Origin of the sequence: Chryseobacterium luteum, from assembly GCF_000737785.1 — a bacterium.
GTDB lineage: Bacteria > Bacteroidota > Bacteroidia > Flavobacteriales > Weeksellaceae > Chryseobacterium > Chryseobacterium luteum.
Genome location: NZ_JPRO01000005.1, coordinates 1 through 57,671 on the forward strand (window position 1 = coordinate 1; position 57,671 = coordinate 57,671).

Annotated in this window: 50 protein-coding genes and 8 tRNA genes (1 of these 58 running past the window's edge); 20 read left to right on the forward strand and 38 right to left on the reverse strand. The window is 37.3% G+C overall.

Going from position 1 to position 57,671, the window contains the following annotated elements; genetic code table 11:
• Positions 1 to 445: 445 nt before the first annotated feature.
• The 20 genes from IX38_RS08250 to IX38_RS08345 all read right to left on the reverse strand — a co-directional run bounded on the left by IX38_RS08250 (position 446) and on the right by IX38_RS08345 (position 16,254).
• Positions 446 to 519 (reverse strand) — tRNA-Asp (locus IX38_RS08250).
• Positions 520 to 552: 33 nt separating this feature from the next.
• Positions 553 to 626 (reverse strand) — tRNA-Asp (locus IX38_RS08255).
• Between the two features lie 33 nt (positions 627 to 659).
• Positions 660 to 733 (reverse strand) — tRNA-Asp (locus IX38_RS08260).
• A 133-nt stretch (positions 734 to 866) separates the two neighbouring features.
• Positions 867 to 1,208 (reverse strand): thioredoxin, encoded by a 342-nt coding sequence (trxA, locus tag IX38_RS08265; protein WP_394331181.1) that lies wholly within the window; start codon positions 1,206 to 1,208, stop codon positions 867 to 869.
• 61 nt (positions 1,209 to 1,269) lie between these two features.
• Positions 1,270 to 2,445 carry a cysteine desulfurase family protein gene (locus tag IX38_RS08270; protein WP_034703733.1) on the reverse strand — a complete coding sequence of 392 codons (1,176 nt, stop codon included), beginning with the start codon at positions 2,443 to 2,445 and terminating at the stop codon, positions 1,270 to 1,272.
• A 2-nt stretch (positions 2,446 to 2,447) separates the two neighbouring features.
• Positions 2,448 to 2,912, reverse strand: coding sequence for a hypothetical protein (locus IX38_RS08275; protein ID WP_034703735.1), 465 nt, complete (start codon positions 2,910 to 2,912; stop codon positions 2,448 to 2,450).
• 24 nt (positions 2,913 to 2,936) lie between these two features.
• Positions 2,937 to 3,524, reverse strand: a complete 588-nt coding sequence (locus IX38_RS08280) for an HAD-IB family hydrolase (RefSeq protein WP_034703736.1) — start codon at positions 3,522 to 3,524, stop codon at positions 2,937 to 2,939.
• Between the two features lie 6 nt (positions 3,525 to 3,530).
• Positions 3,531 to 4,256, reverse strand: coding sequence for an SDR family NAD(P)-dependent oxidoreductase (locus IX38_RS08285; RefSeq protein ID WP_034703737.1), 726 nt, complete (start codon positions 4,254 to 4,256; stop codon positions 3,531 to 3,533).
• Complete coding sequence (locus tag IX38_RS08290; protein WP_034703740.1) at positions 4,256 to 5,575, reverse strand: FAD-binding oxidoreductase; 1,320 nt, start codon at positions 5,573 to 5,575, stop codon at positions 4,256 to 4,258. Before IX38_RS08290 ends, IX38_RS08285 begins: the two co-directional genes overlap by 1 nt.
• Positions 5,572 to 6,459 (reverse strand): decaprenyl-phosphate phosphoribosyltransferase, encoded by an 888-nt coding sequence (locus tag IX38_RS08295; protein WP_034703741.1) that lies wholly within the window; start codon positions 6,457 to 6,459, stop codon positions 5,572 to 5,574. The genes IX38_RS08290 and IX38_RS08295 overlap by 4 nt, the downstream gene beginning before the upstream one ends.
• Positions 6,460 to 6,567: 108 nt before the next feature.
• A complete protein-coding gene (locus IX38_RS08300; protein ID WP_034703743.1) occupies positions 6,568 to 7,260 on the reverse strand; it encodes an OmpA family protein in 693 nt (230 codons plus the stop codon).
• Between the two features lie 25 nt (positions 7,261 to 7,285).
• Positions 7,286 to 7,777, reverse strand: coding sequence for a lipocalin family protein (locus IX38_RS08305; RefSeq protein ID WP_034703745.1), 492 nt, complete (start codon positions 7,775 to 7,777; stop codon positions 7,286 to 7,288).
• 126 nt (positions 7,778 to 7,903) lie between these two features.
• On the reverse strand, positions 7,904 to 9,589 hold the full coding sequence (locus IX38_RS08310; protein ID WP_034703747.1) for a S8 family serine peptidase: 1,686 nt from the start codon (positions 9,587 to 9,589) through the stop codon (positions 7,904 to 7,906).
• 1 nt (position 9,590) lies between these two features.
• Positions 9,591 to 10,208, reverse strand: a complete 618-nt coding sequence (locus IX38_RS08315) for a WbqC family protein (RefSeq protein WP_034703749.1) — start codon at positions 10,206 to 10,208, stop codon at positions 9,591 to 9,593.
• 65 nt (positions 10,209 to 10,273) lie between these two features.
• The gene (gene lepB / locus IX38_RS08320) at positions 10,274 to 11,917 is read right to left on the reverse strand and encodes a signal peptidase I (protein ID WP_034703751.1); all 1,644 of its coding nucleotides are present in this window, start codon (positions 11,915 to 11,917) and stop codon (positions 10,274 to 10,276) included.
• 126 nt (positions 11,918 to 12,043) lie between these two features.
• Positions 12,044 to 12,745 carry a 4-hydroxy-tetrahydrodipicolinate reductase gene (gene dapB, locus IX38_RS08325; protein WP_034703753.1) on the reverse strand — a complete coding sequence of 234 codons (702 nt, stop codon included), beginning with the start codon at positions 12,743 to 12,745 and terminating at the stop codon, positions 12,044 to 12,046.
• A gap of 66 nt (positions 12,746 to 12,811) precedes the next feature.
• Positions 12,812 to 13,468, reverse strand: a complete 657-nt coding sequence (locus tag IX38_RS08330; protein WP_034703755.1) for a DUF5683 domain-containing protein — start codon at positions 13,466 to 13,468, stop codon at positions 12,812 to 12,814.
• On the reverse strand, positions 13,468 to 14,358 hold the full coding sequence (locus IX38_RS08335; RefSeq protein ID WP_034703757.1) for a ParB/RepB/Spo0J family partition protein: 891 nt from the start codon (positions 14,356 to 14,358) through the stop codon (positions 13,468 to 13,470). Before IX38_RS08335 ends, IX38_RS08330 begins: the two co-directional genes overlap by 1 nt.
• 115 nt (positions 14,359 to 14,473) lie before the next feature.
• Positions 14,474 to 15,247 carry a ParA family protein gene (locus tag IX38_RS08340; RefSeq protein WP_034703760.1) on the reverse strand — a complete coding sequence of 258 codons (774 nt, stop codon included), beginning with the start codon at positions 15,245 to 15,247 and terminating at the stop codon, positions 14,474 to 14,476.
• A gap of 167 nt (positions 15,248 to 15,414) precedes the next feature.
• Positions 15,415 to 16,254, reverse strand: a complete 840-nt coding sequence (locus IX38_RS08345) for an energy transducer TonB (RefSeq protein ID WP_034703762.1) — start codon at positions 16,252 to 16,254, stop codon at positions 15,415 to 15,417.
• Between the two features lie 548 nt (positions 16,255 to 16,802).
• On the opposite strand from IX38_RS08345, the gene IX38_RS08350 reads away from it, so the two are divergent.
• On the forward strand, positions 16,803 to 17,597 hold the full coding sequence (locus IX38_RS08350) for an FkbM family methyltransferase (protein ID WP_034703764.1): 795 nt from the start codon (positions 16,803 to 16,805) through the stop codon (positions 17,595 to 17,597).
• A 9-nt stretch (positions 17,598 to 17,606) separates the two neighbouring features.
• Entirely contained in the window at positions 17,607 to 19,085 is a 1,479-nt protein-coding gene (locus tag IX38_RS08355; RefSeq protein WP_034703765.1) for a lipopolysaccharide biosynthesis protein, read from the forward strand.
• Here the strand turns inward: IX38_RS08355 and IX38_RS08360 are convergent.
• The 4 genes from IX38_RS08360 to IX38_RS08375 all read right to left on the reverse strand — a co-directional run bounded on the left by IX38_RS08360 (position 19,078) and on the right by IX38_RS08375 (position 23,694).
• Positions 19,078 to 20,127 carry a hypothetical protein gene (locus tag IX38_RS08360; protein WP_034703766.1) on the reverse strand — a complete coding sequence of 350 codons (1,050 nt, stop codon included), beginning with the start codon at positions 20,125 to 20,127 and terminating at the stop codon, positions 19,078 to 19,080. The genes IX38_RS08355 and IX38_RS08360 overlap by 8 nt on opposite strands.
• Before the next feature lie 140 nt (positions 20,128 to 20,267).
• Positions 20,268 to 21,122: a glycosyltransferase gene (locus IX38_RS08365; protein ID WP_034703767.1), complete on the reverse strand. Its 855-nt coding sequence runs from the start codon at positions 21,120 to 21,122 to the stop codon at positions 20,268 to 20,270.
• A gap of 77 nt (positions 21,123 to 21,199) precedes the next feature.
• Complete coding sequence (gene aspA / locus IX38_RS08370; RefSeq protein ID WP_034703768.1) at positions 21,200 to 22,600, reverse strand: aspartate ammonia-lyase; 1,401 nt, start codon at positions 22,598 to 22,600, stop codon at positions 21,200 to 21,202.
• Between the two features lie 68 nt (positions 22,601 to 22,668).
• Positions 22,669 to 23,694 carry an N-acetylmuramoyl-L-alanine amidase gene (locus IX38_RS08375; RefSeq protein WP_034703769.1) on the reverse strand — a complete coding sequence of 342 codons (1,026 nt, stop codon included), beginning with the start codon at positions 23,692 to 23,694 and terminating at the stop codon, positions 22,669 to 22,671.
• A 135-nt stretch (positions 23,695 to 23,829) separates the two neighbouring features.
• Here IX38_RS08375 and IX38_RS08380 point away from each other — a divergent pair.
• From IX38_RS08380 to IX38_RS08390, 3 genes are all read left to right on the forward strand, one after another.
• Positions 23,830 to 23,914: transfer RNA gene (locus tag IX38_RS08380), tRNA-Ser, on the forward strand.
• Between the two features lie 25 nt (positions 23,915 to 23,939).
• Positions 23,940 to 24,014 (forward strand) — tRNA-Pro (locus tag IX38_RS08385).
• Positions 24,015 to 24,046: 32 nt separating this feature from the next.
• A tRNA-Arg gene (locus IX38_RS08390) sits at positions 24,047 to 24,120 on the forward strand.
• 84 nt (positions 24,121 to 24,204) lie between these two features.
• Here the strand turns inward: IX38_RS08390 and IX38_RS08395 are convergent.
• Entirely contained in the window at positions 24,205 to 25,134 is a 930-nt protein-coding gene (locus tag IX38_RS08395) for a helix-turn-helix domain-containing protein (RefSeq protein WP_034703771.1), read from the reverse strand.
• Positions 25,135 to 26,098: 964 nt separating this feature from the next.
• Here IX38_RS08395 and IX38_RS08400 point away from each other — a divergent pair.
• Together IX38_RS08400 and IX38_RS08405 are read left to right on the forward strand one after the other, a co-directional pair.
• Positions 26,099 to 27,370 carry an NAD(P)/FAD-dependent oxidoreductase gene (locus IX38_RS08400; RefSeq protein WP_034703928.1) on the forward strand — a complete coding sequence of 424 codons (1,272 nt, stop codon included), beginning with the start codon at positions 26,099 to 26,101 and terminating at the stop codon, positions 27,368 to 27,370.
• Between the two features lie 203 nt (positions 27,371 to 27,573).
• Positions 27,574 to 28,038, forward strand: coding sequence for a PA2169 family four-helix-bundle protein (locus IX38_RS08405; protein ID WP_034703773.1), 465 nt, complete (start codon positions 27,574 to 27,576; stop codon positions 28,036 to 28,038).
• A gap of 68 nt (positions 28,039 to 28,106) precedes the next feature.
• Here IX38_RS08405 and IX38_RS08410 read toward each other — a convergent pair whose 3' ends face one another.
• The gene (locus IX38_RS08410) at positions 28,107 to 28,739 is read right to left on the reverse strand and encodes a hypothetical protein (RefSeq protein ID WP_051884569.1); all 633 of its coding nucleotides are present in this window, start codon (positions 28,737 to 28,739) and stop codon (positions 28,107 to 28,109) included.
• A 272-nt stretch (positions 28,740 to 29,011) separates the two neighbouring features.
• Here IX38_RS08410 and IX38_RS08415 point away from each other — a divergent pair, with 272 nt between their 5' ends.
• On the forward strand, positions 29,012 to 29,608 hold the full coding sequence (locus IX38_RS08415; protein WP_051884570.1) for a Crp/Fnr family transcriptional regulator: 597 nt from the start codon (positions 29,012 to 29,014) through the stop codon (positions 29,606 to 29,608).
• A gap of 30 nt (positions 29,609 to 29,638) precedes the next feature.
• Here the strand turns inward: IX38_RS08415 and IX38_RS08420 are convergent, their stop codons facing one another.
• On the reverse strand, positions 29,639 to 30,178 hold the full coding sequence (locus tag IX38_RS08420; protein ID WP_034703775.1) for a Crp/Fnr family transcriptional regulator: 540 nt from the start codon (positions 30,176 to 30,178) through the stop codon (positions 29,639 to 29,641).
• Positions 30,179 to 30,734: 556 nt separating this feature from the next.
• Here IX38_RS08420 and IX38_RS08425 point away from each other — a divergent pair.
• The 4 genes from IX38_RS08425 (at position 30,735) to IX38_RS22750 (ending at position 33,275) form a co-directional block, all read left to right on the forward strand.
• A tRNA-Pro gene (locus IX38_RS08425) sits at positions 30,735 to 30,809 on the forward strand.
• Positions 30,810 to 30,841: 32 nt separating this feature from the next.
• A tRNA-Arg gene (locus tag IX38_RS08430) sits at positions 30,842 to 30,915 on the forward strand.
• A gap of 553 nt (positions 30,916 to 31,468) precedes the next feature.
• Complete coding sequence (locus tag IX38_RS08435) at positions 31,469 to 31,876, forward strand: hypothetical protein (protein WP_131368650.1); 408 nt, start codon at positions 31,469 to 31,471, stop codon at positions 31,874 to 31,876.
• Positions 31,877 to 32,777: 901 nt separating this feature from the next.
• Positions 32,778 to 33,275, forward strand: coding sequence for an STM3941 family protein (locus IX38_RS22750; protein WP_131368651.1), 498 nt, complete (start codon positions 32,778 to 32,780; stop codon positions 33,273 to 33,275).
• A gap of 342 nt (positions 33,276 to 33,617) precedes the next feature.
• On the opposite strand, the gene IX38_RS08445 is transcribed toward IX38_RS22750, so the two are convergent.
• Positions 33,618 to 34,718, reverse strand: coding sequence for a serine hydrolase domain-containing protein (locus tag IX38_RS08445; RefSeq protein ID WP_034703934.1), 1,101 nt, complete (start codon positions 34,716 to 34,718; stop codon positions 33,618 to 33,620).
• 1,358 nt (positions 34,719 to 36,076) lie between these two features.
• On the opposite strand from IX38_RS08445, the gene IX38_RS08450 reads away from it, so the two are divergent.
• The 6 genes from IX38_RS08450 to IX38_RS08475 all read left to right on the forward strand — a co-directional run bounded on the left by IX38_RS08450 (position 36,077) and on the right by IX38_RS08475 (position 42,915).
• Positions 36,077 to 36,907, forward strand: a complete 831-nt coding sequence (locus tag IX38_RS08450; RefSeq protein WP_034703781.1) for a helix-turn-helix domain-containing protein — start codon at positions 36,077 to 36,079, stop codon at positions 36,905 to 36,907.
• Positions 36,908 to 36,966: 59 nt separating this feature from the next.
• Positions 36,967 to 37,377 carry a hypothetical protein gene (locus IX38_RS08455; RefSeq protein ID WP_034703784.1) on the forward strand — a complete coding sequence of 137 codons (411 nt, stop codon included), beginning with the start codon at positions 36,967 to 36,969 and terminating at the stop codon, positions 37,375 to 37,377.
• Positions 37,378 to 37,686: 309 nt separating this feature from the next.
• Entirely contained in the window at positions 37,687 to 38,211 is a 525-nt protein-coding gene (locus IX38_RS08460) for a hypothetical protein (RefSeq protein ID WP_051884572.1), read from the forward strand.
• 76 nt (positions 38,212 to 38,287) lie between these two features.
• A complete protein-coding gene (locus IX38_RS08465) occupies positions 38,288 to 39,091 on the forward strand; it encodes a fimbrial biogenesis chaperone (RefSeq protein ID WP_034703786.1) in 804 nt (267 codons plus the stop codon).
• The gene (locus IX38_RS08470; protein WP_034703788.1) at positions 39,084 to 40,109 is read left to right on the forward strand and encodes a hypothetical protein; all 1,026 of its coding nucleotides are present in this window, start codon (positions 39,084 to 39,086) and stop codon (positions 40,107 to 40,109) included. Before IX38_RS08465 ends, IX38_RS08470 begins: the two co-directional genes overlap by 8 nt.
• Positions 40,110 to 40,116: 7 nt before the next feature.
• Positions 40,117 to 42,915: a hypothetical protein gene (locus IX38_RS08475; RefSeq protein ID WP_034703790.1), complete on the forward strand. Its 2,799-nt coding sequence runs from the start codon at positions 40,117 to 40,119 to the stop codon at positions 42,913 to 42,915.
• Positions 42,916 to 43,056: 141 nt separating this feature from the next.
• Here the strand turns inward: IX38_RS08475 and IX38_RS08480 are convergent, their stop codons facing one another.
• The 5 genes from IX38_RS08480 to IX38_RS08500 all read right to left on the reverse strand — a co-directional run bounded on the left by IX38_RS08480 (position 43,057) and on the right by IX38_RS08500 (position 49,977).
• A complete protein-coding gene (locus IX38_RS08480) occupies positions 43,057 to 43,899 on the reverse strand; it encodes an SH3 domain-containing protein (protein WP_034703938.1) in 843 nt (280 codons plus the stop codon).
• A 17-nt stretch (positions 43,900 to 43,916) separates the two neighbouring features.
• Positions 43,917 to 44,744 (reverse strand): 50S ribosomal protein L11 methyltransferase, encoded by an 828-nt coding sequence (gene prmA / locus IX38_RS08485; protein WP_034703792.1) that lies wholly within the window; start codon positions 44,742 to 44,744, stop codon positions 43,917 to 43,919.
• A gap of 270 nt (positions 44,745 to 45,014) precedes the next feature.
• Complete coding sequence (locus IX38_RS08490) at positions 45,015 to 45,728, reverse strand: 3-ketoacyl-ACP reductase (RefSeq protein ID WP_034703794.1); 714 nt, start codon at positions 45,726 to 45,728, stop codon at positions 45,015 to 45,017.
• 341 nt (positions 45,729 to 46,069) lie between these two features.
• Complete coding sequence (locus tag IX38_RS08495; RefSeq protein WP_034703797.1) at positions 46,070 to 46,816, reverse strand: glycerophosphodiester phosphodiesterase family protein; 747 nt, start codon at positions 46,814 to 46,816, stop codon at positions 46,070 to 46,072.
• Between the two features lie 62 nt (positions 46,817 to 46,878).
• Positions 46,879 to 49,977 carry a TonB-dependent receptor gene (locus IX38_RS08500; RefSeq protein ID WP_034703799.1) on the reverse strand — a complete coding sequence of 1,033 codons (3,099 nt, stop codon included), beginning with the start codon at positions 49,975 to 49,977 and terminating at the stop codon, positions 46,879 to 46,881.
• Between the two features lie 238 nt (positions 49,978 to 50,215).
• Here IX38_RS08500 and ligA point away from each other — a divergent pair, with 238 nt between their 5' ends.
• The gene (ligA, locus tag IX38_RS08505; RefSeq protein ID WP_034703801.1) at positions 50,216 to 52,222 is read left to right on the forward strand and encodes an NAD-dependent DNA ligase LigA; all 2,007 of its coding nucleotides are present in this window, start codon (positions 50,216 to 50,218) and stop codon (positions 52,220 to 52,222) included.
• A 619-nt stretch (positions 52,223 to 52,841) separates the two neighbouring features.
• Positions 52,842 to 55,310: a DUF7619 domain-containing protein gene (locus IX38_RS08510; RefSeq protein WP_034703803.1), complete on the forward strand. Its 2,469-nt coding sequence runs from the start codon at positions 52,842 to 52,844 to the stop codon at positions 55,308 to 55,310.
• Positions 55,311 to 55,362: 52 nt separating this feature from the next.
• Here the strand turns inward: IX38_RS08510 and IX38_RS08515 are convergent, their stop codons facing one another.
• The 5 genes in view from IX38_RS08515 to IX38_RS08535 are tightly spaced (at most 60 nt apart) and all read right to left on the reverse strand, a layout consistent with a single transcriptional unit that may run on beyond the window.
• Positions 55,363 to 55,824, reverse strand: a complete 462-nt coding sequence (locus IX38_RS08515; protein ID WP_034703805.1) for a hypothetical protein — start codon at positions 55,822 to 55,824, stop codon at positions 55,363 to 55,365.
• A 59-nt stretch (positions 55,825 to 55,883) separates the two neighbouring features.
• Positions 55,884 to 56,363 carry a hypothetical protein gene (locus IX38_RS08520; RefSeq protein WP_034703807.1) on the reverse strand — a complete coding sequence of 160 codons (480 nt, stop codon included), beginning with the start codon at positions 56,361 to 56,363 and terminating at the stop codon, positions 55,884 to 55,886.
• A 60-nt stretch (positions 56,364 to 56,423) separates the two neighbouring features.
• Positions 56,424 to 56,714 (reverse strand): type II toxin-antitoxin system RelE/ParE family toxin, encoded by a 291-nt coding sequence (locus IX38_RS08525; RefSeq protein WP_034703809.1) that lies wholly within the window; start codon positions 56,712 to 56,714, stop codon positions 56,424 to 56,426.
• On the reverse strand, positions 56,696 to 56,932 hold the full coding sequence (locus IX38_RS08530) for a hypothetical protein (RefSeq protein WP_034703811.1): 237 nt from the start codon (positions 56,930 to 56,932) through the stop codon (positions 56,696 to 56,698). Before IX38_RS08530 ends, IX38_RS08525 begins: the two co-directional genes overlap by 19 nt.
• Before the next feature lie 32 nt (positions 56,933 to 56,964).
• Positions 56,965 to 57,671, reverse strand: the end of a protein-coding gene (locus IX38_RS08535) for an ATP-binding protein (RefSeq protein WP_034703812.1). Its footprint extends 1,024 nt past the window's final position; only the last 707 of its 1,731 coding nucleotides appear in the window; the start codon falls outside the window, past its right edge; its stop codon occupies positions 56,965 to 56,967.

Here is a 57,671-nt window from a genome sequence, read left to right on the forward strand (position 1 = left end):
GTCAAATCTATACATTATTTTTAGTTAAGCAAATAAATAATTGATAATTTTTAAAGTATTTTATTATGTTAAATCTCAATTAATATCAAAATAAATGAAACAATGATAAAAATTATACAATTTTAATCAAATAAACCAAAAACGACAAAATTATATATCTTATTTATTTTTATGAATTGAGGCCAAATAATTAACTTATGTTATAGTTTGTATAATAATTAGTTATTACAGATTGTTTTATGAAACACGATTGTTTGAAATTGAAACAACTTAATGGGAAAGTATTTCTGATTTATCCTGACAAATATTTCTAAAATAGAAAGTAATGGAGGATTTTTGAATATATGTAAAATAGTATATAAGAGGATTCGGTTAAGTAAGTAGTTCTGTCTATCAAACAGTTACAAACAAAAAAAGTCGCCCATTGGCGACTTCTTAACTCATGCGATCCGGACGGGACTCGAACCCGCGACCTCCGCCGTGACAGGGCGGCATTCTAACCAGCTGAACTACCGGATCAATTTTTTTTAAAAGAAATTGACAAAACTTCTGCGATCCGGACGGGACTCGAACCCGCGACCTCCGCCGTGACAGGGCGGCATTCTAACCAGCTGAACTACCGGATCTAATTTTTTTTAAAAGTAAATTATAAACTTTTGCGATCCGGACGGGACTCGAACCCGCGACCTCCGCCGTGACAGGGCGGCATTCTAACCAGCTGAACTACCGGATCATTTTCTGTTGTTGTAAAGAACGTTGTTTCTTTTTTGTGATTGCAAAATTACACCTTTTTTCATTCCCTGCAAATTATTTGCAAAAAAAAAGCCTCCCGAGACCGGAAGGCATTCATTATCAAAGTTATTTTTTTACAAGTGCGCGCTTAACTTTTCAGCGATTACCTCTTTTGGAGCCACACCTACTAATTTATCAACCACCTCACCGTTCTTAAAAATCAGAACTGTAGGGATATTTCTGATGCCATACTGCATCGAAATTTCCTGGTTGTTGTCTACATCAACTTTCCCTACCACTGCTTTTCCTTCAAAATCTGATGCCACTTCTTCGATGATTGGTCCCAAAGTTCTGCACGGTCCGCACCATACAGCCCAGAAGTCTACCAATACCGGCTTATCTGATTTTAAAACCATTTCCTGAAATGAGCTGTCCGTAATTTCTAAAGCCATTTTGTTTCTTTTATTTAAATTAATATTATATTCTTATTTCAATCCTTAATTGGATATTCAAAATTACGATATTTAAGCAATAAGACTATCTATGCTCAACATTTGTTTTTTCTATAGCAAATTCTTTTGAAATTTCCTCCAAAGCATCTGCCAGCGCATCTATCTCTGCTTTTGTCGTCATATGGCTGAATGAAATACGTAATGGCGTACAATGATCCATTTCATCTTCAGTAAGCACCATCATCATCACCATAGAAGGTTTGGATGCTCCTGAAGAGCACGCACTGCCTTGGGAGATTGCAATCCCCTTCATATCCAGCTGAAGCCCGATCAAAGGATTTTTATATGGAAGCAAAGCACTCAAAACCGTGTAAAGACTTTTTTCCTTCTCTGCACTTCTCCCGTTGAATTTAATGTCCGGAATCACCGCAGAAAGCCTTTCTATCGCATAGTCTTTGATCTCCTGCATATGATTGGTATATTCTTCCATATGATTCAGAGAAAGCTCCAATGCCTTTCCAAGACCTACGATACCGCTTACATTCTCTGTTCCGGCTCTTAGACTTCTTTCCTGAGGTCCGCCCGTAATAATTCCTTTCATTCCGGTTGCTTTTCTGATGAAAGCAAAACCTACACCTTTCGGACCATGGAATTTGTGGGCACTGCATGAAGCAAAATCTACCATAATATCTGAAAAATCAAGATTCATGTGAGCCATGGTTTGTACCGTATCCGAATGGAAAAGCGCATTACTGGCTTTACAAAGCTCGGCGATCTTCTTGATATCTGAAATATTCCCGATCTCATTATTCGCATGCATTAAGCTCACCAGGGTCTTTTTATCCGAAGTTTTTAATAATTCCTCGAGTTTATTAAGGTCAATATCTCCTTTTTCATTGGGACGGATATAGTTTACCTCTACTCCCTTCCTGTTTTTCATATCCAGAATAGTTTCAGAAACACATTTATGTTCCAGTGGAGTGCTTATGATTCTTTCAATTCCCAGGTGTTCAACACTGGATTTGATGATCATATTGTTCGATTCTGTTCCGCAGGAGGTAAAGATGATCTCTGCAGGAGTTACATGAAGATACTCTGCAACCTGTCTTCTCACATTTTCAATAAGAATTTTCGCTTCCTGTCCAAAACTGTGGGTAGAAGAAGGATTTCCGAAATTCATTTTCATGGTACTTACCATTGCATCTATGACTTCTTCTGAAAGAGGAGTTGTTGCAGCGTTATCTAAATATATTTTGTTCATTTTTATTTTGAATATTTTAATTCTACTGAGGTAAACTGATAGTCTGAAGGAACGGCGAAAATAAACCAGGGGTTTGAAAGCATCTGAATTTCCATTCCGCCTGATGGTGTTTCAGGAACTTCCACATAAAGGATACTGTTTTTCACAGAGGTACTTTTGATCGCACCAACCGTATGGCTGCCCGATCTGAAGCTGCCCATATTATACAGAACCACTTTTTTGTTTTTGGGGAATTTCGGATAGTTTATGGATGGTTCTTTGCCCGTTTCAACGAGACCGAAACTTCCTTTGATGACGTTTCGGAATTCCTGTTCATCTTTAATAATCTTGAATCCGGCTTTTTCCGGGCCGCCCTGCGACTCAGAAACAAGGAGTTCAGAGCTTTCCTGCATACCTGATGGTTTTTGAGACGGCGTAGTTGCACAGCCCATAATGATTGCAGTACATAAAATAAGCAGTCTTTTCATTTTTTACATTTTTACCATCCAAAATTAGTGAAAAAATTGGTAATGACCTTCATTTGCCCATTTAAGCATTTGCTGGTCTCCTGAAGTATCTCCGAAAGCGATTATTTTATCGTATTTGGAGTCGTGAATTTCAGCTTTTATTCTTATGAGTTTTTCTTTTCCGTTACAGTTTCTCCCTATAAAATTTCCTGTAAAAATCCCGTTTTTAAACTCTGCGCGTGTGGCTACCAGCTGCATTTTCAGTTCTTCAGCAAAAGGCTTCACCCAGATATCGAGCGACGCAGTAACCAATAAGCTCTGTGTATTATCCCTATCGATATTTTTTATAAAGTCCATCGCATTTTCTCTTACGATTTTTGGATAATGCTGTTCAAAAAACTGTCTGGATTTCATTTCGATCTTTTCCTGAGTTTGTCCCTTGAGGATAGATCCTATAAAGCTTTTCTTTACTTTTTCGGTTTCGGCAAGCTTCAGCTTCAACAGGATAAAAAGAGGAATATGTCTCAAAAACTGTATGCGGAATTTTGTAGAATCATAGAATTTAAGATACATAAACATGGTATCTTTATACGTTATAGTTCCGTCAAAATCAAAACAATACAATTTTTTCATTTTTTACTAAAGCTTTAATTTCTTAAATATAAATTCAGGGATATTCCTGATAATCATCATGATGATACTCCATACCGGCAAGACATATACCACATTCTTCTGCTTTTTAAAGGCTTTATAAATGCAGGCTGCTGCTTGCTTGGGTGTTGCAGTCAGTTTAGGATTCAAAGGCAGTCCGTCCGTCATTTTTGTCGCCATGAATCCCGGTTTTACAGTCATGACATGTACTTTTTTCTCAAAAAGATAATTACGGAGTCCACTCAGATAAGCTGTAAAAGCCGCTTTTGCACTTCCGTAGATAAAATTGCTCTGTCTGCCACGGTCTCCTGCTACTGACGATAACCCGATGATTGTTCCTGATCTCCTGCTTTCAAACTTTTGAGCAAAATAGTTCATGACGGGGATCAGCTTCGAATAATTGATATTAATAATCCTTTCCGTATTCCTGTTATCATAAAGACCTTCCTCAGTTCCATCTCCCAAATATCCTACGGCACAAAATAATACATTTGAACTGACATGATCAAATGTATTATAATCAATCTCTTTCATCAGATCAATTTCAATCACTTCGGACTGCTGTAGAAATTTCACATCAATATGTCTTGCGAACCTCTCAGTCGTTTCTTTGTTCGACGTGAAAAGGTATATTCTTTCAAACCTTTCTCCTTCCTGGAGAGATTTTTCCACAAAAGCCTGTGCCACCTCAGATGTACTTCCCAGAACTATCATTATGAATTGTTGTTTATGATTCTTTTGTGCTGTAAGGACACAAATTTTGAACTTTGAATATTTTTAAGGTAATTCGTGAGTGAAGACCTGCTCATGCTGTCTTTTGTAAGATAAATCCTTCCTCCGAACTGCTGCACGGTGTCATCTAATTTTTCAACAAGCTTTTTCAGTTTTGAGTTGACTTTAAAATCGAGGGCCAGCGTATATCCTTCAAACGGAAATGAATTGTACGCTTCCGGATTGTTTTTCCCAAACAGCTTTAAAACAGCCAGAAAGGAGCCGTTCCCGCTTGCTGCAATGGTCTCAAGGATCTGTTTCATGCCTTCTTTGCCGGCTTCTTTCGGAATCACCATCTGGTACTGGATGAAGCCTGCTTTTCCGTAGATTTTGTTCCAGTCATGGATGGCGTCTAACGGATAGAAAAAGGTTTCGTAATCAATGAATGATTTAACTTCTTTTTTTGTCTGTTTTTTATAGTACAGGAGATTGAAGATCTTTACAGTCAATGCATTCAGAATAAATCCCGGAAAATAAAAAGGAACCGTAGGCTGCAGTTTTTTCTTCAGTCTTAAAGGCTGTTTTGCCAGATTGTTCGGAAGCTCATGCTGAAAAGCGTGTTCTCCTCTAATTAAAATGCTTCTTCCTAAGTTTTTACCTTTCTGAAGACAGTCGATCCATGCTACTGTATACGTCCAGTTCTCACTTTCTTCAAAGAGCCTGAAAATTTCATCCAGATTCTCTGCTTTTATGCTTTCCTGGCGGATGTAGGCCGATTCTATATTTTTAAGTTTAAATTTTACGGTAAGAATAATTCCGGTAAGCCCCATTCCTCCGATGGTAGCCCAGAATTTATCTGAATTCTCCTCTCTGGAACATGTAATGATGTTTCCGTTTTCTATCATCAGCTTAAATTCGGTCACATATTCTGAAAAGCAGCCTTCTGCATGATGGTTCTTACCATGAACATCGGAAGCAATAGCCCCGCCTACCGAAATAAATTTTGTCCCGGGAGTTACATAAAGAAAATAACCCTGCGGAACCGAAATTTCAAGTACATCGGAAAGGAGTACCCCGGATTCGCATTCTATAACCCCGTTGAGACGGTCGAAACTGATGAATTTATTTAATTTTCTGGTGGAAAATATGGTTTCTCCCAGGGAAGCATCACCATAGCATCTCCCGTTACCTCTTGCAATAATTTCGTTATGACTGAGTACAAATTCTTTTATTTTTTTGAAGCTGTCCTCAGATCTCATTTCTTTTTCTACGACCGGGAAATTGCCCCAGTTGGTAACTTTCTGTGTGAAATTCGGCTTCATTTTTTAAAATAAATCTGGATTAAAAATGCGGCTACCCAAAGCACTAAGGTTACCTGGATATATCGGTCTCTGTAAACAATTTTGGTAGGAGATTCCGTTCTGTTGTATACTAATGTCTGCTGAAGGTATCTTAAAAAAGCAAAAACTACAAATATGACCGTATAAAAAACTCTCTCATGAAACCGTGCCTGGACTTCGGGCGAAAGGGTAAACATCAGGTAGCAGACAATAGCGAGCGTCACTGAAATGGATAATGCGATATCTGCAAACTGAACATTATAGCCGTCCAGCGCTTTCCTGGTTTTCCCGGAAACCTGTGCATTGATGAGCTCTCCCCTTCTTTTCCCTATCGCCAAAACAAGTGCGAGCACAAAGGTAAGTAAGATTGCCCACTGTGATATTCCTATTGATGTAATGTATCCTCCAGCCAAAACTCTCAGTACGAATCCTAAAGCAATAATGAAAATATCTATAATCGGAACATGCTTAAGCTTAAAGGTATAGGCAATATTCACCACAATATAAAGTCCGATAATTATAGCAAATTTCCATAAAGGCTCATGAAAATAAAGCTGCGCAAAAAATACAAGGACCATATCAATAATCATGAAGGCCGTAAGAATTCCCAAAGCTTTGGATTTTGAAATTGCTCCGCTTGCGAGGGGCCGTCTTCTTTTTTCCGGATGCTTTCTGTCTGCCTCAATATCGTTATAGTCGTTGAGGATGTAAACAACGCTTGCTGCAAGGGAAAAAATGATAAACGCAAAAATGCTTTTGGTAAGTAAGTCTAAATTTGTAATATTTCCGGAAAAGAACAGAGGGACAAAAACAAACAGGTTTTTCACCCATTGCTCCACACGGAGGAGTTTAAGATATTTCTTCATTTATGCTATTTCGGTTACAAAAATAGTGATTTCAAAATTGACACCATAAAAATACAAAAAAAACCGCCGGGGCGGTCTTTTAAGAAAATATTTATATCATTAAATTAATTACTGCCCTTGTTGCTTGGCATCGTTAATCATTTTCTCGTTGGCTGTAATGGCAAATTCCACTCTTCTGTTTTTAGCTCTTCCTTCGTCTGTATCGTTGGTAGCCACAGGCATGGATTCTCCTTCACCTTTTGTAAACATTCTGTTGGATGCAATTCCTTTTCCAGATAAATACGCTTTTACAGCATCTGCTCTTCTCTGAGAAAGAGACAGGTTGTAAGAATCTGCACCTTTACTGTCTGTATGACCGTAGATATTGATATTAGTATCGGGATTGTCAGCAAGAACTCTGGCTAACTTATCAAGGTTCGTCTGGGCAACAGAAGTAAGATTTGAAGAATCAAAGGCAAAGTTCACAATGCTTTCGTTCATCGTAATCTTGATACCGTCTCCTACTCTTTCTACTTCAGCGCCTGGTAAAGTTTCCTTAATCTGCTTAGCCTGCTTGTCCATTTTATTCCCGATCACGTTACCGGCAACACCGCCGATAATACCTCCCAATACAGCTCCTAATGCTGAATTTTTACCACTTCCTACATTATTCCCCAAAATACCCCCGATTACAGCTCCGGATGCAACACCTACTGCTGTACCTCTCTGCTGGTGGTTGGAATTCTGAACAGCTTCACAGCTTGTAAGCAATAATGCTGATGATAAGAAAAGAGCTCCTATATATGTTTTAGTAAATTTCATTTTTTTAATCTTTTATATTGATAAATTATTTCATTCCTGTTCTCTGGAAGTTGTAAACAACCTGCACGGTGCTTCCATCGAAAGGAACGTTCTGTACAAGTGAAAACTGATCTGTAGACTGGTTGGTAATCGTTAAAGAATATCCTACCGTATTTTGCTTGGCTTTCGTTCCCGCAAGGATTTTTTTAAACATGAAAGTATTGCCATCTTTTACTTCAAATTTAATAGGCTGTGTAAGGCTTGGACAAGCTCCACCTCCGTTTAAAGTATAGGCACCGGTATAGTTATTTGGAATTAATCTCCAATGACTTCCCACAAAACACTGGGCATCTGCACCTTCATCAAAAGGCTTGATTTTGAATCCTTTCTCATAATCAACGCTAACAATCTGCCAGTCGCCTTTCAGTTTCAGGTATTCGACTCTTTGGTTTTGTGATGTTTCTGCATTTTTCACTGAGGAACAAGACACTGCAAAAAGTGATGTTCCAATCAACCCTGCAAGTAGTAACTTTTTCATTTTGTTGTTTATTATTTTGTTATTTATATAAGTTACAAAAAACCGTGCCAAATTGAAAAATAAAAATAAAAAAAGTCCGAAAATTTCGGACTTTAAATGTTTTCTGCTTATATTCAGAAAGATATATTATTTTTTAACAGTCTTTTTTACGGATTTCGCAGGCTTATTGCTGCCTGAAGATTTTCCGTCATAGAAGTTGGTATAAGCATACTCTGCCGCCTTTTGAAGGTCTATAACACCTCCGGCCTGAGAATATCCGGCAAATTGACTATCATCTGTATTAGGATTGCTGCTTTTTACAAGTGCTTCAATGATCTGGTAAGGCTTCAGGTTGGGCATATAAGCCAGCAATACTGCTGCCGCTCCGGCTACTACGGGTGATGCCATAGAGGTTCCCTGAAGGTATTTGTATTCGTTTTTAGGCACGGTAGAATAAATTTCTTCACCCGGTGCAAAAACATTTACCATTTTCTTGTTATAGTTAGAGAAATCTGCTCTAAGTTCATTATTTCTGTTGGTACTTGCCCCTACAACCAATACGTTGTTTACAAACGGTTTTTCATCTGTAACATTTTTAAAGTTGGTAGGAAAAGCAAGGTGTTCGGCCACATCTTCATTTTCGTTGCCTGCCGCTTTTACTAAAAGCACACCTTTGTCTTCAGCATATTTGAAAGCATCCCACACCACATTTTTGCCTGGAGAAACAGGTTTTCCGAAACTCATGTTCAGAACTTTAGCACCATTATCAACCGCATATCTGATTGCGTTCGCAACGTCCTTATCTCTTTCGTCTCCGTTTGGAACGGTTCTTACGGACATGATCTTAGCTACTTTGGAAGCTACACCATACTGTATTTCTTTACCTTGAGGAAGACCGGCAATAATTCCTGCCACGTGTGTTCCGTGTTCTGCATCTGGACCTTCGTAGTGATTATTTCCGTAATTTTTTTCAGAATAATCATCGTAGTTATCGCCTACAATTTCTTTTCTCGGGTCATAGCTCAGATCATACTGCTTAGACTGCGGTGTAAAATGATCGATGGCTTCTTTCATCTGCTCTTTCATCAGTTTCTCGAACTCATCGGAAGATTTTCCTTTGAATTCAGGGCTTTGGGAAACCTGCCCAAGAACCTGAAGCGCAATAGCATCTTTCTGATCCGTAGGAGGTTTAATTCCTGCCAGGGTTTCTGCAGTAACAGGTTTACCACCCAGCAATTTTACCATATTTGGAATGATACTGTTGATCATGGTGTAGGTCTGAAGACCCTGTTTTGCTTCTACACTTTTTTTGCCAAAAAGTTCTTTAGACTTCATATACATGGCAAACTCTTCGGGCATTTTTGCCTGATTGGCTTTATTTTTTGCAGAATCGTCGCCTTCGAAAACAGGCTTATATTTAGCAACGACTCTTGTTACTTCCATATTGTCGATATCAATGTCGCCATTTTTACCGCCGATAAAGTTCCAGCCGTGTACATCATCAATATATCCGTTTCCGTCATCATCTTTCCCGTTTCCGGGAACTTCATTGGGATTGGACCATACATTTTTCACAAGGCCCGGGTGATCAACCTGAACACCACTATCTAAAACCCCTACCACAACCGTTTTTGGCTTAAGGCCTTTGGATTCTAAATATTTATATGCATTTGCCGTGTTTACTCCGTATACTTTTGATGTAGAAAAATCTTTATGATACCAAGTCATCAGATCTTTATCTTCTTTCGGGTCAATGCTCTTAGCCTGGGCTTCCTGGGCATAAGAGAAACTAAAGCCTGCCAGAAAAACAGCAGCTAATAATACCTTTTTCATGTTAGTATGATTGTTTAATATTTTTTATATAAGTCAGAGATTCAGGGCCTTTGTTACAGATAAGGTCCAAAACCGATAAATCTTTCAAAAATCCCAGTTTATCCGAGAAGGTCTGGTAATATTCTTCCATCTGGAATTCAGGAGGGTGCTTAGCAGAAAATTTCTCTCTTAAATTAATACTTTCAGGATTTTTGATATATTCTTCATTCAAAGACTGTGCCTTTTCTGTTTTAAGGATCTGCTGTATCACTTCTAAACCCTTAAGATTGAAATCAAGAAGGAATTTTTCATTCAGATCATATATTTTTCTGAATTTATCTTCATAATATTCAAAATAAGGCGAGCTCTGGTAGGCTGTTTTGATGGATTTCCAGTGCAGATTTCTCCAGTCTTCCCTGTAAGAAATTTCAATATCTTTAAATTCTCTTTTCCCGTTATGATTGACAGGAATTATTAAGGAAAGCTTCCCGTTTGCCCCGTAGATATTGGTTCTGCTTCTGTAGGTCTGCTTCGGAAAATTTTCAAACTGTTCAAATACAATCTCGTTCTCAGGATTTAAAAATACTGAAAACCATGAAATAGGGGGCATATAAAATACCGGCAATAATACATTGGTCATATTGATATTATTAAAAATGAAGTACTTTTTCAAATACTTCATTCTATCTTTAAGTTTTAATTAAGTTATGCTTCGTCTTCCGTTTTTTTCTTTCTGAATAATTTCACGAAATACTCCCATCCGAAGAACAGTATCAGAATCATTGCTGCAACCCACCAGTATGAAGTTTTATTGGCTTCTCCTGTATTGGTTGCTTTGAACATTCTGTCCCAACGTACTTTGAATGGAGCCTGATAGGTAGAACTGCTGTCCTTGAACGCACCCTGCAAACTCATCCATGTGAACATCGGCTTTCCTACAATATTTTCTTCGGGAACGAAACCAAAGAACCTTGCATCCAATGAAGCGTCCCTGTTATCACCTACCATCATATAATAATCCTGCTGAATGGTATACTGGCTGGCTTCTTTACCATTGATCAGGATCTTTCCGTTGTTTTTTTCAAGGCTGTTATGCTCATACTGGGAAATGATCCACTGGTACATGGGAAGTGTTTCGCTGTTGATCGCTACTACATCTCCTTTTTTAGGAATTCTTACCGGCCCGTACCAGTCCTGGTTCCAAGGTTTGTTGATCGGGAAGATCGACTGTGTAGTATCTATTTTTGTTTTTGCTTCGTCTTTATAGTATACTGCAGCTTCTCCTTTTGCTGTAACATCCTCTTTCATGTCAATTACCTGAGGAAGTTGTTTGATTCCCCCTGCAGTTTTGTCTGTGAGTCCCTGGAAAGCATAAATGTATCCTTTCTCACCCTGGATCTCCTGTACAGGTAAGAATCCATACGTGTTATATAACGCAGGAATATCCAGCTGGCTTCCGGTATTTACGATGTATCTGTGCTGTACTTCCTGATCTCCCAGAACCATTTCCGGTTTTCCGTTAACGAAAAGTCTTCCGGCTCTCATTTCAAAGGTGTCACCGGCTGTAGCCACACATCTTTTAACGTAGGGATCTTTTCTGTCAATCGCTGTATGTACAGAATCACGCGGGTAGTTAAAGACTACTACATCATTTTTCTGTGGCTTACTGAACTGGAAAATTCTTGTATAGGGAAGTTTTATACCATCAACATATGATTTGGGATCATCTTTCGGATTCCCTTTCTGCCCTGTATCCATAATGGTTCCCTGAAGGAATGGTATCGCTACCGGACGCATCGGCATTCTGTATCCATAGCTCCATTTGTTCACAAAAAGGAAATCACCTACTAAAAGTGTTCTTTCCATGGATCCTGTAGGAATCCCGAACGGCTGTGTTACAAAAACGTGGATAATGGTTGCAAAAACTACTGCAAAAGTAATAGACCCAATGAATGTATCTTTCTTTTTCGCATTCTTCTCTTCATCCGTGATGAACAGATCAGCATTTTCATCTTCTATTTCCACATCTTTGGAATAGTTCACCGTAGCCATATAGATGAAAGGCAGGATCACGGTAAGCAGCTGGTTCTGAAAAAGGGTTTTCCCAAATTTTTTCATCAAATAAATATGGAAAACGGACATCATAATAGGTCCCACTATGGGAAGATAGGACAGGATTGCCCACCATTTCGGATGTTCTGTTTCCTTTAATATAATGAAGTAATTATAGAAAGGTATAAATGCAAATAAGGGACTGTACCCCATTTTTTTGAACAGCTTCCAAGTGGAAATTCCCATCAGTAAAGACAAAATGAGAACATATACTGTGTAAGTTAAAAAATAATTCATAGTTTTCTGTGCCTATTCTAAATATATAAATGATGAGTAATAAATGATTACAGCGTTCTGCTATTTATAATTTACTAGTCATCATTCTCTTTTTATTGGTATGCAATTTAAAGAATTTGTTACAAATTAAAGTCCCAAAACGTCTTTCATTGTGAAGTTTCCTTTTTTATCTTTAATCCATTCTGCAGCAACTACAGCTCCGAGTGCGAACCCGTTTCTGTTGAAGGCTGTATGTTTTATTTCAATTTCGTCAACTTCGCTTTTGTAATATACGCTGTGAGTACCAGGGACCTCATCTTCGCGGATAGCAAAGATTCCCAGTTCCTGTCCCTGGGTTTCTTCCAGTTTCCAGGCGTTAAATTTAGGATTATTTTTGATGATTCCTTCAGCAATGGAAATTGCGGTTCCGCTAGGGGCATCTTTCTTGTGGACATGGTGAATTTCTTCAAGCTGACAAGAGTATTCATCTACATTTTTCATGATATCGGCCACTTTTTCGTTCAGGGCAAAAAATAGATTCACCCCTAAGCTAAAATTGGAGCCGTACAAGAATGCGCTATCATTGTCTGCAGCAATTTTTTCAACTTCTTCTTTTTTCTCCAGCCAGCCCGTGGTACCGCAGATCACCGGAACTTTATTTTCAAGGCATGCTCTGATATTGTGATAGGCTGCGTCCGGTAATGAAAATTCGATGGCAACGTCCGGATTATTAAGATTTTCAGCTGTTGGGGTTTCTTTAAGGCGGGCCACTATCTCATGACCTCTTTTCTGTGCAATCTCATCAATGATCTTCCCCATTTTACCGTATCCAACTAATGCTATTCTCATGTAATATGTTATTTTATTATGGTCTCATGAACGTTACAGCCCATATGATCTTATTAAAAATTCGTTTTAAAACCTATAGCTTAAACTTAAGCCTGTTTTGGGGTTGGAAAACCCGTACTGATCCTGGATTACCGTAGGATTGAAACTAAGATCCGGATCATGACGGCTTTCGTAAAGATGGGCATCTACCACAGCATCTACAATGTTCAGGATGTAGATCAGGCCAGTGATGGCTATGGCGTAATCTCTCTGCCTTTTATATCTGTCCTGGGCGTTTCCAAAAGCTTTTTTATCAAGCCATGGATGGCTGTCTACAAATTCATTAGGCGTCCCGTTAAGTTTTGCCACATAATATTCCCGGTATTTTTTGTATTGGTTGTTGCTCCAGATTGTATATCCTATTCCGGCTCCTACAGCTCCCCATACAATAGGAATTTTGATGTATTTTTTATTATAATACTGTCCTAATCCCGGAAGTACCGCAGAATACAGTCCGGCTCTTGTGGGATTCAGCTTGATGGTTTTCTTTGTAGGTCCGTTTGCATTTTCAAGATCTTCAATAATCTTGGTTTCTGTTTTTACCGTTTTTGCGGGTTTTACAGTTTTAGTAACAAACACACTGTCTTTCGTAAGAGGCCCTATACGAACTGTGTCGCCGGGGGTCACCTGCGAGTAAGCGAAAGCAAAAATGCCCAAAAAGAATGTGAAAAATAATTTCTTCATTATTTAATATGGGATAAAATATATTCCAGTTCTTCTTCATTTTTGAAGTCCAGGAGAATTTTACCTTTTTTTCCGTTTCCGGAGGTTTTGATTTCTACTTTTACGTCTAAAATATCAGCGATCGTCTTCTGTGCTCTTTTATAATTGTTGGATAGTTCAGTATTTACTTTTTTCGCGGCCGGTGATTTAGGATTCTTCAATGCGGCGGCGGCCTGTTCGGCCTGACGTACATTGAGTTTTTCTTTGATAATCAGATCAAATAAAATTTGCTGGTGCTCTTCGCTTTCAAGACTGATGATTGCTCTTCCGTGTCCTGCAGAGATTTCCCCGCTTCTGATTGCATTCTGAATATCCGGATTCAACCTCAGCAGTCTGATGGAATTGGTAATGGTACTTCTGTCTTTCCCTACTCTCTGGCTCAGGTTTTCCTGGGTAAGGCCGATCTCGTCCAAAAGTCTCTGATAGGTAAGAGCGATCTCGATAGCATCAAGATCTTCTCTCTGAATATTTTCAACAAGAGCCATTTCCAGAAGCTCCTGATCGTTTACCAAACGGATATAAGCAGGAATCGTAGGAAGGCCGGCAATTTTACTTGCACGGTAACGTCTTTCCCCTGATATGATTTCGAATTTTTCACCGTCTTTTCTTAAGGTGATCGGCTGGATCACTCCTAAGTTTTTGATCGACAGGGCAAGTTCGTTCAATGCTTTTTCGTCAAAGTAAGTTCTCGGCTGGGTGGGATTCGGATAAATATCTTCAAGGCCTACCTCTACGATATTTCCTACAAACTTATCTGCTCCTTCATCGGTAGCGGAGTTGACACTGGCTTTGGATTCAGCACTCAAAATGGCACCCAAACCACGTCCCATAGCTCTTTTTTTGTCCTTCATAGATATATTTGATAAATGATGGCTTAATTTTTAAGTTATAAATGATCATCCGCCATTAGCAATTGATAACAATCGGTTTTGACTTTCACATTTATGTATTGACTTTTTACTGCTATTAATTTTTTACTAAATTTTCGTTTCTCAGCAAAACTTCTTCTGCCAGCTGAATGTATTGGATAGCCCCTTTACTTTCTGCATCGTAATTCAGAATACTTTCTCCAAAACTCGGTGCTTCACTTAATCTTACGTTTCTGCTGATGATGGTTTCAAAAACCATGTCGGGGAAATGTGAATTCACTTCTTCAACCACCTGATTGGATAATCTTAATCTGCTGTCGTACATTGTAAGAAGAAGACCTTCAATCCCAAGATCTTTATTATGGATTTTCTGTACATTTTTAATGGTGTTCAGAAGCTTTCCTAATCCTTCCAATGCAAAATATTCGCACTGAATCGGGATGATGACGGAATCTGCCGCAGTAAGGGCATTCACTGTAATAAGCCCTAAGCTCGGTGCACAGTCTATAATGATATAATCATAATCATTTCTCACTTCTGCCAATGCCTTTTTCAGCATATACTCACGGTTTTCTTTATCCACGAGCTCAATTTCCGCTGCTACCAGGTCAATATGTGATGGAATGATATCCAGATTGGGAGAAGCCGTTCTTTTGATACAGGTTCTTGTATCTGCACTGTGCTCCAGAAGATTGTATGTAGAGTACTGGACATCGTCCACGCCAAGCCCCGAAGTTGCATTAGCCTGTGGATCAGCATCGATGATCAATATTCTTTTTTCCAATACCCCTAATGCTGCCGCAAGGTTTACAGCTGTGGTAGTTTTTCCTACTCCTCCTTTTTGATTAGCGATACCTATGATTTTTGCCATTATTAGAACTTTAGGATTCAAAAATACACTTTTTTCTTTGCTCTGTATGAATGGCGAAATTCAAAATTGAGTTAAAGTATTGTTAATAAACGATTTAACAATTAAAAAAATTATCCACAAAAAAAATTCTTTGTGGATAACTATTGAAGATTTGTTTTTTATCTCAATTATTCAAAGTTCATAGAGATTGGAAATTTGAAATAACTTCTTACGGCTTCACCTTGTTTATTTTTAGCAGGCTTCCATAATCCCTTAACATTTTTAATGGTTCTGATGGCTTCATTATTAAATTCAACCTCTTTACCATTCGCCTTTAATCCGGAAATTGTTCCGTCTTTTTCTACGATAAAGGTTATGACTGTTTTCATGGTGTCTCCGTTACCTTCAAAGCCTGAACCGTCAAAATTATTAATGACTTTATTTCTGAATGAATCAATTCCCCCGGCAAATACTGCTTCAGAAGCAAGTTCATCACCACTTGCGATATGATTGTCAGGAACTTTTGCCGGCGGCGTAGGCGGAATGTAAGGTACTGCAGGTCCTGTTCCTATATTAGGGGTAACAGGCTGGTAGTTTGTTTTTGCAATTACTCCGTCATTGTTATTTTTCGGTCCCGCAACTGCTCCTTCAATCTTTTCTACTACTTTTTCATTAGTTACATGTGCTTTTGGCTCGCCCAAAGTCGCATCATAAGTTTTAACTTTGGCTGGCTGAACTTCTGGCTTTTGGATTTGTACCGGCGGATTTTCTTTTGGTGGATCATTAGGTATTATATCAATCGGACGATAAATCGGGTCATTTATAATAACTCTTTCCGTGGTTTCAAATGCAGAAATCACAAAAGGGGTTACTGAAATGGCAGCCAATAAACTCACGCCTATAAAAAGCGCTTTGGTTAGTATTCTATCTGATTCATTTCTTAATGCATAGGCACCGTATTCTTTGTTCCGGTGCTCAAAAAGAACTTCGTTGAAACGAAATTCCTGATTTTGGTTTAGGTGTTTCATCACTATTAAATATTAAACTGTTAAAATAAGTGATTATTAGTTTGGTGTATTCTTATCGATAAGTATTGTTTCCATATCAAAATATCTGCCAAAATTTTATCAAAACATCAATATTTTAAAAAATATTATAACAATATGTAAACTTTAACATTCTAAAAAGGTGGAGATATTTAAAACAAAGATGTAATTCATTTTATTATTCGTAAAAAACATGCTGTTATTTACAAAATATGTATTATATATTCAAAATCAATGAAAAGTACATTATAAAAAAGAGGTATTACAAACAAAATAATTAAAAGATTGAAAAATATATTCACAACATAACAAACAGAAATTTTGAAAAACAAACCAAGCACTTATAAAAACAAATGCCTGGTCAATTTTAATGAGTGCTTTTCGGTAAAATGTCAATCTGTTAAAATTCAATTTTTTATAAAACAACATTTTAAATTGATAAATTGATAATCAACCGGTTATATTTGCTGTTTTTTTAACATTAGTTTAACATTTTTGTTTATCTTTGCTTTTCGTCAAATAACGTCAGGATGTCTTTATACCAAAAAATTGCAGAAAAACTACAATATATAAGCCCTAGTTTTTACAAAAAAAGATATTTTAAGAATTTAAACAATCTTACTAAGGATAATTTTTCGGCACGTAATGTAGAACCGGAACTGGTATGGATTAAGGAATACCTTCCAAAAAATGCTGTAATACTGGACATCGGGGCTAATGTCGGAACTTTTCTTTATCAATTGGAGCACAAACTGAATCATGAGCATATTTATGGTTTTGAACCGAATAAGAAGCTTTACCGACGCCTGAAAAGACTTTTCCCGGCAATGAGAATACTTCCTCTTGCTCTTTCTGACGAAAATACAACGGCTGAATTTAAGGTTCCGATTATTAACGGTAAACTGATTGCTTCCCGCGGAACTTTAAACACATCTTATAAAGAAAAAGGTGAAGAAAGAAGTTATACGGAAAAGGTAAAAGTGATCAAGCTGGATGAATGGGCTGCTATAGAAAATTTCGGCCGGCTGGATTTCATTAAAATAGATGTGGAAGGAAATGAAATGAAAACCCTCTCCGGTGCCCAAAAAACCATCAAGCAGTTTCTCCCGACACTGATGGTCGAAATGGAACAGAGACACCACGAAAACCCGATCTGGAATGATATTTCCGAAGTAAAAAGCTGGGGATATGAAGCACAGTATCTTAACCGTGACAGTTTTAAGCTGGAGCTCCTGACGGAAGAGATCTTAATACACAACACCAACGATGAAAAAAACAAGACCAGCTATATAAACAACATTATTTTTACGCCAAAAAACCATTAAAAAAACATTATGAGTGTAGTAGCGAGACAGGGCTTCAAGTATTCCATCATAGGTTATATTGGTTTTCTGCTGGGTACCATATCCGCCATTTTTATTTTTCCGTACAATTTTGAGTTTTACGGAAAACTCCGTTACATCCTCCCCACTGCCGAAATGCTGGTTCCTTTTGTAGTGTTGGGAATCTCCTATTCAAATGTGAAGTTTTTTCACAGGGTGGAAAGAGACGGCAAGAAACAGAACATGCTGTCGCTGTCGCTGCTTGCGGTTTTTATCAGTTTCATTATTTTTACGGGTGTATTTCTTGTACTCCCCCATTTTTTTCCAAAATTCAGATATTCAGAAGCATGGAAATTAAAAGAAATGATCCTTCCCCTGATTCTCATTCTTTCTTTGTGCACGATCTTTAATAAATATACTTCCAATTACAAGAGAATTGTGGTTTCCAATATTTTCGACAACCTTTTCCCCAAGATAGCCAACCTCGGAGCTTTCTGCCTGTTTTCTTATTTTCTACTGTCACAGAAAATAGCGTTTGCTTTCTTTTTCGGGATGTTTGCTTTGATGCTTCTCGGATACATTTACTATACGAACAGGCTTGAAAGGATACAGCCGGATTTCGATACGGCTTATTTCAGGAAAGACAATTTCTGGAAAGAGTTTTTCAACTACAGTTTTTTCGGATTCCTGGGGACTTTCGGAAATTATCTGGCCATCAACAGTTTTATGATCGGTGAGTTTATGGGGATGGAGGAAGTGGGAATCTACTCTGTTCTTTATGCTCTGATCTCTCTGATTTCCATTCCACAGCTGGGGCTGTTCAATATTTCTGCCCCGATTATTAATAAAACGCTGGCTGAAGGCGATATGGATGAACTTGACAGATTCCACAAGAAAACGTCTTTATCTTTGTATTTTTTAGGTGCCGTCCTGTTTTCGTGTATCATGGTGGGTTTTCCTTACCTGACGGAATTTATGCCTAAAAACGGAACAATGCTGAGAGAATATGAGCCGGTGGTATGGATCTGGGGTTCTGCGGTTTTAATTGACCTGGCGACAGGTTTTAACGGGAATATCATTTCACTTTCCAAGTATTACAGATTCAATATCCTGATTATGCTTCTTCTGGCGGGACTTACAATAGGACTGAACTATTATTTCATTAAAAATACAGATCTGAAACTGATCGGAATTGCTTTGTCTACAGCTATTTCACTGACGACTTATAATGTCATCAAGATCGCCTTCAATTATTTTGTTTTTAAAGTTTCTCCGCTTACGATTGAAATGATTTTCGTATCAATTATCTGTACTTTAGCGATTACAGTGGCCATCGTACTGCCGAATTTTAACAATAATTTCATCAACCTGGTTTACAAGCCTGCCGTTGTTCTGATACTGATTTATATCGGAAATTATTTCACAAAAGTATTCCCACTCGAGGACTATGTGAATGCAAAATTTATTAAAAGTATTTTTAAATTTAAGTAGAAATCAGACCGGAAAGCATATCTTCCAGTTTTTTCAATACTGATTTTTTGCTATACTTTTTCTGGAAATCGAACCGGCTGTTTTTAAGCTCTTTAAACTGCTCTAAAATATTGTCTGTCTCAGTAACAATGAATTCTAATTTCGAAGGATAATCTTTAGGAAAAACGGCTTTTTTACCATATTTGATGGCATCGCCCAGGTTTCCGGTCATTTTTGTGCGGCCATAAGTTTCTTCCCTGCTGAAAAATTCTGCTTTCTGCTGAATCGGGCACCATAAAACATCTGCCTTCTGCATCCACTTTTCAAAATCATGATTAGAAACCCTGTCTGAAAAATAGTGTACAGAGATATTTCCGGGAAGTTTCCGCGACAGTTTTTCCAGCTGTTTCAGTTCGCTGTCTTTTGCTTTTCCAAGGAATATGAATTCACATTTATCTTCGGTCTTTAAATTTTGAATGGTTTTAAAAACATGATGGTAATCCCTTCTTTTTTGTGAAACTCCTCCGGGAATTACAACGGTAAGATCTTTATTTTCTTCCTGTTCTTCAAAGTTTGTGGTGTAAAAAAGAGGCAGAAACTGATACTCATCTGACGAAAGTTCTTCATCCAATACCAATAAATTTCCGGCATTTTTATACACTTTTGAGGTATAAAACAATCCTTCTTTCCAACAAAGTTTTAGCCTGTAAACAATATCGTTTTTAAAAATACTTTTCATGAGAGCACCTTTTGAAGCTGTTGAAAAGTTGATATTATGAACAATAACAGAGGCATTATATTTCTGAACCAGTGCATGAAAAGTGTTGAAATACCGGTGAACGGTTCCAATAATGACCAGATCGTATTTCTTTAATTTCAGCTGTTCCAAAATCATGGAACTGTCGGATAAAAATATGGTTTCCCCATTTGCTTCAACTAAATCTTTAATCTTTTTTGAAAAATAATAATCTACGCTAAAATCCGAAGAATCTTTCATAATATCCATGAAAGCCTGCGCGATTTCTGCGTGGGTATCTATTTCTATGTAGGCGATTTTTTTCAATTAGGGATTAGGGATTAGGGATTAGGGATTAGGGATTAGGGATTAGGGATTAGGGATTAGGGATTAGGGATTAGGGATTAGGAAAGGTAAAATGTTTGAAGGATGTCAATTTATCTTTTGCCGTTTTACTATTGTTTTTATTATATTTTCAGCCATTTTTTCTTCAGTATTTTCCATCGTTTATCATTGATGGCTTTCTGTTCTTCTTTTGAGATCTTCAGTTCCAGCCTGGCTGTTTTGCAGGCTTCGTAAGCTTTGATGATTTTAAAGAAAAAAGAAACAGACCTGCTCTTTGCTGCTTCCTTTGAAGAAGCGATATAAGCAAGAAACCTGTTCAGACCTAAAAAATAAAAATACCTGCCGTAATAATCCGCAGGCCTTATCGTATAATCTGCACCTTTCACTTTGATCAGCTTTACATGCAGCTCATGAAAAACAACTTCTTTCCATCCTAAGTTTTCAAGCAGAATGGAATCAATATTATCCCAGCCCAACGTTTCTCTTAAACCTCCGATCTGAATGAAACATTCCTTACGATACGCTTTCACAGGACCCCTCACGTGATGTTTATTTGAATTTCCTTCATATACCCAGCTTTCCTCTTTTTCTACGTACAACAAGCCGCCAACAAGCCCATATTCCGGATTGTTTTTAAAAGCATATTCTACTGTTTCGAGATAATTTGCTGGAAGAATAATGTCTGCATCAAATTTACAGATGACATCGAATTCATCACTGTTTTGGGTCTTCAACCCGTTTTTGAATGCATTTACGACTTTGGAACCCGGCTGGTGGTCAGATTTCTGAAGTTCCACCGTTTCAAAACGGGAATCATTTTCCGTATATTTTCTGATTACTTCCTGCGTCCTGTCTGTAGAACCGTCGTTAACAACCACAGTTTTGAAGTCTTTAAAGCTCTGCTGCTGTAAAGAATCCAGTGTGAACGGAAGGTTTTCTTCTTCGTTATGGGCAGGAATGATAATTAAAAACCTCAAGTCTTTAAATTTATAAATGATGAATAATAAATGATAAACGATGCATTAATCATCGCTTATCATTTATCAATTATGGTTTATTTGTTGTGCGGTTTCAGCATGTTTTTAGGATCCAGAATCTCATCCAGTCTTTCCTGGGAAAGAATTCCTTTTTCCAAAACGAGATTATAAACGCTGTTTCCGGTTTCCAGGGCTTCTTTTGCAATCTCTGTAGATTTTTTGTACCCGATGTATGGGTTAAGTGCTGTTACAATGCCGATGCTGTGTTTTACCATATTCAGGCAAATCTCTTTATTAGCGGTAATTCCCACAATACATTTTTCACGAAGAGTATCCAAAGCGTTACAAAGGAAATTGATGTTTTCCATGATTGAGTGAGAAAGTACGGGTTCCATGACGTTAAGCTGTAACTGTCCTGCTTCTGCGGCAAAAGTTACGGTAAGGTCATTACCAAACACTTTAAAGCATACCTGGTTCACCACTTCCGGAATAACAGGGTTTACTTTTCCGGGCATGATGGATGATCCCGGCTGCATCGGAGGGAGATTGATCTCAAATAACCCGGCTCTTGGGCCTGAAGAAAGCAGTCTCAGATCATTACAGATCTTGGAAAGCTTTACGGCAAGACGTTTTGTAGCAGAAGAATAGATAACATAAGAACCTGTATCCGGTGTTGCCTCAACCAGGTTAGGTGCGGAAATAACGGGAAAACCTGTAATCCTGGCAAGGTTTTTAGCACAAAGTACTGCATAGCCTACCGGAGCATTCAGTCCTGTACCGATAGCGGTAGCTCCCATGTTTACTTCCACGAAGAGGTTGGCGTTGTTATTTAATTTAGAAATATCTTCTTCCAGTGTGGCAGCATATGCCTCAAATTCCTGTCCTAAGGTCATGGGAACGGCATCCTGAAGCTGGGTACGGCCCATTTTGATCACATCATTGAACTCTTTTCCTTTTTCACGGAAAGCTTCAACTATTTTTTCAAGCCTGTCAACAAGTCCGATATTCATATGCAAAAGCCCCATTTTGATTGCCGTAGGATAGGCATCATTGGTAGACTGGGAAAGGTTGATATGATCATTGGGTGAACAGAATTCGTATTCGCCTTTATTTTTTCCTAATTTTTCTAAAACGATGTTGGCAATCACTTCATTCGCATTCATATTGATTGAAGTTCCAGCTCCTCCCTGGATCATATCCACAGGAAACTGCTCGTGGTACTTCCCTGCTGCAATCTCATCGCAGGCTTCCGCTATTTTGAAATATAAATTTTCATCAAGCAAACCTAATTCATAATTGGTTTTTGCCGCCGCTTTCTTCACAAAAGCCAAACCTTTAATAAAGTCCGGGTATGAAGCGAGAAGCTGTCCCGAGATTTTGAAGTTATTGATCGCTCTTTGCGTCTGCACCCCGTAATAAGCGTCCGCAGGCACATTGAGTTCGCCTAACAGATCACTTTCTTTTCTGAAATTTTCCATTACAGATGTTTTAACTGTTTTTTATTTTAAATATATCAAAAACGCATCTTACCGATGTGTTTTAATAGTTATTTCGCCGGATATTTTTGATTTAAAGCCTGAAGGATGGCCCATGTTTCGGCATCCATGATTCCGTCATAATTCTGCGGGCGGAAGTGATACTGGAAAGCTTCGATCGTTTTTTTTGTCCCGTCGTCCCATTTTCCGCTCAGATCCAAATAGTATCCGAATTTCTGAAGTGCAGTCTGGATCAGAAAGACAAATGAAGGATCGCTGTATCTTACAGTGAAGTCTGTCTGAGCCAAATCAAGGAAACTCTGTTTTGCGGTTTCATCATACCACATTCCAAGCTGGTATTCGTCATACAGTTTTTTCCATGGAAACATAGGTCCGGGATCCTGCTTTCTTGTAGGGGCAATATCTGAATGGGCCAGTACATTGGTTGCGGGGATCTGGTATCTTTTTACGATATCTTTAGCCAGTGCGGCTACTTTTTTCACCTGATCATCACTGAAGCCTGCAAATATTTTTTTTCCTGTAGAATCTGCTGTATAGCCAGCATTCACAATCTCAATCCCTATGGAAGTATCGTTAAGATTTTTGTCATTTCTCCATGCGCTTACTCCTGCATGATAGGAACGTTTGTTCTCGTCCACGAGCTGATAGATCTCATTGTCTCCGATATTATTGACCAGATAATGTGCACTTACACCCTGCTGGGTAAGAACCGTAATGGATTTATCATCAGGAAGTGCAGTATAATGCAGTATAAGATATCGCTGTCTGAAGTTCTGTGCTATAGAAGGGAAATAGGTCTTCACCACTTTATATCCGGCCGGTTTTGCTGAAACGATAGAACCGTAACTTGCGGTATTGTCATTTTTTGCAGGATCAGCGAGATTGGTTGTGAAAAATTCCACTCCATGTTCGTTGGTAATTTTGGGTTTCGGAGTCTCGACTGCCGAAGTTTTAACTGCCGGTTTTGCCTGTGATACCGGGGTTTTCGGCTTGTAGGTATTTTTTTTTACATTTTGCTGGGAAGTACATGAAAAAACAAAAGTACTTAATCCGATGATATATAATGTCTTACGCATCAGTTTATTTTTTTAACCATTTATCACCTCAAAAATACGCAAATTTTTCTTGAATTTTATTTGGTAAATAAAGAAATCTGTTCTATATTTGCACTCGCAATAACGGAACAACGATCATTAAAAAATAAGAAAAAAGGAGGGTTGCCAGAGTGGTTAATGGAGCAGTTTGCTAAACTGTCGACGTGCAAGCGTCGCAAGGGTTCGAATCCCTTACCCTCCGCATTTTTTTCTTAGCAATATACTCTCGGGGCGTAGCGTAGTCCGGTCATCGCGCCTGGTTTGGGACCAGGAGGTCGCAGGTTCGAATCCTGCCGCCCCGACTGTTTTAGTAATTTTCTCAAAATTATTTAATGGGTGCGTAGCTCAGCTGGATAGAGCATCTGCCTTCTAAGCAGACGGTCTCAGGTTCGAATCCTGACGCGCTCACATAAGATAAAAAAGCCTTTACAGTAATGTGAAGGCTTTTTTATTTGATTATAATTGCAGATTAAGTATTGACTAATAAGAGCTTTATATTTTTTTTGCCATTGGAATCAGGGCATGGTGTAAAAAGTTATAAGATTCTTTTGCATTAAAGATTTCTTTGGATTTTATTAAGTCTCGGTCAAAATAGTCTGGAGCATTCCAACCAACCATAACACTGTCATATGAAGATTTTTCTTCAATAATAGATAACCATAACTTTATATTATAGCCTTTTTTAATATTCTGGTTGTACATGATGACATCATATCCGTTAGCATTAAATTTTTCAAAATTATTTTTAGCACTATCTAAGTCATATATTTTTGTTAGTTCTATAAGTTTGGACCAAACATCTCTGTCAATCATCCCTAACTCGTAATAATTCTGATTAAAGTCGTACTTTTTAAAGTCATGAGTCCCTAAAATTGTGTTCATTTCGTTTTTACATTCCTGATGGAAATGAATATATAATTTTAATGCTTGGCAAAAACTTTTGTGTTCCAATTCAGTTAGAGGGGTATAAGATGAGAAAAGTTGTATTAAAGTCTCATCACCATATTTTCCTTTATAAATGAACTCTTCAACAGTTTCTTCAGAATGAATCAACTTGGATACTTCTGCCATGTTTGGAATTATGGAAAAACCTCTCCTTTTAATTTCCAATGCAAATGTGCCGTAATCCCGATGTAATAAATGAGGTAAAAATCCATTTAGAAAAATGTTTTCATCATTATAGCAAAAATGATTATCCACATGAGTTAAGGAAATGGTATAATTGTTTTCTTTTATTGAAGAAAATAATTCCAAAAATTCAACGTTTAAATTTTTCGCAATTTTCTGCATCGTCTCTAAAGTAGGATTTCCATTAATCATATTATTTAACGTAACCCTGTTTATACCCATCTTACCAGCTAAATCAGAAATAGTCATATTTTTTGACTTCAATATTTCCTTTATTCTTAAAATGTTTGCCATAATTTGTTTTTTCAAATGTAAAAATAAAATACAAAATAGTAAAAAGTAAGGTTATATTTATTCTTTATGATATTATACGCTACTAAAAACAACAAGCAGGTTAAGGGCAGCAGGAATTTTAGCCAACTTAATGGCATTTTGTTTTACAAGGTTGATGTCGTGTGAATGAGTCCATGCCATTGTTCCTATTTGGTGATTAATTAACAGAAGGGCTGCATTTTCAGGATAAAGGCTTTTGCGTGCATAATGATTTTTTAATTGATAAATGTTTTAAGTACTGTATCTTTTTGATGACTGTACAGTACAAAGTTGGTTTATAATCACACCTCTGAACGATGACCTTTGCTAAAAAAAACCATTGATAAATATCAATTATTATCTGTTTTCATGATCTAAAAAAATCAATTTTATGAAATAATCAGTCTTTACATTCGATGGAAGAGCATTGTTGTAAGCTTGAAATGGTGAAAGTCAAAGAGGGACAGAAAGACTGTACGGATGCCTTTTTCACTTCTCATCAAAAAAATCCATACTTAATTTATTATTAAAAATTAACTAAAAAAAAGTAATCCCATTATGATCGAAATAATAATATAAGTAATACGTATTTATTAATTTTACCTGAGTTAGGAATAAGATAAATGCACGAAATCAGTCTTATTTTATCGCAAAGGCAAACAAAGAACATTTTTTGGTATGTATAAAAGAGCAAACAAGGGCATTCCATTCAGCAAAGGAGTACAAACTATCCTGAGTATGGCTTATTTATAAATGAAATGGTTTTTTATTTAAGATCAGCTGAATGCTTTATAAAGCCTTGTTTTTCGTTGCGTTAATTTTTTAATTCTTATCACGGATTCAGGTTAATTTTAGTGAATATTCCCTGTTATAAATGGGGAAAATAGAGACAAAACGAATAAACCCTTATTGGTTTATAATCAAATAATTATAAATATTCATGCACATGAAAAAACATATCATTATTGTGGGTGGTGGATTTGCCGGAATTAATCTTATTAAAATCTTGAAAAATGACAACAGGTTTATTATTACACTGGTTGACAGGAATAATTATCATTTTTTTCCTCCTCTTATTTACCAGGTTGCTACCTCTTTTATTCAGGCATCCAATATAAGCTACCCTTTCCGGAGACTGTTTTCAAAATATAAAAATGTGAATTTCCATATGGGGAGCCTTCTGAACGTGGATTCTGAAAATAATGTGATAGAAACAGATACAGGAAATTTAAAATATGATTATTTGGTTCTGGCACTAGGTACGGAATCCAACTTTTTCGGGATGGAGAATGTACAGAAATATGCGCTTCCAATGAAAAATATTGAGGAGGCCCTTTATTTACGGAATCATATGCTGCTCAACCTCGAAGAAGCGGCAAGAAATAAAGATGTGAAAACAGCAGAAAGATTACAGAATGTAGTGATCGCCGGGGGCGGTCCTACCGGGGTAGAACTGGCGGGGATGTTTGCTGAAATGGGAAAATATATTGCTGAAAAGGAATATCCTGAAATAAAACTCAGCTTATCCAGCCTGTACCTGATTGATGCCTTACCCACTTTACTTTCTCCTATGAGTAAAATGGCACAGCAGACATCCTATGAGACTTTAAAAGAACTCGGGGTAAAAATACTTCTTAATGTTTCGGTTAAAGATTATGTTGACCATCAAGTTCTTCTGTCAGACGGAACCGTAATAAACACCGAAACACTGATCTGGACTTCGGGAGTGATTGGACGCGAAGTTCCGGGAATTCTAAAGGAAAAAATCGGTAAAGGAAGAAGAATTCTGGTGGATGAATATAACAGGGTTGAAGAAAACGGAACTGTATATGCTTTGGGGGATATTTCTCTTCAGCTGACCGATCAATCTTTCACTAATGGACATCCCCAGCTTGCCCAGACAGCCATACAGCAGGCTAAAAATCTCGGTAAAAACTTAATCCGGCTTCAGGAGGGAAAAGAACTGATCCCTTTTGCCTATCATGATAAAGGAAGTATGGCGATTATTTCAAAATTCAATGCTGTGGTAGATCTTCCGAAGTTTTCTTTCAAAGGTTTTTCAGCATGGCTTACGTGGCTGTTTATCCATATTATCCCGCTGGTTGGTTTCAGAAGCAAAGTCAGGCTGTCACTGGATTGGTTCAGGTTGTTTATTACCAATAATCCATCCATACGCCTGATTCTTTACCCTAAAAGAAATACAACAAAGCAACAATAATTAACAGCGATAAGAAAAAGCATTTATCCTGAACAACCGGATTACTGGATCCATAATACAGGAGCCTGTCGCTTTGAAAGTTTGAAGAAAATCCCATCGGGGTTATAGATTGGATCATTAAAGCAAATTTTAAAATTCCATACATAATCAGTCCGGCTGGAGAAAGAAATATTACTCTGCTATAACGTTATAAAAATTATATTATGAAAACAGAACAAACAGTATCCGTACTTAATGATTTACTGCAAATCACGAATGACAGAATGGAAGGATTTGAAAAAGTAGAGGGAAAAATATGGGAAATGTATCCTGATATAAAAGATGAATATGACCGGATGATCTCCCAATCAAAAATTATGAAAAATGAACTGATCAATCTAATTACTGAAAAGAACGGAACTCCTGACGATTCCACTTCCGTGGCAGGAGCTATCCACAGAACATGGATTGATATTAAAAATTCATTTACTATAGGAAATATTGAAGAATCTACCCTGGAAAATGTGGTATTTGGGGAAAGAGCAGCGGTAGAAACTTATCAAAAGGCCCTTGACAGCGGAGATCTTTGCGAAAAAAGTGAAAAAATTATTTCGGAACAATTGCACAGCCTGAAGGAATCCTATCATCAGTTTAAAAAAATTGAAGAATATAAAAAGAAGGAAAATTAAGTTTTAAAATTGAATATTAAAGCCACCTGGCGTGGCTTTAATTTTGGTCAATATGAAAAATAATTTTTTCATAATAACACTTTATTCATTTTAAAATCCAGTAAAGCATCGGTAAGTCTCTTCCACTGAATCTTGGAAACTCCCATCATTCCTCCTGCAGCAATGGCCAGGTTTCTTACTGTACCCAAAAATCCGGCATCTAAATTAGCCGTTTCGTTCCTGCCGTAAACCGCCGCTTTGATATAAGTATTTCCCCTTGAAATCATGAACGTTGAAGTGGCATCTGATGAATAAAAATGAGCCGTATGCTTCTTATCTGAACTGCCCGGTTCTTTTGAAGGGCTGCAGGTGATTGAGATGTTTTCAAATTCATCTTCTTTTGTGTGCTGATTACTGATATCGGTAATTTTTACCCAGTCATAACCGGACTCAATCGTGCCCGGACCCGGAATATCAATTCTCATAAAATCCCCTTTCACAGGACTACGGTCTGCATAATTTCCTGATGAATCGTAAAGTCTAAAATCCGCAAAGCCATCACCACAAAAATCTTTCCACTGATTGACAGAATAGAGCCTGCTTTTAAGTATGGCAAACTCTTTAACCGCCATTTCAGGACTGTCAAGTTCTTTTATACTTTCCGTATTATGAAAACCACCTTTTTTTTGTTGTGGAATTCCGGGAATTTCTTTGATTTTCATATGGTGTGTATTAGTATGTTCTTAAAAACCGAATTATATAAACATAACCGATTTTTAATAGATAATTAAAATTAAATAAAAATTGACAATCACAGCATGACCTGAATCACATAAGTGACTTTTTAGACTAAAAATCCTGACCAGCTCTATAGTTCTGATGATGGGAATAATCCTGGAATCTTTTAAATAAATCAAAAATAAGCTTTTCTTTTTTTTAATGATAATTCAAAAAATAAAGTTAAATTGTATCATTAATTACGAAATCATCCAGAATGCTGATCGCACAAGAACTGCTTTTATCCTACGGAGCAACGGCAGAACATTTTTATCCGGCAGATGTAATATTTGATGAAGGCAGTACTCCTAAATACTATTATCAAATTGTAAAAGGCACGATAAAACTTAACCATTACAATGAGAGTGGGAAGGAACTTATTTTAGCGATTCTTACCCCGGGGTTCAGCGTATGTGAGCTTTTACTTTTTATTGATAAAAAGTATCCTGTCAACGCTGTAGTTGTTGAGCAGTGTACTACTCTAAAACTGCCCAAAGCCGATTTTGAAAGAATGCTGGACGAAAATCCTGCCCTTTCCCGCGATATCAATAAGTTTTTATCTGAAAGGTTATATCATAAATTCATCATGCTTGAGAATAATACATCCACGCAGGCATCTGTAAGAATTCTTGGGGTACTGGACTATCATAAAAGCTTCAGCGGTGATGAGACCAAATATTCCTTTGAAGTTCCACTGACAAGGCAACAGCTGGCATCAATGACCGGACTGAGAGTTGAAACAGTGATAAGAACAATAAAGAATCTTGAGAAGCAAAATAAACTTGAAATCAGGAACCGGAAAATTTATTTTTAAAGGCAGTGACAAATGTCTGAAAAGATAATTTCAATAAAAAATCTTACCGTTTATTATCTGTACCATATTATTTTTTTCCATTTTTTTGACAGTCCGTATCACGGTTTCCAGCCGTAAAGCTGTAATTGATGAAAGCTGCTGCCTGGTAAAAGGTATCTGATAGGAAAACGGCTCGTACTTTGAATAATATTCTTTCAAAACCCTGAAGAGCTCAGTGAGTCTCAACATTGAATCGTTAATCGATAAGCAGTTAAGCATAATGAACCTGTAATACATCCTCTCGGCATTAAATAAATAAAGATCCAGGAGCGGCTCCTGCTTACTTTTTATAAATTCAACAAATTTTTCTCCGGGAACTTTAAAAATCTCGCATTCTTCCATCGCCACTGCATTGAACGGATATACCTTGTCGCTGAAAAGCAATGTTTCTGCAAAACACTGTCCGGTAATAGAAATACTGAAGATTGCTTCGGTTCCGTTCTCCCTGTCTTTTGTCAATTTGACACTTCCTTTACGGATCTGATAATAATAGTTGGGCTTCTGTCCATCTGAAAATATTATTTCATTCATGTCATATTGCAAAACATCAGCACCTAACGATAAAAGTATTTCCTCACTAAATATCAAAATCTCTCCTTTTAAAGGCAAAACTAACTAAAACCACAGCCGGAACTTTATGATGTGCGTCATAAGGGGTACCACATATACACCTGATTTACTTACCCGCGCTTATTTATTCTGTAAACAGAGTTTACTACTAAAAAAGTAGATCGATGATAAGGTATAAGTCCGCGAGCCTAGTGTTCATAAGAATAAAAAAGGGAATAATTGGAGCAAATCAATTAAGCGAGTTGCATTAGCTTTTTAGCTGTTCGTGAGGGATACGAGAAATTAATTTAAAAAATGACTAATCTTCCGGGATCACGGTATGAGTTTTATATAAAATACTGATATTTAACGAATACGATCCGTTAATTTCCACAAGATCGTTGTTTTTATATCAGACAACGTTTTGAGAAGGCAGTAATAATTGAATATTTTTTTAAATTTCTCTTTTTTATTTAAAAAAAGTTCCTATCTTTGCACTCGCTAAAACGAAGTAAAATTCGCTTAGATGACCACCAATCGGGGCGTAGCGTAGTCCGGTCATCGCGCCTGGTTTGGGACCAGGAGGTCGCAGGTTCGAATCCTGCCGCCCCGACTGTTTTAGTAATTTTCTCAAAATTATTTAATGGGTGCGTAGCTCAGCTGGATAGAGCATCTGCCTTCTAAGCAGACGGTCTCAGGTTCGAATCCTGACGCGCTCACACAACCGACATCAGAATTTTCAATGATTCGATGTCGGTTTTTTTATTTCCTAAAGAACTGTTAATAAGGAAGATATACTTTGCAACAGAGTTCATTTCATCAGTTCGAAAACCCGTTCCATTGAATTCAAGTTTTTTGGGATATATCGAACTGGCTATCTTTCTCTTTATGTCTGTACCAAATATAAATCTGACAATGTATTACTTCCTTTTCTTGGCATTTAATAATTGGGATTTTCTTCATTCTTAAGCTCTACACTGCGTATTCATTAATAATATTTATCAGCATTTTTTTGGGATTATTATTTTTCTTTACCTCAAAGAAAACAATAAAAAGTGGGTATGGTTATAATATACTTGCCTCCTTTATAGCTTACTTGACCATCGTTTTATATGAAAACTGGCATATCTGTAGTTTTACAGATACAGTTATTGCTAACATAACACAAGGGAAAATTAGATAAGCAGAAACATTGAGATCTGATCGCAGATAGACAAAATAGCTGTATATTTGGATATACATGTGACTAACTAACAAACCAAAACATATATTATGAAGAATCTTTTCATTATTATTTACTTTATGGCCTGTACAGCATCTGCGCAAAGTATAAAGTCAGGAGATTATGCAATAACGGTCAGTAATATTACAACTCAGCTCATTCCTAGGGAATCTTTTGGCGAAAAGTATAATTTAACGGAGTACAAAGGTGACTATATCATTAAAAAAAAAGGTGTTAAAATTGCAGGTCAGAAGTTTTATGCAATGAAAGGAATTAATGTAGTTTCTGTCAATATATCAGAAACTGAAAAGTTGGGCAACACCGCTACATATACTTATAAAACTAAAAAATTAGATTGTATGGGGGAGGAAAAAAACTTTGAAAAAATTGGTGACATTGATGATATAATTTTAAATGGAATTCTTTTTTATGCAGAGCTGAAGTTTAAAGAACTCTAATAATAGATTGAATATGTCTCACCAGCCAGAGATGAATTTGTTGAAACATTGTTAAAAGCTAATATCATATGCCGACAGGATATCTTTACAGATTATTGGCGCCAGCAAAAGTCGAAGGTGTCTTATCAGCGACGACCTGCGATTTTTTTGAATAAACGTCCGACAACTTTTAAGCAATTACTTAAAGAAGCTTACGGATCTTGATCATTAAAACGATAACAAGGATGAGTCTTAGCCAGCCTTGTTAGTTTTCTCAAAAGTTTGTTAATGTTGCAGAAGCATCGGATTGTTAACTTTGTCGGACGCTCGAATGCTATTTTCTCCCTCTTTCTGATAAGAGTTTTCTGGACAATCACTATTTTTTCTTCTTTGGTTCCCCCTGCTCAAATTTAAAGCTGATTTCACACTTTTCAAAATTATTCAAGCTTTAGAGGACCGTGATGTTTTAGTTAATTCGCATAGTGACCTGCAACTTCTTTATGCAAAAGTTCGTGAGGGGAACGATATGGCAGAATTGCCATCGAAGCAGTGTTTTTAAGCAAAAGTTATAACGGTTTTCCAAAGGCCCTTCCTCATATCATTGCCATCGGGATTTGCTTTGTATCCGGGATTTTATTAGCTGCCAAAATCGGTAGTATTACCGTGGCTGTAGTTGGCCTTAGGTGACTGTCTTGAGGCATAAAAAAGCACCCGATCAATATTGATCGGGTGAGCTCCGGTTTAGAAAAAAACTGCAGCAGAAAGAAAAGAAATAATGGTACGATTGATCTGATTGGTATTTATCGGGAAGTGCCAGGTGAAAAGCAAATTCTGTTACTGTGTAATTGTAATGCGGATTGAAATAACAAGCTAGCATCATTATCTATAGCATTAGGAACTATATTTGCATTATTATTACGTCATGAAACCAATAGAACTATTACCCAGCCTAAAAAAACGACTGATCCTGCTCTGCCTGCTTATAGCTGTTGGCATTGTAATAGCGGTCATTACTCCCTTTCCCAGCAACTCATTTATCCTATACTTCGGCCTCACCCTTGCTGCTCTCTGTTATTGCTTCATACGTCTGTTCAATCGCAAACCTGTACTGATATTATCTGAATCCGGCATCCTTTCCCAAATGACTATCAATGCTGAAAAAATAGGGTTAATTAACTGGTCAGACATCACTGAAATCCGTGATACAAGGATGTTTTGGATCATAAAGGGCATTGAACTTCATGCCAGCGAAAAAGTAGCAGAACAGTACAATTCCAGGATTAACAAAAAATACAGGTCAGGACGCAAAACCTTTCTAATCCAGTTGTCCAATGACGAAATTAAAATGGACCACAAAAACCTTCTTGCCTTAGTAAACAAATACTGGGAGCATTACAGAATAAATAATAAGATTCCTTAACCAAAAAAAGCACCTGATCGATAATGATCCGGTGCTTTGGATGACTGGATAAAACTCTCCATGTACTAAAATAAACAGGAGGATGGCAACTAAACTGCTTATCTACATTTTTCGGCCTTTTCCTTTAGAGGGTTTTGGCAGCAATGGGAACTCCTATTTTGTTAATTCATATATAATCCATTAAAAAAGCTAATTTCATCACATCTGCAAGAAAATAGTTCGAAGATAATCCTGTTGGGTTCACTTAAGGGGAGACACTATTCAATAGTTGTCTCCTTTTTTATGCATAAAAATGTATATTCCAACTTTTGAGATTGATCCCATACATTTTCTTTTTTAAAATTAATTATACAATATCGCTCTTACTTTTTGCAAAAATGAATTTATTTTTGCGTCCGAATGATTTTGTAGGATTATTATCGTTTTGTCATTGTCCAAATGCCTTTCTATATAAGTGGAATACCCTGGCCAACCACCAGAATGATAGACGATTTTGCCATATTTTTTCGAATTCCCTACGAACCACCCAAATCCATAATTAGTTTCTTTTCCATCGTTGGTTTTTGCAGAATTAAATATCAGTTCTTTATCTTTTGAATCTATCAATTTATCGTCGTAAAGTGCTCTGTCCCATTTCAACAGATCCTCTGTTGTAGAGTTTACTGTTCCATCACCCACGATGCCATCCAGATAATAAGTGTAAAATTCTTTTCCAAAACTATCGGGAAGCACTTTGTACCCTAGACTATCTGTAACATACCCAAGAGCATAATTCTTTATTTCTTTTGGTTCAAATCTGCTCCTATAGATAAACGTATTTTTCATTTTTAATGGTTGAAAGATGTTTTCACTCAAAAATTTTCCAAATGTCTTACGCGATACTTTTTCTATTATCAAAGCTAATAAAGTGTAACCCGTATCGCTGTACTGGTATTTTTCGCCTGGCTGAAAAATAACTTTTGGTCTGTATTTAGTGAAGACATTAACAATATCCTGATTGGTAGCAAATTTTGTTTTATCCCATTTTTCTTCAAAAACCTCCATATAGTCAGGAAGCCCGCCAGTGTGATTAAGTAAATTTCTTATGGTGATATTTCCGTAGAAACCTAATTCAGGAATATATTTTGAAATTTTGTCGTCATAGTTCAGTTTTCCGTGTTTTTCTAACAAAACAATTCCCATGGCAGTAAATTGTTTGGAAACAGATGCCAACTCAAATATAGTTTGGTTATTAATTTTTTGCTCGGTTTTCTCATTAGCAAAGCCATAACTTTTTTCAAATATGATTTTCCCTTTGTCTGCAAGCAGCACATTTCCATTGAACAATTTCTGCTTAAAAAGAGAGCTAAATAAGCTGTCAAGCTGCTTATATTGAGCTGATTGACCAAATGTGAGATTAAATAACAACAATCCAATTGTTATCAGTAAAAATGTTCTTCTCATAGCGTATTCTTTAAAATTGCCTGTAACGAGGCAGTTATTGCCGAAGGCAGAATTGGAGACCTTTAGTTTAGTAAAAATACAAATTTTATAGAAGCACATTCTCAACAAATAGTGGAATTATAAACTTTGTTCTTTTGCTATTTTGATTACGAGGCTCATCATGTCCATTCTTAATGCTATCAATTGTGGGCTTCAAAATAATTTCTGGTATGATGCCCTTCAAATGATGTTTGCTTCCGTCGGCATTTTTCGTCATCATGCCGGTATATGCGATTCTATATTTTCCAGGCAAATAAATTAGGCTGATATTACCGTTTGTTCCTGAACTTGGTGCTCCTATCGTCACGTTTGGAAGCCTATTTAATGTCTTTTTTATTAAATGAGGACACAGCTGTCCAAAACGTTTTTGGCGACTTATGAAAAATGATTTTCCTTCAATTAGGTGCTGTTTTTAATACTCAATAAAAAACAAGCTTACCTCTTAGCGATCTATATAATTTTAATATATTCATTTACTTGTTCTTATGTTGGGAAATCCTATTTTGTTAATTTATATATAATCCATTAAAAAAGCTAATTTCATCATCTCTGCAATAAAATAGTTCGAAGATAATCCTGTTGGTTCACTTAAGGAGACACTATTTAATAGTTGTCTCCTTTTATGCCTGAAAACGTATATTCCAGGTAAAGTACAAGTCGTTAAATCTGCCATAAAAAGCAAATAGACGGAAACCATTTTCAGTTATTTAAAAGAAATTGCAGATACAATTGGACTTACAGCCGAAGAGGGAAACAACATCCTTGCAGACGATTATGAATATCATAAAAAAGAAACCAGACAAAGCAAGAGAGAGACGAGATGAAAAATAAAATTCTTGAAAAGTATAATGTACCCCTACTCCGCTTCTCTACAACAGGAAGTGGAGAAGCTGAAAAGTTAATTCGAAAATTAAATGAGGCAACAAAATAAATGTCTTTTACTAATTGGGAGACTGGTACCTTATCATATATTATCCCCTTTATCGGGATATTCTAATTTATATATCCGGTTATCAGGTTCCGGTTTACTGTTTTAAAACAAATCACTATTTTGAGAATAAAAAAAAGCCAGATCACCAAATCTTCAGTTTTTTTTCCGCACCTAAACATTATGTTATTGATTATAAATAATTTACAATAAAAATTATTTATAATTAAAGTCGGTTATACAAGCTTTTTCCAAAACCAAAACAACTATTCAATCCGTTAAAATGTTAAAAGTTTAAACAAGTTTTTAATTGAAAACAAAATAAATAACAAAAATTCTATATTTACACCATAACTATAAACCAAATTAATTAAAAATAGTCTAAAGGTAAATGTATATAGTAACAGATCAGCTAAAGGAAATAGGATTCAGCATCAATCGATTAGATTATATTATAAAAAGAAATCATGGCCACAGAAAATTCAATACATTAGATTACTATTGTATCTATATAATTTTACAAGACATTGACTTATTAGTTGAAAATATCTCCCACAGCATAAAAGGCGGACACATGGTTTTTATTGGCCCTCAAAAAAATATTGTATTTGGAGAAAATTCGGGAGTGGAAATTTACACCATTGCCTTTTCTTCAAGTTTCTATGAAAGATCAACAAAGGACAGCCTGTTTCTCAACTCCCAGCTTTTCTTTAATTATAATTCTGATATATTCGTTGCTCCTTTTCTGAACAAAGAAGAAATGAAAGTGATCTTTATGGAAAGAATGAAAAACTTTCAGTTAAAGGACAAAAGCCTGTACATATCTGCTGCCCATAATGCCATCGAAAGACTAATTTTAGATGCTTTTCTTCATGTCTCAACCGATGAGATCAAAAAGGATCTTAAATTCGAATACCTTTATTATGTAAATAAGTTTAAAGTTATTTTACAAAGAGATTACAAAACAGCCAAAAAAGTAACTTATTATGCCAGTGAGCTTAATATTACGGCCAGGAAACTGACCGAAGCAACAGAATACATTCTTGGAAAAACAGCCAAACAGGTAATTATAGAAAAACTTATTAATGAGTTTGAAAAATCAATACATTTTTCAAATCACACCATTTCTGAAATTTCTTACGATCTGGGTTTCAGCGATGAAGGTAATTTCAGCAACTTTATAAAAAAACACACCGGAAAAAATCCCTCAAAAATGAAATAGGTTATCAGAAAATTAGTATATTTATCTAAGTAACATTTAGTAAAAATCTTACGGGCGGTATGTATACTAAAATTTTAATACTAGCTTTCTTACATGTTTGCGCAGCAGTTTTTGCGCAGACATCTGACGGCTTGCTATTAAATATCCGCCTTCACCCGGTACAAATACTTTCCGTTAACAACACCGAAACCAATTCCGCAAAAGAGAATGCATTGCCGGAATACGTAACCGTAACCAGCCCGTCCGGGTTCCAGGTTAAAGTAAAACATGAAATCTATAACGATAGAGAAAAGAAATTTTCATCCAGTAAAAATCAAAACTGCAATAAAGAATATAATTTGGTTAACAACCCAAAAGGAGTTGTGCATAAAATGTATAAAATAAACCAAAATGTAAAAAATGCAATAAAAAAATCAGAATGTGCAGTTTCTGAGCAAAACCATTTAGTATTTACTCTTATTTCACAGTAATTTTTTTTGCAGGAAACAAAAGAATCGTTATGCATAGAATAGCAATTTTTACAATATTTAATTCCTAAGTTATTGCACATAATTATTTATGAATACCGTAGTATTATTTATTTTATTTTATTATTAAATTAATCTATCTAATAATCTGTTTTTTATAATTTTATCATAAAAAAAGCACTTTTCTTTGTAGAATAATTCACTGTAGAAAATTACAAATTTTAAGTACTTTTTCACAAAAGAGCTTGCCTTCTTTCCTTATACCTTTGCACTCGTAAAATTTAATTAATACAAAAAACCATTACTTTAGCTATGAAAAAGTGTATATTAGCATCTTTTGCTTTATTAGGATTCGTAACATTAAAAGCTCAACAGACTGTAACATTAAACGTGAGATTAAAACCAATCCAAACCCTTATTGTAAATAATTCTCAAAAAGTAGTCAACCTAGACTACGTCACAAAAGATGACTATACTAATGGTGTAACTTCCGTAAATACCGATCACTTAAGTGTATACAGCACAGGAGGATTCCAGGTAAAAGTAAAAAGCGCTAACTCTGCTCTTCAAAACGGAGGAAAAAACATCCAGGCAAACACCATACAGATTAAAGCAACTGCCGGTTCTGAAGCTGTAAACGGTGCACAATATGCTCAAAACGTACAGCTTTCAGCTAACGAAACAACGTTGGTAACTTCTACTAACGGAGGAGTAGATAAAAAAATCAGCATTGAATATAAAGGTGCAGGTGCCAACGCTTACCTTGACAATTATATTGCCGGCCAGGACCCGACTGTATACACTACTGAATTAACATACACAATCGTTTCTCAATAACATACAACACATAAAAAGATAGAGTGTTGTGATGTAATCGCAACACTCTGTTTTTTTTAAGACCCATTTTCTCCTAATGAAAAAACTGTTTTTTTTCTTCCTGTATATAACGTGTTCCTGCTTTTCTTCCGGATATGCACAGACCGGTGTTTCCGTTTCGCCTCCAAGATTATATTTTGAGTCAGATCTGGGAAACAGTAATACCCAGAAAGTGACGGTAACCAATGTAAGCACAAAAAACTCCCTGGATTTCGCAGTGAGTCTTGGAGACTGGGAATATGACAGTAAAGGGGAAAATATGATGTATCCTGCCAATAACCTTCCTACATCCTGCACAAGTTGGATTACAATAAAAAAAGAAGATAACTATTTCACTTTGGCTCCGGGTGCAAGAAGAGATATCGACATTACTATTACTGTTCCGGACAATCTTTCAGACAAATTACCGGTACACACTGCCGTACTCTATGTAAGCCAGATGAATCCTGTAGATGATGTAGACAGCAAAGGTGCCAATATAAAAGTAAGCATCCGTTCAGGAATAAAACTTTTCCATAAACTACCTTCAGCTAAAAACAAAAAACTTGAAATTCAGAATTTAACATACGATAAATCTAAGGAAGCTTTTAATCTACTCTTTGAAAACGAAGGAAACGTGTGGGCAGATGGAAAAGTATTCACAGATCTTGTCAATACGCAAAACGGGACAAAAGTATCTATGGACCCTGTTATATTCTATACCATGCCCGGAAATAAAAGAGAAATGAATATTGCTCTTCCTTCCACACTTGAAAAAGGAAAATATACCGCCTCAGTAATGATTGATTATGGAGATAGTGATAATCTTGAAATGGGGGAATTAAATTTCACCTATGAATAAGAAATACTGTTTTATTGTATTGCTGGTTTTTTTTAACTGTTTTTCACAGGTATCTTATAGCTCGTGGACCAACAGTTATTTACAAATTAATTCCTACAACGGAAATACTAATCCTGATGCCTATACATTCACTTTAGCGGGTAACGGCGATTTCAATATTCCTTATTGGAGAGTGTCGGTAAAATTAAAGCAGCCTATTACAACCTCTGATGCGATGTATACTCTTCCGGCCAATAAAATTTCTTTTCAGCCGGTTTCAACAGCGGGCCAGGCTTATCCTAATCCCATTCCTTCAATTCCCCAGATCGGCATGCCACTCAATGTATTTCTCCAGGAAGGACAGGAAGTTTTTTTAGTACCTCAGTCCAATGCGGCATTGTACAATCAGCCTGCACAGCCTAACGGTTACTACAATCTTCAGGTGAAATACAGCATGAATGTTATGGGAGGAGCTTATCTTGGCAATTATCCGGCCTGGATCACATTTATTGCCCCCCTGCAGTTTACCGCTTATGATCAGTATAATAATATCATTGGTAAAGCTGATCATAATTTCCAGTTTCAGATAGGCACTCTTTCAGGGACACCTCCCGGCATTCCGGAAATGTCTTTAAAATTTGCCGCCAATGCAGTAAACGGTACTTTGGAATTCAAGAGTATGCAGGATTATGTAAACGGTGTAAGTGTAACGTATCCCAACGCTTTAATAGTAAACAGCAATACCAGCTATCAGATCAAATTAAAATCTGTCCAGAGCCAGTTCAGCTCTGTAGCAGGAAATACGATCCCTCTGGAAGCGGTAAAACTTACTTTAAATCCTGTATCACAAAATTCAGGAAGCGTACATTCCGTTTCATTAAGCACTTCATCACAGCTCATTGCCACAGGAAATACCACTCAAGGGTCTAATGTATATTATGACATCATCTATTCTACAGCTTCTAATGATGAAAGGTTTATCAATGCAAAAACTGAAGAATATTCTACCACAATTCAATACGAGATAACTCCCCAATAATTTTATAATGCCCCAAGATCTATTCAAAAGAATATTTTTTGTTCTTTTTATTCCGCTATCCTTTATTCTGGTTTCGGCGCAGGATTATTCCGGGGTGAGTATGGAAATCCGCAATGAATCGAGAGCGGATAAAAGCAATATTATCGACCTTGTTCTGGTTGTAAAAAACAATACAGGCATTCCTTTTAAAGGAAATATTAAAATTGGAGTCCCAGCCGGCTTCAAAAATATTCTGGGCAGTACGGTTGATGTGGATCTAAAACCGGCGGAAAACATTTTTTTACCTGTGAAAATACTGGTAAACACGGGTGCCAGATATGGGGAAACTAATATTACTTTCGATCTCGCAGATCTGCAAAACCATATTGTTGCAAAAAAAGCAATACCTTATAAAGTGGTGGAAAATAATACATTAAGAATAAGCTCTGAAAATTCACTGATTTATATCAACAATCCCAATGATTCCGTTGAGGTACGGGCAAGGGTTTCCAATTTGGGAAATAAAAAACAGAACGTCACAGTGGTTTTTAAAATTCCTGAAGCAACCCAGGAAAACTTTTTTGTTGAGAAGAAAGGAAGTATCGGCATACACAGGGATTCGGTATTTGTTTTCCGTTTTATGCCTTCAAACAGTATCATAAGAGGCTCTCAGTTTACGGTTAATATGGCAGGCTTCAGGGAGCCCGACAAAGAAATATTCGGAAATGCATCCGTATCGGTTCAGAATGTGTCTTCGGTACAGCATTATCAGGATTTGCAGACCAATACATTTTCAAATTATACCAAAAACAGCATTACAGCCAGTTACAGAAATGTGGGCAAAAATATCAGTATGTACCAGCTAATGGGATCGGGCGGATTTAATCTTCCGTCTGGATATGTTTTTATGAGGGGAAATATTTATACTCTGAATAACCAAAATGATCCTATGGTAAATAATACGTACGTCACTTACTATCGGGAAAACAGTGCGTTTACTTTGGGAAATGTCAGCAAGCTGCTGGAACTGTCGCTGTTTGGAAGAGGTGCTGAATATGCTCTGACTTCGCAGGATAAAAGCAAAAAGCTGGAAGTAGGGTTTGTTGATCAGACGTACAGCCTGATCGAAAGAAATTCATTTTTGAAAAACGGTTACGGTTTTTACGCAAAAGGAACCCTGGGAGCAAAAAATGTTTCCGAGAATATAGGTGCCACTTATATTTTCCGGGACGACCCTTATGATAAGGCCAAACATAATTTACTGGGTACGGATTTCACCCATTCTTTCAGTGAAGACTGGAAGCTGAACACCAAAGTATACGGAGGGGTAAGCTTTTACGAAAACAATAATACCGTAAAGCCTTCTTTAGCCGTAGAAACCCAATACTCGGGAATTATTGAGAAGATCAATCTTAATGGAAATTACTTTTACAGTACGGATTATTATCCCGGAAACAGACGGGGCATCTTACAGATACAGCAAACCTTTTCCAGAAGTATATTCAGGGACCATTATCTGTATGCCAATATAACAGTGTCTGATTTTTCTCCAAAATTCTATTTTTATAATTATGATTTAAAATCAAGCAGCACCAGGCTGGATATGGGGATCAATTTCCGGAAAAAAGGCAACTTCGGTCTGGGCCTTGGCTACCAGTACCAGGAAGAGCGTTCCAATACTTATAATAATTTTTTCAGTATTACCGAGGCCCGGGAATCTAAACAGCTGAAAGCGCAAAGACTGACAGAATATATGACATGGACAAGCCCGAATAAAAAGCATTCTTCCATGCTGGGAATTGAAGCCGGACTTGTTGATTATCCAGACTTAAACCGGCCGCAATATCAGATGAAAATAAGCGGCAATTACAATTACAGATGGTTTAATGTAACGTATATTTATCAGTACGGAAGCTATTTCCTTTCTGAATATGCCTTTTCTAAAATGCTTAATGAAGCTACCCCTTATAAGAAATTAACGGTCTCTTCTTTTTTCAATAAGAATTTCTTTAAGGATAAAGTGAATTTTACTTCCGGTTTTGCCTATACGGATGATGCTCTGTACGGAAAATCCCCTTCCGGCTTTGTTAATCTGAAATACACCAAAGAACGTTACGGGATATACCTGAATTCTTCATGGTATAATTACTCTTCGGGGAATTTAAAAAATAATCTTTTAACCATTGAAGCCGGTGTTACGCTGAACCTGCGCCCCAATACATTGAATCCGGGTAAAAAGGGAAGTATAAAAGCATTTGTATATTACGACAACAACAGCAACAACATTTTTGATGAAGGGGACAAGGAGGCAGAAGGCTACCTGATCATGCTTAACAATACTTCTTTTAAAACAAATGAAAAAGGGAATATCCTGTACACGAAAATTCCTTACGGCAAATATGCTTTAAAGCAGGTAATTCAGCAGGGATGGTACTATGATGAAGCAGAATTTGAAGTGAACACGCACAACTATTACTTTGAAGTTCCCCTGCATCAGAATGGAACGATCCTTGGAAAAGCGACTTATGAATTTAATAATAAAACAGCCCTGGATTTTGACCCGAAATTAGGAGGTATCATTTTCAACATCTACCAGGAAGATAAGTTTATACAGCGTATGTTTACCGATGATAACGGGGAATTTGTCTCTTTTCTGCCATCAGGAAACTACAGGATCAGCCTCAATGAGAATTCATTGCCTTTAAATACCCATTGTGACCAAACGTATAGAGATGTGAATATCCAGGCAGGAAAAATCATATATGCAGAGCCTTTTATCATAAAAGTAAAAGAGAAAACCATAAGGGTTAAGAAGTTCGGAAACTAGCTATCACGGTAATCTCCCGGAGAGAATGCAAATGCAGGAAGCCTATAGCTTCTCAGCCTTATTGTGCTAAAATAACACAGTGTCATAAATTGAATGACAGCCAGTGAATATAAAGCGGTCTATCTTATTTCAGTCTGAATCTTATTTAAGCTTATAAGAATTTCCGTTCCAGAGGTATGTTTTGGAGGACCGTTTTTTCTTTTCCCTATCCTTGTCATCTTTTTCCATTTCCTCCATTTTAAAAATAAAAGCATCAGGAATTCCCCCTTTGTCATTGGGAAATACAAATTCTTCGGAATGGTAGTATACATCGGCATCTCCCACATTCATCAGCTGTGGCAGGGCAACCAGCTTCTTATCTGCAAAAAGCACATACTGGTCATAGCCTGCAATGCCGCAGGCTTCGCCGGAAACCACAGCTTTGAGGGTGAGTTCTGCATTCTTCAGCTTATGACCACTTTCAACGGAAAATGCAGCATAGCTAAGTTCTTCATCCCTGCCTGTATCGAAATAAACCTCATCCGTTAAAGAGGTTCCTTGCATAACTTTTATTCCGGCAATATTCTGTTTTACAGTTTCATTATAGTCTTTACTTTTCCGGTCCACTGTTTTTGACAGCCCAAAAAGGAAGTCGTAGCCGTTTTTATTACGGTAACCGACACAAAGATTGCCTCCCCAGATATAACCTTCGGAAACAGCATCTCCCTTCTGATAGGAAATTTTATACCAATTGGCGCCTCTTTCCCCCAGCCTCAGAACTGTTGCTTCTTTTTTAAGAATCATTACCTGCTGATTGGTCTGCAGAGAGTCTGTTACTTCCGATTTCACATCCGGTTCTTTTCTTACTCTGGACCAGTCTGTAAAGATTTTCTGAGGTTTATTTTCTTCAAAGCCAAAAACCCCGTCAGGATAAATCACATTTTCTTCCTGTGCAGAAAAAAGCTGCAGGAACAACAGGCATAAAACCGTCAGTAAAGATCTCATATTAATATTTTGTTTCGTTATTTTTCCAGCAACAGGCTTACCCATTCTTCACGCTGAAGTTTCTTTTTAAGCTCCAGTCCGCTTTCTCTGCATACTTCAAGAATATCATCCACGTCAAAGAAGCACAGCCCGGAAAGCAGCAGTTTTCCACCTTCATTCATCACAGAAACATAGGTAGGAATGTCGGAGATCAGGATATTCCTGTTAATATTGGCCAGGATAATATCAAAATGCTCTTTTCCTAAATTTTCTGCTGTTCCCAGTTCTATATCAAGCTCAACACCGTTTCTGGCTGAGTTTTCTTTTGAATTTTCTACAGACCATTCATCAATATCAATGGCTTTTACGTCTCCGGCACCCTGCTGTTTTGCATAAATAGCCAGTACAGAGGTCCCGCAGCCCATATCCAGCACTTTTTTACCGTTGAAATCAATATCCATCATCTGCTGGATCATGAGGTGTGTGGTAGGATGGTGGCCTGTTCCGAAAGACATTTTGGGCTGGATGATAATTTCATGCATTCCCGGCACAGATTCATGGAATTCTGCCCTGATCAGTACTTTATCGTCAATATTGATCGGTGAAAAGTTTTTTTCCCATTCTTCATTCCAGTTGATGTTCGGCATTTCTTCGAAAGAATACGTGATCTCCACATTTTCGTTTTCAAAAAGCGGAAGCGCATTAAGTTCTTCTTCTTTAAAGAGTTCTTTCTGGATATATCCTAAAATTCCGTCAATTTCTTCCGTAAAGCTGTCGAAACCTATTTCGATAAGCTCTGCCATCAGTATCTCGTTCCATGGCTGCAATGGAGAAATTTTGAAATTGAATTCTAAATAATTTTGCATGTGAGTCAATAATTTAATGCAAAAATAAGGATGTTATTATTGTTAAAAAAATGGAAGTGCAATGAGTATCGCATATTTTCAGAATATAGGTTGTATTTTAATGGTTAAAGTTTTTGCTTTTTTTATGTTTTGGCTAAAGTCGGATAGGTTTGTACCAATAGAAAAAGCGGGCTAAAGCCCGCTCCCATTGAATATTTTATTCTCTGAATTGGTTCAGGATATCCCGTAATCTGATACCTGTAAACAATTAACCAGTAAGCACATCTCCTTTTACGGATTTGTAGAGAAAATAGAACCGTTGGCGATCAGAGCCCTTCTGTTCATCTTTAAAATATCTCTTACCCATTCTGCAAAATCTTCCGGCTGAAGTACCTTATCGGGATTTCCGTCCGTAAGTCCTCCCTGGATACTCATATCGGAAGCAATAGTGCTTGGTGTCAGGGTGATCACTCTGATATTCTGCTTTCTCCACTCTGCCATCATCGACTGTGACAGGGAAACCACTGCTGCTTTGGATGCCGCATAAGCCGACATGTTGGGACCTCCTTTTAAACCTGCCGTAGAAGCCACGTTAACGATGTCTCCTTCTCCATTTGCTTTTAAGAAAGGATAAACCGCTTTAGCCGCATAATATACTCCGAATAAGTTGGTCCGGATTACCTGTTCCCAGGTCTCAGAAGGCATTTCTTCAATACTGCCAAAATCTCCGATGCCGGCATTATTGACAAGAATATCAACACTTCCTAGTTGCTTTGCAAGAGATTCGATACCCGTTTTTACTTCAGATTCATTATCAATACTGAAAACAGCATATGCCGAGTTCACTCCAAGTGCTTTGATCTCTTCAACCGTATTTTTAAGATTTTCTTCGTTTCTGCCGGTAACAGCAACATTTACTCCTTCATTGGCCAAAGCTAAGGCAACCGCCTTTCCAAGTCCTCTTCCACCACCCGTTACGATGGCATTTTTTCCGTTTATATTCATAATACTATTGTTTCTAAAGCAAATTTACGAAAGAACATTTTTACAGGACCGGAAGAATATGGAATTAACGGAATTTTAATAGCGGAATGACTTCTGAAGAGTTTTATTAACCACAAAGGAACAAAAGTTTCTCAAAATTTTCATGACGACAAAAGTTAATTGGAACCCCCAAATTCCTCTCCCGTGGAGGGGTGGCGAAAATTCAAAGAATTTTTGACGGGGTGGTTTACTAATTCATATAATTCGTTCCTTTAATCTCCATAAACAAGAAAAAGCCTGCCCCTAAAAAGAGACAGGCTGTACATTGTCATCATATCTGGCTTATCTTCAAGCCCAATCTGTTATTTATTTTTAAGCTGATCAGGAATATTGGTGGTCACAAAACCTATCCCCTGACTTTTCAGCTGTTCGTAAACTGCCGTATCATTTACGGTCCAGGAATTCGTGATAAGACCTAAAGTTTTGGCTTCAGAGATCCACGTAGGATTTTTCTGGAAAACACTGTAATGGTAGTCCATTCCGTCCAGACCTTCTTTTTTGATCTGTTCTGGAGACAATTCCCCATTCAGATACTGTACCTTGAATTTCGGCTCCAGCTTTTTGATCTGTTTGCAGATGTTTAAGCTGAAAGAAATGTACTCACTCTGTCCTTCCAGTTTCATATCCCTGATCATTTTGAGGGTTTTCTGAGTAATCTCATTTTCTATTTCCGGAGTTTTGGCAGGTTTGATCTCCACGATCAGCTTTAAAGAAGGATCTTTTTTTCCCTGCTTCAGATAATCTTTTAAAGTAGGAAACTTTTCACCATTGGACAGCTTCAGCGTTTCCAGCTCTTTGAAAGAAGTTTCAGAAATTTCCATTTCACCGTGATGCTCATCATGATTAATCACAAGAATGCCGTCTTTGGTCATTCTCACATCAAATTCCGATCCGTATATCTTTAATTTCTGTGCATTTTCCAAAGATTTAATAGAATTTTCCGTTGTAGGCGGCTGAGCCTGGAAATAACCTCTGTGTGCGATAATCTGGGTTTGTGCCTTCATTATGACTGTACTTAAAACTGCTAACCCTAAGATAATTTTTTTCATAATACAATTAGATAATTAAATAAAAAAACTTAAAAACGTTTGATAAAGATAGTGTTTAAATGTTAAAAACTGTATTTCGCACCGATCTGGATCTGGTAAGGATTCCCGGAAAGAGGCGCTAAACCGCTGGTATTTTTAACGTATTCAAACTGTTTGGTAGCCTGGTTGAATTTCGGCGCCCTGTAAAGTGCCATATTTGCGTATGATTTGTTTACTCCCCATTCCTTATTAAGCAGGTTGGCCACATTGAAAATATCCACGGAAAGCTCAAATGCCCCGATTTTATCAAACTTGATTTTTTTCGCAACACGGACATCCCAAACCCCGAAGAAGCCGTTTTTACCTCCGTTACGTTCTGCTATGGCATTGTTGTATTTTTCGACATAATCTTTCAGCGCCTTTCCTACTTCCGGATCATTAAGAAGCGGCTGGGTAATGATGTTCGGGAAGATATAGGCAAGATCGTTGGAATCTACGAAATCCCCATTGATATTTCCCCCCGCAGTTACTGAGAAACGTGTTCCGCCGATTCCGGAATATCTTACGCCCAGTGTAAATCCTGCAACGGTAGGCGAATTTCCATAAAGAACGATCTTGTTTCTAAACTGATTATCGGAATAGGTCATTCTTAAATTTCTCGGATCTCCCTCAACCATCGTAAAAAGTGTCGCTGAATTGGCTACGTTTCCGTTGTACGAGGTATTGTCTTTAATATCAGACCAGGTATAGCTCGCCGTAATTTCTCCATCCTTCCAGTAACGGTAGCTGGTATCCACCACAAATGAGAACTGGTTCACTTTCCCGTCGCTTACAAGCTCCAGTACTCTTCCGAAATTAGTATTGATCCTTCCTGCCTTCCAGTCTACTTTTGCCCCGTCTATGGATGCAGCAGGAACATACACTCCTCTTCCGCCTTCATTAGCAAGTGTGAAATAAGGGTTAGACACCATATTCCGGTCATAATAGAAATAGTTGTTTCTTCCTAAGGCCAAATATCCGGCAATTCCTGCCCTGAACCTTTCATTGAAGAAATGGGTATAGGAAATATTTGCTTTGTACACGATCGGGATTTTAGCATTTTCTCCGGTATAATTGATCGTAGGGATCTGGTACTGTGAAAGCGTCGGTACCGTACCGTAATCATTTCTGTAGCTGTAAAAATCCGGAACAAGACCTATTTTGGAAGGATCTTCATCTACTGTTGCAAGATGTTTTCCGTCAAACACAAGATTATTGATAATCATATAATTATTGATGTCCGAAGAGAAGATTCCTGCCCCGAATTTAAGGAAATCTTTGTTCTGCTCGTTGAAGTTCCATTCAAACTGGAATCTTGGCTGGATCACAAATGATTTTATTTTATTATCCGTTCTGATGCCCATTTCATCATAAAGCTTTTGGTTAAATGCAGCCTTTGGATAACCTCCGTAGTCGAGTCTTAAACCTGCCATTAAATCCAGACCTTCGCCAATCTTCGTCTGAATCTGACCGTACACTCCGATATTCCAGATACTGGATCTTACGGATGGATCTTCCACCAGTGGCACTTCTCTGTAAAATTTGTATGCCTTCAGGTTATTAAAATTATAAAGATTAGTAGGATTCACCGTAGGATCTTCCCTGAACTGAAATTTTCCGTTCACTTCACTTCCATATACAGACCTTGCAATCGTATACATAAGGTCCGCTCCAAAAGTATACTTTATTTTATCCGTATTGTAGTACAGGTTATCAACAACCTGTATTACATTGTTTCTAAAGCTTTCCTGTCCGAAACGGTGTCCCCCGATCTGAATATTGGTAGCCCCGACTCCCGGAGAAACAATATTTTCTACGATGGCTCTCGGAACCGGCTTCCCTAATTCACTGTTCTGGTAACTGTCCTGGAAAGTATAAAGATACTGCGCCTTCAGCTCATTCGTCAGATTAGGTTTTAAATTCGACCTTAGGGTCAGGAGTAAGCTGTTATCAAGATTTTTATCGTTTCCGTAAGATTCAAAGAAATTGATCGCTGTATTATCTCCCAATCCGTTTTTATTCAGGTCATACGTGAAATTATTTCTTAGCGTCAATAGGTTTTTGTCATTGATCTGCCAGTCCAGACGAAGGAATCCGGCATCTGAATTTCTTACCTTATCAAAACTTCCGAACTGAGGCGAATTTCCAACTCCGTATTTTGATCTTGCAATATCTAAAAACTGGTTAAGCGTCTGCGTTGTTGTATTAAATCTCTTCTCATCGTCCGTAGATTTGATATCTGCAATGATGAGCGGCCTTGAATCCAATTGGTGATCCCATGCTACGAAGAAGTGTAATTTATTCTTAATAATAGGCCCGCCTAATGAAAATCCGAACTGAGAAGTAGAGAAATTGTTCTCCCTTTTGTTTCCCCTGATGTCGTACGGACTGGAAAGCCAGTTTGTTCTCAGGTATTCCCAGGCGCTTCCTGAAAATTTATTTGTACCCGATTTGGTAACGGCACTTACTGTTCCTCCTCCGCTTCTTCCCAGAGTTACATCATACTGGTTGGTGGTGATCTTGAATTCGCGGACAGCTTCTATCGAAATAGAGAACGGTGCACCGCTTCGGCTGGTTGTAGATCCTGCAGAAGTCGGGTTTTTGGCCGTCATCCCGTCAATTGTAAAGTTGGTTGAAGATCCCAGCTGCCCGGAAAGGTTTCCGCCTTTTCCGCTTAATGGCGACAGTTCTGTAAGATTGGTGAAATTTCTTCCGTTTACCGGCAGCATACTGATATTTTTAGCTGAAATAGCTGTAGCCGCTCCCAGGTTTCCGATCTTGTTTTTCAGGTTCCCGGTGACAAGGACTTCCTCTATCTGCTTTTCTCCGTCTCCTAAGCTCATGTTTACGGTAACCTGATCTCCGAAGTTGACGTTATACCCTTCTTTTTTTTCTTCATTAACGATCACCGTATAAGGTCCGCCAAGAGGAATTTCTTTAAAAATATATTCTCCTTTCGAATTGGTCTCCGTTTCCGTCCTGAACCCTGTTGACTCGTTCACGATCGTTACTTTCACTTTTTCCTGGGCGGCACTGCCCAGTCCTGTTACTTTTCCCACAATAGAAGCCTGCGTAGTCTGCGCGTAAGCCAGCGTTCCAAATCCTAAAAACAATAATCCTAGTACAATCTTTACTTTTTTCATCTCTTCAAATTAGATGTGCAAAGGTATTTTGACTTTCCGGACCTTCTGTTTAAGGGAGTTTTAACAAATTTTCAATTAAATCATAACATTATGTTAAATTAATTTAAACAAATGTTTTAAATTTAAAGTAATCAATGATTTAAAGTGTGTTACAGGTTTTTAATATTTCTACAATATTTTATTACAGTATTTTTTAATGAAATTAGTTTAGCTATTTTTGCTCAAAAGATAGAAAGCAATGTCTGAAAACATACAGCAAAAAATAGAACAGCTCCGGAAAGAGCTTCACCAGCATAATGAAAACTACTACCTTCTGGATACTCCCACCATCACCGATTACGATTTTGACATGCTCCTGGAGCAGCTCCGGGATCTGGAAGCGGCACATCCTGAGTTTTATGATGAAAATTCACCTACGGTACGTGTAGGCGGCGGAATTACAAAGGTTTTCCCTACCATCCGGCATAAGTTCAGAATGTATTCTCTGGATAATTCTTATGATTCCGAGGATCTTGAAGACTGGGAAAAGAGAATTATCAAAACCATCAATGACCCGGTAGAATTTGTTGCAGAGCTGAAGTATGACGGTGCTTCTATTTCTATCCTGTATGAAAACGGAAAGCTTTCCCAGGCTGTTACGCGTGGTGACGGCTTCCAGGGAGATGAAATTACGGCCAATGTCCGTACAATTTCGGATATTCCCCTGACGCTGAAGGGTGATTTTCCTGCTCATTTTTTTATGAGAGGTGAAATTTATCTTACCCGGAAGAATTTTGACAAGATCAACAAACTGCGTGAAGAGGAAGGTTTGGATCCTTTTATGAATCCAAGGAATACGGCCAGCGGAAGTTTAAAAATGCAGGACAGCGGGGAGGTAAGAAAGCGCGGACTGTCATCGGTACTTTATCAGTTTATTTCTGAAGACGTTCCGGCACAGAGCCATTGGGAACTGCTTCAGAAGGCACAAAGCTGGGGCTTTAAGACTTCGCAGCAGGCGAAACTCTGTAAAACCCTGGATGAGGTAAAGGAATTTATCAGCTTCTGGGATACGGAAAGGCACAATCTCCCTTTTGAAATTGACGGAATTGTTTTAAAAGTGAATTCTTTACAGCAGCAGAGACAGCTTGGCTACACGGCAAAATCACCGAGATGGGCCATGGCCTATAAGTTTAAAGCTGAAAAGGTAGAAACTGAACTTAAGAGTGTCTCTTACCAGGTGGGAAGAACGGGAGCGATTACTCCTGTGGCCAACCTAAAGCCTGTTTTACTGGCGGGAACTATCGTTAAGAGAGCTTCTCTTCACAATGAGGATATCATTAAAAAGCTTGATCTTCATGAGCATGATTTTGTGTATGTGGAAAAGGGCGGTGAAATTATCCCGAAAATTGTGGGAGTAAACACAGAGAAAAGATCTACTGAAAGTAAAGAAATTGAATATATTAAAAACTGTCCTGAGTGCGGAACGGAACTGGTAAAAATTGTGGATCAGGCGATTCATTTCTGTCCGAATGAGCTTCATTGTCCGCCACAGGTTGTGGGAAGAATGATTCATTATGTTTCCAGAAAGGCTCTGAATATAGATAATTTGGGCAGCGAAACTATCGAACAGATTTACAGGGAGCGCCTGATTGAAAATCCCGCAGATTTTTATGCTTTAACGAAGGAACAGATTCTTCCGCTGGAAAGAATGGCGGAAAAGTCTGCACAGAATATTATCTCAGGGATCGAAAAATCGAAAGAAATTCCTTTTGAAAAGGTTCTTTACGGAATCGGGATCAAGCATGTGGGGGAAACGGTTGCCAAGAAGCTGGTGAAAAACTTTTCTACGATTGATGAACTGAAAGAAGCTACCGTGGAAGAGCTTTGCCAGGTGGAAGATATCGGAGCAAAGATTGCTGTAAGCATTGTGGAATTTTTTAAAAATTCAGAAAACATCCTGATGATCGAACGTCTGAAATCATACGGAGTACAGCTTGAAAAAGGTGAAAGTACGAATGAAGTTTTGTCCAATGTTCTGGAAGGAAAGACATTCCTCTTCACTGGAAAATTATCTTTGTTTACAAGAGAATCTGCTGAGGAAATGGTAGAAAAGCACGGTGGAAAAAATATATCTGCTGTATCTAAAAACCTTAACTTCCTGGTGGTTGGAGAAAAGGCCGGAAGCAAGCTTAAAAAGGCTCAGGATATCGGTACAATTACAATTCTGGATGAACAGGAATTTCTGAATCTGATAGAGAAACAGTAGTTTTTGATAAACTGATTTTAAATTCAAAGCTTAAATTTTAAGCTCATATAAACCCTAAAAAGGCTATTTCACTTTTGAGATAGTCTTTTTTATTTTATCCTGATTTCGGAATAAGCAAAGGCAATATTATTTTATCGCAAAGGCAGACAAAAGACATTTTTTAACGTGTATAATAAGAAAAACAATGATATTTCATTCAGCAAAGAAGTACAAAAATATTGCCTTGTATTGTCTATTTATAAGTGAAACGCCTTTGCTTAACTTATAAATCTGCTGAATGCTTTTTAAAATCCTTGCTTATCATTGCGTTTATTTTTAATCCCATCGTGAATCTGGTTATTTATACTGTGAAATGTTCTTTTTGCTTCGCACAGATTTCTCAGATAACACAGATTGTATTGCATGAATATAAAGTTTTAATTTTTGAAAAGCATTACGACAGTTCATCAGTTTCACTACAAATTGCTGTAAGACCAATTAACCATAAACCATGATTCAAACTAATTACTTAAATAAAACACAATAAATTAAACTTTATATAAAATTATAAAAACCAAAAAGTAATTATTATTAGTAATATAATTTTTCTTATATTTATAAAAACAAATATCACTTAACTATGAAAAAACTTTACTTTTTCGTGCTGTTTCTGGCACATATTTGCGTCATAGCGCAGATTGTAAACATTCCCGATCCTCAATTTAAAGCCAAACTGCTTTCCGGAACTGCCACCAACCATATCACTCAGGATCTGGCAGGCAACTGGATATCCATGGACATCAATAATGACGGGGAAATACAGGCTTCTGAGGCAGCCAACATCATGGATATCACAATTTACAGCTCAAATGGCAGCCCATTCCCAATTTCCTCTATAGAAGGTGTAAAATCTTTCACCAACCTGGAATATCTGGATGTATCTGACTGTCCCAACATAATTTCTGTAGACATAAGCGGTATGCAAAAAATAAAACTGGTAAGTTTTAAGGATAATATCAATATGTCTTCTGCCAACTTTACAGGATGTCCTTTACTGGAAAACATTAACGTATCGAATGCCAGTATTGTCAATCTCGATATTTCCAATCTTCCGAAAATGAATATTCTGACATGTACAGGAGGAAAAGTACAGACTATTAATTATGCCGGAAGTACAACCATGAAGTATTTACTTTGCAGCGGCAATGACATCGCGGCTATTGATGTAAGTTCACTATCAGAACTCTATAGATTTAATATTTCCGGAAACTCTCTTACAAATCTCGATGTCAGCAATTTAACAAAACTTGAAGACCTGGTATGTTCAAGCAATCAGCTCACTTCGCTCAATCTTCAGAATACGCCTAAATTAAAATCACTTGAAGCCAGTTATAATAATCTGTCTGCCCTTAATTTAAATCAGAGTCCGATCTTAAATTATCTGAGGATCATCAACAACCAGTTCACGAGTATTGATCTTTCGGGAGTTCCTTTACTGCAAACTCTTTTCCTTAATAACAATCAGCTGACTTCTCTTGATATAAGCCATAACACGATACTGAACTCTTTCAATGCTCCCAATAATAATTTACAGAGCCTGTTTATAAAAAACGGAAGAGTTACAATCGGGCTTTATCAGAACAATCCCAATTTAAGCTATATCTGCTGTGACGATTCCGAAATCAATCAGATTATCGCTTCAAACAGTTCATACGGTTATAATAATGTAACTGTAAATTCTTACTGTTCATTCACTCCCGGCGGTACTTTTTATACCATCCAGGGGAATACAAAATATGACCTTAATGGTAACGGATGCGATCCGGCGGATCAGAACAAGGCGTTCCAAAAATTCAGTATTGCCAGTGGCGGAAACACGGGAAGCCTTATTGCAGACGGATCCGGAAATTACTCTGTTGCGGTGCAGTCCGGAGCTCATACGGTAACTCCTGTTCTTGAAAATCCGGCTTATTTTACTATTTCACCTGCATCTTTCACGGCTAGTTTTCCGGCGCAGACCAGCCCGCTGACTCAGAATTTCTGTATGACGGCAAATGGCTCACACCCGGATCTTGAAATCGTGATCATCCCTCTTGATTCTGCAGTACCCGGATTTAATTCGGACTATAAAATCATGTTTAAAAATAAAGGAACCACGATGCAGTCCGGAACGGTTGTTTTTACTTTTAATGACAGCTTAATGGATTTCCTGAATTCGAGTGTGACACCCAACTCGCAGTCAACGGGAAGTTTAAGCTGGAATTTTACAGTTCTACTTCCTTTTGAAACCAGAGAGATTAACACAAAATTTGAATTGAATACCCCTACCGATATCCCGCCTGTAAACGATGATGATATCCTTCATTATACTGCACAGATCAACGGAGCTCCGGATGATACGCCGGCAGACAATACATTTACCCTGAACCAAACGGTTGTGAATTCCCTGGACCCGAATGACAAAACCTGCCTGGAAGGAACTATGATTGCACAGACTCAGGTGGGAGATTATGTTCATTACCTGATCAGATTTGAAAATAACGGTACTGCCAACGCAAGGAATATTGTAGTGAAAGATGAGATTGACACTTCAAAATTTGATATTTCTACTCTGACTCCATTAAGTGGAAGCCACAGTTTTGTAACAAGAATGTCCGGAACGAATACGGCAGAATTTGTTTTTCAGAATATACAGCTCCCGTTTGATGATGCAAACAACGACGGATATATTTCTTTCAAGATCAAGACAAAGTCCACTTTGACACAGGGTGATGTGTTCAGCAATACTGCAAACATCTATTTTGATTATAACGCCCCCATTATTACCAATACCTATACAACTGCTGTCCGGGGCGTACTGGCTACAGCAGAAGGCAGGTCTGCCAAAGATAATGTAAACATTTACCCCAATCCGGTACACGATGTTCTTTACATCCAGTCCGGTGATGAGATCATCAAAGCCGAAATTTATGATGCCGCAGGAAGGATTCTGAATACGGCAATTGTAAAAGGTAACGCTGTAAATGTTTCCGAACTGGCGAAAGGAAGCTATGTCATTAAACTTTTTACCAAAGATAAAACGATGGTTCGGAAGTTTATTAAAATTTAAACTAATAATCTTATCTATATCCGCAGGGCTGTGAAATTTTTCGCAGCTCTTTTTATTTAAAGACCAGAATCGTGTAATTGTCTTTCGCAGTTTTGGGATAAACCATTCTGACCTGCGCTTTATCTTTAAGGTAATCAACGTAATTTTCCCCGGTAAGGATTTTCCCTTTTCCGGTCTGTTTGTAGCCTGCTGCGAGGATGGTTTTTATATAGGCATCATGTTCTTTTTTATCTTTGAACTCAAATTCTATATTGTCCTGAGATTTATCCCCGGTGTATTCAAATTTCCCGATTTTGTAAGTATAGTCCGGACTGTCGTATTCGTAAAGAATAAATGCGGGACTTTCTGTTTTGTCGTAGAAAGTATATTTTTGCTTTTTAATTTCTGTTTTAAATGAAGCCATATCAAGCCTGTTGAATGCGGAGAGCTCTTCCAGTTTGAATGCCTGCCCGCAGACATGGGACTGAAATACTATAAAAAACAGGAATAACAGTAGATTAACATAGGTCTTCATAAAAGAATTTTGTGGTTAGTTGTCTGTAAATTTAGAGGAATTTTGTTAAATCTTCTGATTTAATGTAAAACCGAAGGCATTCTGTTCTTTAAGGCTTCCTGAAAAAGCATGATCTGTTCAGGAGTAAGATTCTGAAGATAGATTGTGCGTTTCTGATTAACAAGAAAATCAGGATAGGATACCAGAACAATATTATCTCTATTAAAACTAAATTCTCTCAGTCCCGTCGGACTTTTCGTGTTTTTCTTATCGGAATTGAATGTCAGATTAATAAAACGGCGGGGAATAAAATAAAAGTCTGCCGGAAACAAAAAAACAGAGTTTTGATTCATAAGAACATCAAAACTGCACCAGTGAATTTTTTTGCGTAAAAATCCGTTTTCTAAAATAATCTTTCCGCTGATATTTTTTAATTCTCTGGAATCAGGCTGTTTATATTTGGCAATAATCTTTCTGTTTTGAACGAAAAAAAATATAGGAGATACCCCTAAAAATGTAATAAAAATGAGAAACAGGTAATCGAATATATTATCAGGCATGGTATTTTCCAGGTTTAAGAATTTTCATTCTTCATAATTTTTTTCACTCTGTTCATTGTATCAAATTTCATTTTCCTTTCTTCTTCCGTCCCAGATGGAAAGTATAATTAATTCAGCTTCTGAAAACTCATAGAATATAAGATAATCTTTAACAACCTTTACTCTTACATTGCTGACAGCCGTTTTCCTTCCAATCAATGGAAATTGCGACAGCAGTTTAATGCTACTGATAATCAATTCATTTAATTTAATGCTGAATGTTTTAGATTGATTTCTGAAAATCCAATATTCAAGAATCTCTTTTCTTTCTATATTGGCTTTATGTGTCCAGATTACTTTTCTCCCAGCCATTCTTCAATATCCTGATTGGCTTTATCCTCGGTAAGATAGGCTGAACTTTTGTATTCTGACTGCGCTTCCGCAATTCTTTCTTTTTGGGGTTCGGTAAGAATATATTCGTTTTTATTCAACTCAAAATCTAATAGTTTTTGAATCTCCTCCATAATTCTTTTTTCTTGTAACTGACTGATTCTGTAAATCAAATCAGCTTTTAGATCTGCTGTGTTCATCTTGTGTGATTTTAATTCAAATTTAAAAAATTTTATTTAAAATCTGTTGAAATCATTGGCAGCCTGAAATAAAAAGTACTACCCTGATTTGGGGAACTTTTCACTCCTATTTCACCATTCTGCTTTTCTATAAAATTTTTGGAAATGGCCAGCCCCAGCCCTGTACCATTCTGATGCTCTCCCGGAACCTGAAAATAGCGGTCGAAAATCTGGCGGTGGTATTTTTCATCAATACCGCTTCCTGTATCGGTAATGCTGAACTGGATCATTGAGTCTGTTTTTTCTACCAAAATCCGAATATTTTCGTCCTGGAAAGAATGTTTCACCGCATTGGTGAGGAAATTATTCATCACCCAGACTGTTTTATCGAAATCGGCAGCCACGAAATCATTATTGCTTATTAAATATTCCGTATTGATCAGAATATTCTTCTGTTCTGCGAGCTTTTCAACATTCTTCACCGCTGTCTGTACCACTTCCTGCGGTGAGCATTTTTCAACAGTCATACGGATATTTCCGGTTTCTACCTGCGAAAGATTCAGCAGTTCTCCGGTGATATTCAATAGCCTCTGCCCGTCATCATTGATGCCCTTTAAAAGTTCTTTTTGCTGGTCATTCAGTTCCCCGAATTTTTGGTTTCCGAGCAGCTGTACGCCCATTTTTATAGCGGATATGGGTGTTTTCAACTCATGGGAAATGGTAGCTATAAAATTGGTTTTTGCAAAATCCAGTTCTTTGA

What these genes read in the sequence shown, in the direction of transcription:
- IX38_RS08270 (WP_034703733.1), bottom strand. Translation starts at nt 2,445, where the DNA reads ATGAACAAAATATATTTAGATAACGCTGCAACAACTCCTCTTTCAGAA.
- IX38_RS08275 (WP_034703735.1), bottom strand. Translation starts at nt 2,912, where the DNA reads ATGAAAAGACTGCTTATTTTATGTACTGCAATCATTATGGGCTGTGCA.
- IX38_RS08280 (WP_034703736.1), bottom strand. Translation starts at nt 3,524, where the DNA reads ATGAAAAAATTGTATTGTTTTGATTTTGACGGAACTATAACGTATAAA.
- IX38_RS08285 (WP_034703737.1), bottom strand. Translation starts at nt 4,256, where the DNA reads ATGATAGTTCTGGGAAGTACATCTGAGGTGGCACAGGCTTTTGTGGAA.
- IX38_RS08290 (WP_034703740.1), bottom strand. Translation starts at nt 5,575, where the DNA reads ATGAAGCCGAATTTCACACAGAAAGTTACCAACTGGGGCAATTTCCCG.
- IX38_RS08295 (WP_034703741.1), bottom strand. Translation starts at nt 6,459, where the DNA reads ATGAAGAAATATCTTAAACTCCTCCGTGTGGAGCAATGGGTGAAAAAC.
- IX38_RS08300 (WP_034703743.1), bottom strand. Translation starts at nt 7,260, where the DNA reads ATGAAATTTACTAAAACATATATAGGAGCTCTTTTCTTATCATCAGCA.
- IX38_RS08305 (WP_034703745.1), bottom strand. Translation starts at nt 7,777, where the DNA reads ATGAAAAAGTTACTACTTGCAGGGTTGATTGGAACATCACTTTTTGCA.
- IX38_RS08310 (WP_034703747.1), bottom strand. Translation starts at nt 9,589, where the DNA reads ATGAAAAAGGTATTATTAGCTGCTGTTTTTCTGGCAGGCTTTAGTTTC.
- IX38_RS08315 (WP_034703749.1), bottom strand. Translation starts at nt 10,208, where the DNA reads ATGACCAATGTATTATTGCCGGTATTTTATATGCCCCCTATTTCATGG.
- lepB (WP_034703751.1), bottom strand. Translation starts at nt 11,917, where the DNA reads ATGAATTATTTTTTAACTTACACAGTATATGTTCTCATTTTGTCTTTA.
- dapB (WP_034703753.1), bottom strand. Translation starts at nt 12,745, where the DNA reads ATGAGAATAGCATTAGTTGGATACGGTAAAATGGGGAAGATCATTGAT.
- IX38_RS08330 (WP_034703755.1), bottom strand. Translation starts at nt 13,468, where the DNA reads ATGAAGAAATTATTTTTCACATTCTTTTTGGGCATTTTTGCTTTCGCT.
- IX38_RS08335 (WP_034703757.1), bottom strand. Translation starts at nt 14,358, where the DNA reads ATGAAGGACAAAAAAAGAGCTATGGGACGTGGTTTGGGTGCCATTTTG.
- IX38_RS08340 (WP_034703760.1), bottom strand. Translation starts at nt 15,247, where the DNA reads ATGGCAAAAATCATAGGTATCGCTAATCAAAAAGGAGGAGTAGGAAAA.
- IX38_RS08345 (WP_034703762.1), bottom strand. Translation starts at nt 16,254, where the DNA reads ATGAAACACCTAAACCAAAATCAGGAATTTCGTTTCAACGAAGTTCTT.
- IX38_RS08350 (WP_034703764.1), top strand. Translation starts at nt 16,803, where the DNA reads ATGTCTTTATACCAAAAAATTGCAGAAAAACTACAATATATAAGCCCT.
- IX38_RS08355 (WP_034703765.1), top strand. Translation starts at nt 17,607, where the DNA reads ATGAGTGTAGTAGCGAGACAGGGCTTCAAGTATTCCATCATAGGTTAT.
- aspA (WP_034703768.1), bottom strand. Translation starts at nt 22,600, where the DNA reads ATGGAAAATTTCAGAAAAGAAAGTGATCTGTTAGGCGAACTCAATGTG.
- IX38_RS08375 (WP_034703769.1), bottom strand. Translation starts at nt 23,694, where the DNA reads ATGCGTAAGACATTATATATCATCGGATTAAGTACTTTTGTTTTTTCA.
- IX38_RS08395 (WP_034703771.1), bottom strand. Translation starts at nt 25,134, where the DNA reads ATGGCAAACATTTTAAGAATAAAGGAAATATTGAAGTCAAAAAATATG.
- IX38_RS08400 (WP_034703928.1), top strand. Translation starts at nt 26,099, where the DNA reads ATGAAAAAACATATCATTATTGTGGGTGGTGGATTTGCCGGAATTAAT.
- IX38_RS08405 (WP_034703773.1), top strand. Translation starts at nt 27,574, where the DNA reads ATGAAAACAGAACAAACAGTATCCGTACTTAATGATTTACTGCAAATC.
- IX38_RS08410 (WP_051884569.1), bottom strand. Translation starts at nt 28,739, where the DNA reads ATGAAAATCAAAGAAATTCCCGGAATTCCACAACAAAAAAAAGGTGGT.
- IX38_RS08415 (WP_051884570.1), top strand. Translation starts at nt 29,012, where the DNA reads ATGCTGATCGCACAAGAACTGCTTTTATCCTACGGAGCAACGGCAGAA.
- IX38_RS08420 (WP_034703775.1), bottom strand. Translation starts at nt 30,178, where the DNA reads ATGAATGAAATAATATTTTCAGATGGACAGAAGCCCAACTATTATTAT.
- IX38_RS08435 (WP_131368650.1), top strand. Translation starts at nt 31,469, where the DNA reads ATGAAGAATCTTTTCATTATTATTTACTTTATGGCCTGTACAGCATCT.
- IX38_RS22750 (WP_131368651.1), top strand. Translation starts at nt 32,778, where the DNA reads ATGAAACCAATAGAACTATTACCCAGCCTAAAAAAACGACTGATCCTG.
- IX38_RS08445 (WP_034703934.1), bottom strand. Translation starts at nt 34,718, where the DNA reads ATGAGAAGAACATTTTTACTGATAACAATTGGATTGTTGTTATTTAAT.
- IX38_RS08450 (WP_034703781.1), top strand. Translation starts at nt 36,077, where the DNA reads ATGTATATAGTAACAGATCAGCTAAAGGAAATAGGATTCAGCATCAAT.
- IX38_RS08455 (WP_034703784.1), top strand. Translation starts at nt 36,967, where the DNA reads ATGTATACTAAAATTTTAATACTAGCTTTCTTACATGTTTGCGCAGCA.
- IX38_RS08460 (WP_051884572.1), top strand. Translation starts at nt 37,687, where the DNA reads ATGAAAAAGTGTATATTAGCATCTTTTGCTTTATTAGGATTCGTAACA.
- IX38_RS08465 (WP_034703786.1), top strand. Translation starts at nt 38,288, where the DNA reads ATGAAAAAACTGTTTTTTTTCTTCCTGTATATAACGTGTTCCTGCTTT.
- IX38_RS08470 (WP_034703788.1), top strand. Translation starts at nt 39,084, where the DNA reads ATGAATAAGAAATACTGTTTTATTGTATTGCTGGTTTTTTTTAACTGT.
- IX38_RS08475 (WP_034703790.1), top strand. Translation starts at nt 40,117, where the DNA reads ATGCCCCAAGATCTATTCAAAAGAATATTTTTTGTTCTTTTTATTCCG.
- IX38_RS08480 (WP_034703938.1), bottom strand. Translation starts at nt 43,899, where the DNA reads ATGAGATCTTTACTGACGGTTTTATGCCTGTTGTTCCTGCAGCTTTTT.
- prmA (WP_034703792.1), bottom strand. Translation starts at nt 44,744, where the DNA reads ATGCAAAATTATTTAGAATTCAATTTCAAAATTTCTCCATTGCAGCCA.
- IX38_RS08490 (WP_034703794.1), bottom strand. Translation starts at nt 45,728, where the DNA reads ATGAATATAAACGGAAAAAATGCCATCGTAACGGGTGGTGGAAGAGGA.
- IX38_RS08495 (WP_034703797.1), bottom strand. Translation starts at nt 46,816, where the DNA reads ATGAAAAAAATTATCTTAGGGTTAGCAGTTTTAAGTACAGTCATAATG.
- IX38_RS08500 (WP_034703799.1), bottom strand. Translation starts at nt 49,977, where the DNA reads ATGAAAAAAGTAAAGATTGTACTAGGATTATTGTTTTTAGGATTTGGA.
- ligA (WP_034703801.1), top strand. Translation starts at nt 50,216, where the DNA reads ATGTCTGAAAACATACAGCAAAAAATAGAACAGCTCCGGAAAGAGCTT.
- IX38_RS08510 (WP_034703803.1), top strand. Translation starts at nt 52,842, where the DNA reads ATGAAAAAACTTTACTTTTTCGTGCTGTTTCTGGCACATATTTGCGTC.
- IX38_RS08515 (WP_034703805.1), bottom strand. Translation starts at nt 55,824, where the DNA reads ATGAAGACCTATGTTAATCTACTGTTATTCCTGTTTTTTATAGTATTT.
- IX38_RS08520 (WP_034703807.1), bottom strand. Translation starts at nt 56,363, where the DNA reads ATGCCTGATAATATATTCGATTACCTGTTTCTCATTTTTATTACATTT.
- IX38_RS08525 (WP_034703809.1), bottom strand. Translation starts at nt 56,714, where the DNA reads ATGGCTGGGAGAAAAGTAATCTGGACACATAAAGCCAATATAGAAAGA.
- IX38_RS08530 (WP_034703811.1), bottom strand. Translation starts at nt 56,932, where the DNA reads ATGAACACAGCAGATCTAAAAGCTGATTTGATTTACAGAATCAGTCAG.